This is a genomic window from Peribacillus sp. P4_B1, from assembly GCF_056402395.1.
Window position 1 is genome coordinate 1 of record NZ_JBFUHM010000037.1, and the last position, 47442, is coordinate 47442.

General features: G+C 37.9%; 43 protein-coding genes and 5 pseudogenes. 12 read left to right on the top strand and 36 right to left on the bottom strand.

Annotated features, from left to right (window positions below; all coding sequences use genetic code 11):
- A partial coding sequence (locus AC1DVK_RS18900; RefSeq protein ID WP_477627113.1) for a transposase occupies nucleotides 1-367 on the top strand: 367 nt, incomplete at its 5' end.
- Between the two features lie 881 nt (nucleotides 368-1248).
- Here the strand turns inward: AC1DVK_RS18900 and AC1DVK_RS18905 are convergent.
- The 9 genes from AC1DVK_RS18905 to AC1DVK_RS18945 form a co-directional block, all read right to left on the bottom strand.
- Complete coding sequence (locus AC1DVK_RS18905; RefSeq protein ID WP_260398842.1) at nucleotides 1249-1821, bottom strand: site-specific integrase; 573 nt, start codon at nucleotides 1819-1821, stop codon at nucleotides 1249-1251.
- A gap of 489 nt (nucleotides 1822-2310) precedes the next feature.
- Nucleotides 2311-3282 (bottom strand): UV DNA damage repair endonuclease UvsE, encoded by a 972-nt coding sequence (gene uvsE, locus AC1DVK_RS18910; RefSeq protein ID WP_089362277.1) that lies wholly within the window; start codon nucleotides 3280-3282, stop codon nucleotides 2311-2313.
- Nucleotides 3283-3481: 199 nt separating this feature from the next.
- Nucleotides 3482-4306 (bottom strand): trans-sulfuration enzyme family protein, encoded by an 825-nt coding sequence (locus tag AC1DVK_RS18915; protein WP_477627114.1) that lies wholly within the window; start codon nucleotides 4304-4306, stop codon nucleotides 3482-3484.
- A 1150-nt stretch (nucleotides 4307-5456) separates the two neighbouring features.
- Nucleotides 5457-6149: a hypothetical protein gene (locus tag AC1DVK_RS18920; protein ID WP_477627115.1), complete on the bottom strand. Its 693-nt coding sequence runs from the start codon at nucleotides 6147-6149 to the stop codon at nucleotides 5457-5459.
- On the bottom strand, nucleotides 6146-6886 hold the full coding sequence (locus AC1DVK_RS18925; RefSeq protein WP_477627116.1) for a hypothetical protein: 741 nt from the start codon (nucleotides 6884-6886) through the stop codon (nucleotides 6146-6148). The genes AC1DVK_RS18920 and AC1DVK_RS18925 overlap by 4 nt, the downstream gene beginning before the upstream one ends.
- The gene (locus AC1DVK_RS18930) at nucleotides 6867-7769 is read right to left on the bottom strand and encodes an ATP-binding cassette domain-containing protein (RefSeq protein WP_477627117.1); all 903 of its coding nucleotides are present in this window, start codon (nucleotides 7767-7769) and stop codon (nucleotides 6867-6869) included. Before AC1DVK_RS18930 ends, AC1DVK_RS18925 begins: the two co-directional genes overlap by 20 nt.
- On the bottom strand, nucleotides 7766-8110 hold the full coding sequence (locus tag AC1DVK_RS18935; RefSeq protein WP_477627118.1) for a GntR family transcriptional regulator: 345 nt from the start codon (nucleotides 8108-8110) through the stop codon (nucleotides 7766-7768). Before AC1DVK_RS18935 ends, AC1DVK_RS18930 begins: the two co-directional genes overlap by 4 nt.
- Before the next feature lie 574 nt (nucleotides 8111-8684).
- Nucleotides 8685-9188, bottom strand: coding sequence for a PCYCGC motif-containing (lipo)protein (locus AC1DVK_RS18940; protein WP_061463270.1), 504 nt, complete (start codon nucleotides 9186-9188; stop codon nucleotides 8685-8687).
- 155 nt (nucleotides 9189-9343) lie between these two features.
- Nucleotides 9344-9598 carry a hypothetical protein gene (locus AC1DVK_RS18945; protein WP_410862190.1) on the bottom strand — a complete coding sequence of 85 codons (255 nt, stop codon included), beginning with the start codon at nucleotides 9596-9598 and terminating at the stop codon, nucleotides 9344-9346.
- Here AC1DVK_RS18945 and AC1DVK_RS18950 point away from each other — a divergent pair.
- From AC1DVK_RS18950 to AC1DVK_RS18970, 5 genes and pseudogenes are all read left to right on the top strand, one after another.
- Nucleotides 9591-10221, top strand: a pseudogene (locus AC1DVK_RS18950) (MobA/MobL family protein). The gene AC1DVK_RS18945 and the pseudogene AC1DVK_RS18950 sit on opposite strands and share 8 nt — an antisense overlap.
- Before the next feature lie 12 nt (nucleotides 10222-10233).
- On the top strand, nucleotides 10234-10608 hold the full coding sequence (locus AC1DVK_RS18955) for a hypothetical protein (RefSeq protein WP_477627119.1): 375 nt from the start codon (nucleotides 10234-10236) through the stop codon (nucleotides 10606-10608).
- Nucleotides 10609-10726: 118 nt separating this feature from the next.
- Nucleotides 10727-10975 (top strand): hypothetical protein, encoded by a 249-nt coding sequence (locus AC1DVK_RS18960; RefSeq protein WP_477627120.1) that lies wholly within the window; start codon nucleotides 10727-10729, stop codon nucleotides 10973-10975.
- 79 nt (nucleotides 10976-11054) lie between these two features.
- Nucleotides 11055-11177: a hypothetical protein gene (locus AC1DVK_RS18965; protein WP_477627121.1), complete on the top strand. Its 123-nt coding sequence runs from the start codon at nucleotides 11055-11057 to the stop codon at nucleotides 11175-11177.
- 461 nt (nucleotides 11178-11638) lie between these two features.
- On the top strand, nucleotides 11639-12145 hold the full coding sequence (locus AC1DVK_RS18970; protein ID WP_477627122.1) for a hypothetical protein: 507 nt from the start codon (nucleotides 11639-11641) through the stop codon (nucleotides 12143-12145).
- A gap of 97 nt (nucleotides 12146-12242) precedes the next feature.
- Here AC1DVK_RS18970 and AC1DVK_RS18975 read toward each other — a convergent pair.
- The 7 genes and pseudogenes from AC1DVK_RS18975 to AC1DVK_RS19005 form a co-directional block, all read right to left on the bottom strand.
- Nucleotides 12243-12420 (bottom strand): annotated as a pseudogene (locus tag AC1DVK_RS18975) (hypothetical protein); the annotation flags it as partial.
- 299 nt (nucleotides 12421-12719) lie between these two features.
- A pseudogene (pulA, locus tag AC1DVK_RS18980) lies at nucleotides 12720-14711 on the bottom strand (type I pullulanase); the annotation flags it as partial.
- Nucleotides 14712-15022: 311 nt separating this feature from the next.
- Nucleotides 15023-17158, bottom strand: a complete 2136-nt coding sequence (locus tag AC1DVK_RS18985; RefSeq protein ID WP_410862159.1) for an ATP-dependent Clp protease ATP-binding subunit — start codon at nucleotides 17156-17158, stop codon at nucleotides 15023-15025.
- A gap of 776 nt (nucleotides 17159-17934) precedes the next feature.
- Complete coding sequence (locus AC1DVK_RS18990) at nucleotides 17935-18378, bottom strand: C40 family peptidase (RefSeq protein ID WP_286140782.1); 444 nt, start codon at nucleotides 18376-18378, stop codon at nucleotides 17935-17937.
- 225 nt (nucleotides 18379-18603) lie between these two features.
- Nucleotides 18604-19230, bottom strand: coding sequence for a metal-dependent hydrolase (locus AC1DVK_RS18995; protein WP_377406093.1), 627 nt, complete (start codon nucleotides 19228-19230; stop codon nucleotides 18604-18606).
- Between the two features lie 498 nt (nucleotides 19231-19728).
- Nucleotides 19729-20586: a hypothetical protein gene (locus tag AC1DVK_RS19000; RefSeq protein ID WP_477627123.1), complete on the bottom strand. Its 858-nt coding sequence runs from the start codon at nucleotides 20584-20586 to the stop codon at nucleotides 19729-19731.
- Nucleotides 20587-20887: 301 nt separating this feature from the next.
- Nucleotides 20888-21781 carry a selenium metabolism-associated LysR family transcriptional regulator gene (locus AC1DVK_RS19005; protein ID WP_089362286.1) on the bottom strand — a complete coding sequence of 298 codons (894 nt, stop codon included), beginning with the start codon at nucleotides 21779-21781 and terminating at the stop codon, nucleotides 20888-20890.
- A gap of 133 nt (nucleotides 21782-21914) precedes the next feature.
- On the opposite strand from AC1DVK_RS19005, the gene AC1DVK_RS19010 reads away from it, so the two are divergent.
- Nucleotides 21915-22940, top strand: a complete 1026-nt coding sequence (locus AC1DVK_RS19010) for a YeiH family protein (RefSeq protein ID WP_477627141.1) — start codon at nucleotides 21915-21917, stop codon at nucleotides 22938-22940.
- 23 nt (nucleotides 22941-22963) lie between these two features.
- On the opposite strand, the gene speD is transcribed toward AC1DVK_RS19010, so the two are convergent.
- The 6 genes and pseudogenes from speD to AC1DVK_RS19040 all read right to left on the bottom strand — a co-directional run bounded on the left by speD (nucleotide 22964) and on the right by AC1DVK_RS19040 (nucleotide 28763).
- The gene (gene speD, locus AC1DVK_RS19015) at nucleotides 22964-23800 is read right to left on the bottom strand and encodes an adenosylmethionine decarboxylase (RefSeq protein WP_477627124.1); all 837 of its coding nucleotides are present in this window, start codon (nucleotides 23798-23800) and stop codon (nucleotides 22964-22966) included.
- Nucleotides 23801-23986: 186 nt separating this feature from the next.
- Nucleotides 23987-24649: an ABC transporter permease gene (locus AC1DVK_RS19020; protein ID WP_477627125.1), complete on the bottom strand. Its 663-nt coding sequence runs from the start codon at nucleotides 24647-24649 to the stop codon at nucleotides 23987-23989.
- Nucleotides 24650-24666: 17 nt separating this feature from the next.
- Entirely contained in the window at nucleotides 24667-25584 is a 918-nt protein-coding gene (locus tag AC1DVK_RS19025) for an osmoprotectant ABC transporter substrate-binding protein (RefSeq protein WP_477627126.1), read from the bottom strand.
- Nucleotides 25585-25595: 11 nt separating this feature from the next.
- Complete coding sequence (locus AC1DVK_RS19030; RefSeq protein ID WP_061463282.1) at nucleotides 25596-26249, bottom strand: ABC transporter permease; 654 nt, start codon at nucleotides 26247-26249, stop codon at nucleotides 25596-25598.
- 12 nt (nucleotides 26250-26261) lie between these two features.
- The gene (locus tag AC1DVK_RS19035; RefSeq protein WP_477627127.1) at nucleotides 26262-27407 is read right to left on the bottom strand and encodes a betaine/proline/choline family ABC transporter ATP-binding protein; all 1146 of its coding nucleotides are present in this window, start codon (nucleotides 27405-27407) and stop codon (nucleotides 26262-26264) included.
- 203 nt (nucleotides 27408-27610) lie between these two features.
- Nucleotides 27611-28763: pseudogene (locus tag AC1DVK_RS19040) on the bottom strand (acyl-CoA dehydrogenase family protein).
- Here AC1DVK_RS19040 and AC1DVK_RS19045 point away from each other — a divergent pair.
- Entirely contained in the window at nucleotides 28690-28983 is a 294-nt protein-coding gene (locus tag AC1DVK_RS19045) for a hypothetical protein (RefSeq protein ID WP_477627142.1), read from the top strand. The pseudogene AC1DVK_RS19040 and the gene AC1DVK_RS19045 sit on opposite strands and share 74 nt — an antisense overlap.
- Nucleotides 28984-29197: 214 nt before the next feature.
- Here AC1DVK_RS19045 and AC1DVK_RS19050 read toward each other — a convergent pair whose 3' ends face one another.
- The 6 genes from AC1DVK_RS19050 to AC1DVK_RS19075 form a co-directional block, all read right to left on the bottom strand.
- Nucleotides 29198-29332: a hypothetical protein gene (locus AC1DVK_RS19050; protein ID WP_477627128.1), complete on the bottom strand. Its 135-nt coding sequence runs from the start codon at nucleotides 29330-29332 to the stop codon at nucleotides 29198-29200.
- Between the two features lie 2 nt (nucleotides 29333-29334).
- Nucleotides 29335-29535: a hypothetical protein gene (locus AC1DVK_RS19055; RefSeq protein ID WP_477627129.1), complete on the bottom strand. Its 201-nt coding sequence runs from the start codon at nucleotides 29533-29535 to the stop codon at nucleotides 29335-29337.
- 290 nt (nucleotides 29536-29825) lie between these two features.
- On the bottom strand, nucleotides 29826-31091 hold the full coding sequence (locus tag AC1DVK_RS19060; protein ID WP_477627130.1) for a glutamate-5-semialdehyde dehydrogenase: 1266 nt from the start codon (nucleotides 31089-31091) through the stop codon (nucleotides 29826-29828).
- Nucleotides 31092-31112: 21 nt separating this feature from the next.
- Nucleotides 31113-32228: a glutamate 5-kinase gene (gene proB, locus AC1DVK_RS19065; protein ID WP_477627131.1), complete on the bottom strand. Its 1116-nt coding sequence runs from the start codon at nucleotides 32226-32228 to the stop codon at nucleotides 31113-31115.
- A gap of 49 nt (nucleotides 32229-32277) precedes the next feature.
- Nucleotides 32278-33120 carry a pyrroline-5-carboxylate reductase gene (gene proC, locus AC1DVK_RS19070; RefSeq protein WP_477627132.1) on the bottom strand — a complete coding sequence of 281 codons (843 nt, stop codon included), beginning with the start codon at nucleotides 33118-33120 and terminating at the stop codon, nucleotides 32278-32280.
- Nucleotides 33121-34097: 977 nt separating this feature from the next.
- The gene (locus AC1DVK_RS19075; RefSeq protein WP_061463294.1) at nucleotides 34098-34643 is read right to left on the bottom strand and encodes a helix-turn-helix domain-containing protein; all 546 of its coding nucleotides are present in this window, start codon (nucleotides 34641-34643) and stop codon (nucleotides 34098-34100) included.
- Between the two features lie 150 nt (nucleotides 34644-34793).
- Here AC1DVK_RS19075 and AC1DVK_RS19080 point away from each other — a divergent pair, with 150 nt between their 5' ends.
- The gene (locus tag AC1DVK_RS19080; RefSeq protein WP_477627133.1) at nucleotides 34794-36155 is read left to right on the top strand and encodes a D-serine ammonia-lyase; all 1362 of its coding nucleotides are present in this window, start codon (nucleotides 34794-34796) and stop codon (nucleotides 36153-36155) included.
- A gap of 694 nt (nucleotides 36156-36849) precedes the next feature.
- Here AC1DVK_RS19080 and AC1DVK_RS19085 read toward each other — a convergent pair.
- The 3 genes from AC1DVK_RS19085 to AC1DVK_RS19095 all read right to left on the bottom strand — a co-directional run bounded on the left by AC1DVK_RS19085 (nucleotide 36850) and on the right by AC1DVK_RS19095 (nucleotide 40339).
- Entirely contained in the window at nucleotides 36850-37119 is a 270-nt protein-coding gene (locus AC1DVK_RS19085; protein ID WP_477627134.1) for a hypothetical protein, read from the bottom strand.
- Between the two features lie 353 nt (nucleotides 37120-37472).
- Nucleotides 37473-38264, bottom strand: a complete 792-nt coding sequence (locus AC1DVK_RS19090) for a phosphotransferase (RefSeq protein ID WP_477627135.1) — start codon at nucleotides 38262-38264, stop codon at nucleotides 37473-37475.
- Between the two features lie 872 nt (nucleotides 38265-39136).
- The gene (locus AC1DVK_RS19095) at nucleotides 39137-40339 is read right to left on the bottom strand and encodes a macrolide family glycosyltransferase (RefSeq protein WP_477627136.1); all 1203 of its coding nucleotides are present in this window, start codon (nucleotides 40337-40339) and stop codon (nucleotides 39137-39139) included.
- 984 nt (nucleotides 40340-41323) lie between these two features.
- On the opposite strand from AC1DVK_RS19095, the gene AC1DVK_RS19100 reads away from it, so the two are divergent.
- Nucleotides 41324-41692, top strand: coding sequence for a tyrosine-type recombinase/integrase (locus AC1DVK_RS19100; protein WP_477627137.1), 369 nt, complete (start codon nucleotides 41324-41326; stop codon nucleotides 41690-41692).
- Between the two features lie 287 nt (nucleotides 41693-41979).
- On the opposite strand, the gene AC1DVK_RS19105 is transcribed toward AC1DVK_RS19100, so the two are convergent.
- From AC1DVK_RS19105 to AC1DVK_RS19115, 3 genes are read right to left on the bottom strand one after another with little or no spacing between them, the layout of a single operon-like run.
- Nucleotides 41980-43056, bottom strand: coding sequence for a Ger(x)C family spore germination protein (locus AC1DVK_RS19105; RefSeq protein ID WP_477627138.1), 1077 nt, complete (start codon nucleotides 43054-43056; stop codon nucleotides 41980-41982).
- Entirely contained in the window at nucleotides 43053-44147 is a 1095-nt protein-coding gene (locus AC1DVK_RS19110; RefSeq protein ID WP_477627139.1) for a GerAB/ArcD/ProY family transporter, read from the bottom strand. The genes AC1DVK_RS19105 and AC1DVK_RS19110 overlap by 4 nt, the downstream gene beginning before the upstream one ends.
- 20 nt (nucleotides 44148-44167) lie before the next feature.
- Nucleotides 44168-45646: a spore germination protein gene (locus AC1DVK_RS19115; RefSeq protein WP_477627140.1), complete on the bottom strand. Its 1479-nt coding sequence runs from the start codon at nucleotides 45644-45646 to the stop codon at nucleotides 44168-44170.
- Between the two features lie 95 nt (nucleotides 45647-45741).
- Here AC1DVK_RS19115 and AC1DVK_RS19120 point away from each other — a divergent pair, with 95 nt between their 5' ends.
- The gene (locus AC1DVK_RS19120) at nucleotides 45742-45912 is read left to right on the top strand and encodes a universal stress protein (RefSeq protein WP_089362298.1); all 171 of its coding nucleotides are present in this window, start codon (nucleotides 45742-45744) and stop codon (nucleotides 45910-45912) included.
- A 509-nt stretch (nucleotides 45913-46421) separates the two neighbouring features.
- Nucleotides 46422-46901, top strand: a complete 480-nt coding sequence (locus AC1DVK_RS19125; RefSeq protein ID WP_089362299.1) for a hypothetical protein — start codon at nucleotides 46422-46424, stop codon at nucleotides 46899-46901.
- A gap of 72 nt (nucleotides 46902-46973) precedes the next feature.
- Here the strand turns inward: AC1DVK_RS19125 and AC1DVK_RS19130 are convergent.
- A pseudogene (locus AC1DVK_RS19130) lies at nucleotides 46974-47222 on the bottom strand (IS3 family transposase); the annotation flags it as partial.
- Between the two features lie 16 nt (nucleotides 47223-47238).
- Nucleotides 47239-47442: IS3 family transposase (locus tag AC1DVK_RS19135; RefSeq protein WP_318686989.1), on the bottom strand; the 204-nt coding region annotated here is incomplete at its 5' end.

Below are 47442 nucleotides of genomic sequence, written 5' to 3' on the forward strand. Positions count from 1 at the left end.
GTACTCAACAACCAATAAAGAGGGCTATCGCGAGTATAAATCACCCAAACACACTTGTGCGACATGCTCATTTTTATCTCAGTGTACAGAAAGCAAAGACCATCAAAAAGTGGTGACACGGCATATTTGGCAAACACATGTGGAAGAAGCAGATCATCTGCGTCATCATCAAGATGTAAAAACTATATATGCGAAACGTAAAGAAACGATTGAGCGTGTATTCGCAGATGCRAAAGAAAAGCATGGTATGCGTTGGACAACTTTAAGGGGACTTAAAAAATTGTCGATGCAGGCGATGCTTACTTTCGCTGCCATTAATTTAAAGAAGATGGCCAATTGGACATGGCGAGGTCCAAAAATGGCCTAACATAGTGGGCTCGTAGAGCCCCAATCTCCTAACTTCAGGCAAAAATTCAAAGGGAATCTCAAAAAGGGGTTCGGAATTTTTTAATTCCGAACCCCTTTTGTCTACAAACTGAGGCATTCCTCAACAGAATGCCTTTTTATAATATTGAATTTCCCCTGAGATTCTTCCTCTAAAATAAGGATTTTCACGAAATTTAGTTTTAAAAGACAGAGCATCCTCTCCTTCTTGTACTTTGATAAATATTATTCAACATTGGCGTTGATTGCCAGAGTCCATTAAAAAAAGAAAAACCTTTCTTTAGTTGAAGATTGTCTACAGTCTGGAACCCTATAATTATAGGTTTTTTTATGAATAGTAGAATAAATCAGGAATAGTAGTTACCATAATTATATTATGGTAACTACTTAATGAGGCCTGTTTATTCATTTCTGAGATCCGCTAATTCATTAGTTGTTCAACAAGACTTAATGACATGGTTCTTGCTCTGGACCGCAAAGTAAATATGGAGACTAATAAAATGCCCTTCATTCACCAACTTACCAGGTTGTTATCGATAGTCCGCTTGTATACAAAGCCCTTCACTTCCGTACGAAAAACAGCGTCCAATTTCAATACTTGATCCAAACTCTTGTAATTTCCAAAACTCTCAGTGAGTTTTTTTCCCTTGCTAAATGGAAAAGTGTTTGGATTATGCCCCCCACTCCGCTAGTTGTTGAACGGAGAAGCTCTTCCTCTTTCACCTCTCCGATTAAAGACCAGTCTTCTTTAACCATCCAGTTATATCGAAATAATGTTTTCGCTGGAATACCTCCCTATTATAGGAATGTGGTAACCAATAACAAACTGAGTAAAACTGGTCGGCTATAAATCGGCCCGGTCAGTTAATAATAGAAATCCATTAATGTTTCGTCCATTAAATCTTGTGTAAGACCTATGTAAATCATCGTATCTTTTGGATTGGAGTGATTTAGGATTTGCTGCAGTAATGCGATATCCTTGAATTTTTGGTAATGCAAATAACCGAAAGTTTTTCTTAAGGTATGTGTACCTACATCCGGAATGTCTGCCATTTCAGCTGCTTTGTTCAAGATCCGGTAGGCTTGTACCCTAGTGATCGGTCCATTCCCTTTTCGACTTGGAAATAAATATTGTTCATTATTCAGGTTCATTTTCCGGACATACTTCTTTACTTCCTTACGAAGTTGAGGATTGACGATGAACCGTTTAATTTTATCTGTCTTTTGCTCCACAATGACTATATGCGTGCCTTCTAGGATATCTTTCACTCGCAATTGTAAAAGATCCCCTATACGCAAACCGATATTTATCCCAATTGAAAACATCATATAATCCCTGTAGCTGCAATATTTTAATAGTGACTTTTTCATCTTTTCTATGTGATCGAGCCGGCGTATCGGCTGGACATTCTTGATTCTTTGAGAGGTCGCTTGCATGAATGACTCATTCCCCTTTCCCCTTCTTTCATTGTACGTGAACAGGAGAAAAAAAGGCAAGTTTTTTTAATTTCAATACCCTTGTAAACCTTGATTTAACGCGATTTCGAATGTATCAATAGAGGTCCTTTGTTACATTCGGAATATTCTTGCGAAATCACCCAATAAGCCCTTAAAATCTGCCAACGTCCTTTAAACGTCTGTATAGAGCCATATAGCGCTTTTAAGACAGTTTTGATTAATGACTCTATGGATTTAAAACAACGGCTTTAAAAACTAAATATGAAGCTCGTTTTTTTGTCTTTTTTAATATTTTTGTAAGTTAATGTATACTTTTGAATATTTCTATCATTTAATTATATTGTTCATTTTTATAAAATCAATTCGATTCACCATAACTATGTTATGTAAACAAGGTCTTCAATTATTTTTTATTACATTTGATAAAGAGAATCTTATGCACCCTCTTTATCAAATCACCTCAATTTATTAATGAATATAAAAACTGGCTCCATCAATGATCTCTATATCTTTGTAAACTTGCAGCTGATCCATCAACTGGAAAAGTGCTCCGTCCTTTTGTTTTGCTTCAATCATACAATCCAATTGTGGTAAACTCCCCTTAATTTGTTGCAAAAAATCCATGAAGATTCCTGTATCCACAAAGTCAGCATGTGCTCGAAATTCTTTATCGGACCTTGGACTTGAAATATGCATTTTAGGAGGCAGTTTGGAATTACTCCAGGTATTTAATATTCGGTCCCAATGATCTTTCCAATTTTCACTTGGTAACCGATGTGCGAGGTAATGGTGATAATCAAAAACTATAGGAATCCCCAATTTCTCACATAAGTAAAGTGTTTCCGTCAAAGTAAAAGTAGTATCATCATTCTCTAGAATGACCATTCTTTGAATCGATTCAGGAATCAACCCCCAATTATGAATAAACTGCTCCAAAGCCTGTACATGTTCGCCATAACCGCCGCCAACATGCAGAACACAGCGATGCTCAGGGTTAATCCCCATTTTCTCCAATAAAGTATAATGCATCCTTAATGTTCTTAATGATGTCTTCAGTATATCTATATTTGAACTATTCAAGATGACGTAATGATCTGGGTGGAAATCTATCCTTATTTTTGGATGATTTGTAATAAATGATTTTAATTTGGAAAGTTCCTCCAAAATAGGATCTATGTAATCCCACTCTGGGATTTCTGGATGATTGGCTAAAGGTATGAGTTTAGAAGAAAGTCTAAAGAATTGAATATTATTAGCTTCGTTATGTATCAGTAAACGCCAACAATTATGAAGATTGGAAATCGAAATGCGTTCAAGTTTCCTTATCGCCGCATCTTTGTCCTTAATTTTCGAAAACTGAGCAAAAGTCATCGTTTGCGATGGTGAACAGTTTGGCACRTGAGTACTCATGGCTACATAACCTAGTCGGATTAATGTCAAATGGATATCTCCTTTACATTTTTTTGTTTATTGGAAGTATCCCATTAAAACATTAATAAATCCATATGGGAAAAAATCCATCTCTAACAGCAATTATAAAAAATAGATCGCATACACAAATGCCAGTTATTACTTAAGTAATTCCCCATTCCAGTGTCAAAAGGATGATACATTTCAGGTTATCCTGCAAACAAAGATCTCATAAATCTAGTGCTTGTTCAAGATCTGCAATTAATTTTTCCGCTGGTTCCATTCCTACAGAGAGACGAATTAACCCATGGCTTACATGTTCCTTGATTAGATTGTCAGCATTATTACCTAAGTTTGGAGACATAATAAGACTCTCGAAAGAACCCCAGGACACGCCAATTTTAAAGATCCTTACTTTGTTTATCACTTCCTTTACTGCTTCATAATTTGCACTTTTAAGTTCGAAAGTCAATAAACCCGAGAAGCCAGTTAGCTGTTGATTATTTATTTCTGTATTACGCGGCGAGTGAAGTCCAGGGTAATTTACCCTTGATACAGCTGGATGGGAAGAAAGGAAACCTGCGATTTGCTTAGCGTTTTCTTGATGTACTTTCATACGTAATGGCAATGTTTGCAATCCTCGCAACAATAGAGAGGCTTCGCGCGGCCCCATCGTTCCACCAAACAATAAATACTCCTTATTAAAAAGATCCTTCATTACTTCACCACTAGTAATTAATGCACCGCCTAACAAGTCACTATGTCCTCCTAAGTATTTAGATGCGGAATGAACTACAATATCAATCCCATAAGTTAAAGGCTTTTGAAAGAGGGGGGTGGCCCATGTATTATCAATGATCGTACGAACACCACAAGACCTTGCCATATCACCAATAACCTTAAGATCGACAAGTTGGAGATTCAAATCTGTCGGATTTTCCAGGTATATTAATTTTGTATTTGGCATGATAGCTCTCTCGATATCTTTCTTTACAGTCGAGTAAACAACTGAATGGTTAATCCCAAACTTCTGCAAATAAGTTAACAGATCCATTGTGGACTGTTCGCCCTGCTCCAATGCAGCTAATTTTTTTTCGGCGATTTCAACAGTTGGGTTAGTCCCTCGTGTATATACATAATGATTTTGTTGCTCATTTTCTGCTTTGACAAACTCTTCATGTGTGGGGTAGACAAATCAAGAATTCCCGAATATTGGAGGAATGATCGCTCCACCAAACAGTTCGGACCCCGTATCAAAGTGCATACAAATTTCTTGTTCACTAAAGAAGTTCTCAGGATTCTGCATGGTTTCCTCCTTCTATTTACCTTATTATGAGTAGTTTTAAGAGTGATTTGATTTCTATAATATAAGCAGTTAATTGTATAGTGGCAATCCGGTTCACTTTAATGGATATTTGTATTTCGGGGTCCATATTAACGGGTATAGGAATGTAGGTAGGTGTGGGCTGCAAATGAACATCTTTTGGCGGTAATGGTTTTACACCTTCAATAAGAATAAAACAACTCTCTCCTGTCTACTCCATATCCGTATATCCATTAAATCTCATCTGGGCTATTAAAGTATGTCCCTATTCTATAAAATTTATCCGTACTTAATTTTATAAAACAGGTTCATGATTCAAACCACTCTATTTTTTTATACACCCATCCACTCGTTCTGAATGTGTTACTTGCACAATTAAAGAACATTTCCTTTCCCCTTTAAAAACTTGACCCTTAAGTCGTTTCTCTGCTCTTTCTTACTACTATCACAAATACTATCTTTAAAATAGAAAATGCTCTGGTGACACAAACCCAGAGCATTTTTTACTATTTTAGATATATATTAACACTTTCTGTTAATGGCTTTTTACACGAACGTTCGTAAAGTGTTTTCTACCTTTTATAATGCATTATAATAATCCATAGAATAATATAGATCTGTTCCTTCATCATTATGATGACTTGCATTTCAGTATGGATTAGATGATGGTTATACCTGTTAGAGAAATCCCCATAATCTTATTGATATTTCACAAAACAACTCCGTTTTTATCTATTAGGGTTAAGGGTCCTGCCTTAACCTTTATCACTTTTTTAATTTCTTCGTTTTTTCATAAGTCTTTGATTTTCTGTACTCTCAAACAAACTTTATAACATGGTTGTATTCCATGCAAAGAGATGAAAATCTCTCAACCATTCGTTTACTTCTCAATAAATTCAAGAAAGACATGATCATCAGCTATTAACTCAAGATTATTGGGTATTCGTAAATAAACGACTTGGTCGGTACTGAAAGATGGATTTAAGATCGATTCACCTGTAAATTGTCGTATTGGAAAATCAGCTTTAGTTATTATAAGATTAATATCTTGTTGTTGAGGAAGATTAATGGTAAGGGTATCATCCATTAACTCGAGATGATAAGGCTTCAGTTTTCTAGAAAAATCATAACCGTCTATTATTAATCCATTGCCAAAAACGAAGGCTTCAATCGTGTCATCGTTATTTGTCTTTCTTTCTACAAAAATCTGCGAACCGTCATCGTTACTAGATTTGACCTTTATTGTTTGATTTCGGTAATTACTAAAGTTCCTTTCTTTCATTAAATACTCAGCATCAACCTGGTCGATCTCTCCCTTATTAAGATTCGAATATATATCACTTAATTCCCGGTCTGTATCCACCACTTTTTCCATTCCTTTCTGACTCATCGAATCATCAATGATGAAAGGGACAAAAGCCGTGCCGAGAAGTAGTACGCCAATATAGATGAAGAGAAGCCAGTGAGTTACTTTGGGAGTTGCAAATTTTCCGGCAAACCTAACCATAAAAATGAAAACACCAAATATAAGAATTAGAATGACTAACGGCAATATTGCTTTCATAACGGTCATCGTCTTACCTCCATTCGATTCAAGATGCTTATAGCAGCTGTAAAAAATACAGCAACCGTTACAACCACCTTAATAATAAATAGAGAAAGCGTCGATTCCATCGTATAAAATGTAAATACGCTTACGAGAAAAGGCTCTTTTTGCATTGAGGCCTCAAGAAATAGTGTTCCAAATAACAAAACAGAAATAAGAATGATAAACAATTTACTTACTTGGACTAGTGTCCCAATAAAGTAGCCAATGGAGGTAACGAAGAAAACATAAAAAATTGTTACACCTATACCCATAACAAGTTCTTGTAGCCCAGCATGAACGCCATAAATCCGCTCATCAAGAAAAATATAAGCTAAGACTTCCAACAAATTCCCAGCCAGAATGGCAGTGATGCTCCCAACGATACTTGACGTTAATAAAAAGAGAATATTCGATAGACTACTACTAAGGCGATTGGTTACGAAAGTAAAATCATGATTTCTGTATGGTTTCGCAGTTATTGTAATCGCTGTAACGAAAGCCCATATCAGTGTGAAACCAATGACTAAATCTGCAGAATAGTATTTTATATTAACACTAATGTTGCTTCCTCCCATTCCAGCTGAGCCAACACCACCAATTGAAAAGAGAAGTGCTAATAACTGGATTCCAATGAGTGAACTAAAAGCATCTATATTTGCTTTTAGCTTAAAAAAGTATTGTTTTTTTATCGTTTTCCTCAAATTAACTTTTGTTAAAGACATCATCAATTCCTCCTTTCGTTTCACTGGTTAAGTAAACACATAAGTCACTTGATTTAACGGGTAAGATTTCCACTCCTACAATTCGAGCTTTATTAAGTAAGGACTCAGAAAAATCATTTTTTATAACCGCATACATCGTATTCACACCTAAGTATTCCTTAAAAAGGATTTCCTTTCCACTCGTTAAATTAAGTACTTCTTCCGTTGTTCCTTTTAATCCGATTGCCCATTCCTTTAACTCAGAGATTGACATTTGGAAATGTTTCTTCCCAGCTTTAATGAGTAGCACTTCTTCCAGTAAATCCTCAATTTCATCCAAGTGATGGCTAGATAGAATAATAGTACGTGGATAAGCAATATAATCCTTAAGCAATGCTCGATAGAAGTCCTTTCTTACTGCCGCATCCATTCCTGTAGTTGGTTCATCAAAAATTGTTAACGGACAACGGGATGCTAAGCCGATAACCATATTAAAGGTACTTGTTTTTCCTTTCGAAAGCCGATTATGATAAGATTTTGGATCAAAAGAAAAATAGTCAAGCAAGCGCTTAGCTAATTTCCCATCCCAATTTGGATAGAAGTTCCCCGCCACTGTTAATATTTCACCAAGTGGTATGGCTGGTGGAAAACTCATTTGGTCGTCCACAAAGATAGAGTTTATAGAGACGTTCAGGCTGTTATATGGTCTTTCAGAAAAAACCTTGACCTGTCCTGACGTTTCTTTGATGAACCCAGCAATAATTTTAAGTAAGGTCGTTTTTCCAACTCCATTTCGACCAATTAATCCCGTTATTTTATTTTCTTCAATTGAAAAAGAGAGCTTATCTAAAATATTTTTCCTTAAATAAGTTTTCGTTAAATCCGTACATTCAATCACCCTCATTGTTCAGCCTCCTGATTATTTGCCACTTTTATCATTTTGATTAATTCTATTTCACTTATTTGTAATTGATTAGCTTCTATAACCAACTCCCGTACTAATCGCTTCAATGTTTGGTTTTTTCGTTTATAGATGATGATTTCTTTTGCATCACCAGCGACAAACATACCAAGTCCTCGCTTTTTATACAGGATATTTTCGTCCACCAGAAGATTAAGGCCCTTTGCTGCAGTTGCAGGATTGATCGTATACATTTCAGCTAATTGGTATTGTGAGTACACCTTTTCGTCACTTTCAAAATGGCCATTTAAAATTTCCGATTCAATCCAATCTGCAATTTGCACATAAATAGGCTTAGTACTATCCGTATTTAGAATTGTTTCCGCCTCCTTCAGATGTGGTGCATTACTGTTGTAATGTAGTATATATTAACTTGGAATATATTACAATACCTGTTTTTATTTGCATGTTTAGGTTCCAGTTTGTACTTTATTCGGCTCCCTTATATAATTCTACTTGGCATTGGAATAGGGGAAGCATAAAGCAGTTTATTGAAACATCGTAAAAGAAATGTTCGTAGTTAAGATCTTCTGTAATCGGGCACTTTTCCGGAGTAACGATAAAAAGTCCAATTTCTCAATTTTAATGCTGAGAAATTGGACTTTTTTATATTTACTTATAGTACAAAATCACTCCTGAAGTGACACCTCGGGTATTACTATCACTGCCAACGTTATGATAACAGTAGACAACTTCCTTTTTTTGTTAGGTTATAACTGTAGATTTTTTCCACGTTGCCGTCTAGAACAACGTATTTGCCTGACTTTGAACTGAACTGCACCATTTTTTGTTAAGATGTCTGTCTGGTTCTTGAACTACTTCTATGCTAGAAAACACTTATTATTACCTTTCAAATCCTTAAACCTCAGGGGTTGGTGTCGGTTTGGCATATCCACTTTTGTATTTTTCATCCACTTTATTCCGGATATCTTTAATGCTCATACCTTCATTCCAATCTAAAATGGATTGTGCAGCTATTTCTAGGCAAACTCCACATCTTGTCCCGTGGTCATCCCAAACCACTTCCCCATTTTTCTTATTCTCATGGATAAAACAATCGTAATTGTTTTTATGGTTCGCTGATTCCCCGCAACCACAGTAACAAGGTATTTTTTCTAGTAAATCTTTATTTTGAGCAACAGCTAAATAGATCGTCTTCATTTCTTCTGGTTTTTCAGATAAGAAATCCGGTGCTATGTCCTTACTGCCTGTCTCTTCCTGAAGGTCACCGGATACTGTATGTGCTGGGTGTCCTTCATGACTGCTTTCTTTTTGAACAACACTTTCTCCTTCACTCGAACAGCCTGAAAGTAATAAAGAACAACAGATCCCAAAAGTCATGGTCATTAATTTAGTCTTCATTTATACACTCCTTGAATATTTTTGATACTTCCATTTTATGTTATGGGATGCACTTTCTACAAGATAATTCACAAAAGGTACATAAATCTCCTTTAATTGATATGATAAGGGTCTTCGTATCATGATAAGGACTCATAAAAATAATAAAAAGGTTTTCAATTTATTTGCTTCTGTTTATTTTCTGCTACTTGGATCTTTACAGGCTTGGATGTTTCCTTTTTTTCAGGTTTTTCAGGAAGAATCGACACTTGAAAACAGATCAATCCGTTTTCCCCTGGACAATCATCCACGGATATATCCAATGTTGGCTCGTCTTGGACCATGATTTTTTGTTGGTTGATATTTTTGGCCGTAAGGCCGGCTTTTTGGGAAACAAGAAAAAACTCACAAGTGGCTAGAGAAATGAACATCGCGTTACCTAGAGAATTATCCCATCAAGAACAAGCTGAGTTAATTCGTGGGTATGTGCAAAAAGAATTCGTCGATCAAGGCATGATTGCCGATGTAGCGATTCACCGAGACGAAAAATCCTCATGCGCATGTCATGTTGACCACTCGCGAAATTTCCAAAGAAGGATTCACCGTTAAAAATCGGGACTGGAACAAAAAAGAGTTGCTGCAGCAATGGCTTGAACAGTGGGCAGAACATGCGAATCAATCCTTAGAACGAGAAGGCATTCAAGACCGTATCTCCCATGAATCCCATGCAAAACGAAACCTGATTATTTTTCCAACGGTCCATCTTGGCCACGTTTCCCATGAAATGGAGATGCGCGGGGTCCAAACGGACCGAGGAACGATCAATCGTGATCGCCAAGAATACAATCGTCTTGTTGTGGATCTTCAAACATACCGGGAAGAAAAGAAAGCCCTGGAACAAGAAAAAGCACGAAAACAAGAACAACGGCAACAATCCGAACGCTTCAACACACCTGCAGAACGTGCTCATTTAAAAGAAGCTTCTAAGCTTTTGAACATAGATCGTGAACCTACCTTGAAAGAAATCTTTGTAAAGCGTAAAGAGCTCGATTAGTGGGAGAATCAAGTGAATAAGGATGACCAACAGATTCGATGGAAAGATGAAACCATCAGAAGCGCTTCAGAAACCTACCGTTGGATTCACCTATTTGAAAATCAACGCCAGCAAGCACAGCAACAATTGGAAACAATCAATTGGATGAATCCCTTTAAATTAAAGGAAAATCGAATGACAAAGGAACAATCCGAACTAGAAATTTTCAAGGCGGAAGACCAAATAACATTACGTGATAAAAAGCTACATAGCTACCGTAAAAAGCTTGGCTTCCATACCGAAAAAGAATTTCACCAGGTGCAAAGTCAACATCACACAGAGTATCCTGGACTCCTGGAAAAAATCGACAGACACGTGGACAAATCAATCGTGAAAGAGACGTCTTAAAAAAGGCTGAGACTGCCCATCAGAACGCTTTTGTGCGTCAAGTGACTTCATTAATATCCTGAACGTCCTGAAATGCTCCATAACCGTAAAGAAGAAATTCAAAGGCTCCCATGGTGAATTGGATCGTGTGAATCAGCACCGGTCACGGTTACACCGAGCTGAAGGCTATTTGAAAAAATATGAAAAACATCATGCCGTTGTTGAAAAAATCGAGAACAATCCTTTCTCCAAAGGGAAATTGCTTGTTTCAAAATTAGCTAAACAAGAATATGAACAGGCTATTTCAACACGGGAAAACTCCCAAGATTCGATGAAGAAAGAAGGCGTTTCTGGAAGAAAGGACCTTGAAAACAGTTCCATACTTTAGGGGGAATGAAAGCTAGAGTTCCTGCATTTAAAGATCAGATTCACTCACAAGTAAGGGCCTCGGCCTATTAGAGGGAATTATGAATGGCGTTGAACAGGCAGGAAGGGACATGCAATTAGAACAAAGTCTTCACCAGCAACAGGTTAAGGGCAAAGGTAAAGGTAAATCAAGACAGCCCTATCAAGGCATGGACAGGGAATAGAAAAGGTTCTTATCTAATTCTAGATAAGAACCCTTTTCTATTTCATCATTATCGAACTTACGAGTTGATTTTACTTGCTGATTAAAGCCTTTTCTAAATCTTACATAAAAATATTAAAAGGGAGTGATGATCTGGTGTCAAATAAAATAGCTGATTTTATTTTAGACTAACACATTATAAAATTATATCTTGTTTTTTTTCTTATTATTTAACAATATTATTAATCCAATTATTGCTATAAATAAAATTAATATATCTATATTGTAGACAGAAAATAAATTTTGATCTGCATTTAAAACAGAATATATCCTTATTACAAAACCTAAACAAATAGAAATAAATACAATCCATAAAGTATTAGAGGATTTCTCCTTTTTTACCATAATTCCCTTGACCTCCTATATTCTTTTATATAGTGTTAGAATATACCAAATATTCAGAGAAAGCAAAGGAGTGTTATTTTGAGTAAAATGAAAAAGTCTTTATTTTCAATAGTAACAGTAGGATTATTAGTAGTTTCTAGTGTTCCTAACACATTTGCAGAGGAGTCAAAAAAAGAAGTAACTCCTTCTACAACAGCAGTAAACCCAATTGTGGAAGTCAATTTATTTAGTGAAGAAATACAACCAAGAGCTAGAATTATTGAAATGAGCAAACCTATTGCATATCAAGCTAAACTATCAAATGCAGAATTAGGAAAAATGGTAAAGGCTTATCAAAAGGGATCCACATGGTTAAATATCGTAAGTACTATTGTATTTGCTGGTGGTCCAACTGCTCCAGCTGGAGTAGCAACTGCGGTAGCTTCTGCACTTGCAGGAAGTCCTGATAGTTTGATTGCAGCATATAATTCAGGAAAGCATGCTTACCATGTATCAGTTTACGCTAGTGGTGTGAAACCAAGTTTATCAAAAATAACTTATATGTATTACACTAATGAAAACCTCTCGTTTAGAGATCCGAGTTAAAAAGTCTACGAGCTATATAAAAACAGTGGTTCCAGTTTCCGAACCACTGTTTTTATATTTAAGGAGGAGCTTCTATTTGAGAAGCCCCCCTTGACCTAACTGTGGAACAGTGTCCACATGATACACATGAGGATTCATTGATTGGAACATTATTATCCAAAATGACACGTGGGCGTTTTGCTTCAATCAAGTCAATGTTTCAGTTGCCTGTCAGCTTGGCATGCTTCAACACTACGGCCGCAAAGGATGCATTGATACGGATTATATCGATAGAATAGTTCCTAAACTAGGATGATAACATGAAGCTTACTGTTACCATTTGTAATATCGTTCGGTTACCGTCCAGCCTGGCCTCGGCACCTTTGATTTTTATATGTATTTTATCTGAGAAAAATAATCGCTCCCTTATAAAAAATGATATAATCCAGTTTATAATTTTCTACCCTGACATTTTTTTCTCAAACGTGAGAGTACATAATGGAGGATTTAATACCGTCAATAGATTTCATATCAAATAATGATCTAAAACGAAGTGAGAAACAGCATTCTCTCACTTCGACTTTAGTTCAATTGATTACAAGTTTATTTTCAATACAAACGAACTTAAAGCGGCAACGGTTGCCTGACTCCCTTTAATCCTTTCTATACCTTCCAAGCCCGCCTGCTGTCCATTCACTAAAACGGACCATTCTCCTTCATGGGGAAGTGTAATGCTTATCGCGTCCCAATTTGCGTTATGAATCACTGCAATTTTGTAATCCTTATGTTTTAGAGTGAAGGCAACTGCATTTGGTGGAGCATCGATGAATTGTAAATGCTCCTCAATTTCTTCCGGTGTGCTTAACCTAAATACAGAATGGTTTTTCCTGAGCGAAATCAGCCCTTTCATATACTCCACTTCGCTATCTAACTCCGCTCTTCTTTTCCAATCCAACCTATTAATCCAATCAGAAGATTGATAGCTATTTTCATCCCCACCCTTTGTACGCATAAATTCTTGTCCAGCATGGATCATTGGAATTCCTTGTGCCAGTAAGACAATTGCTGAAGCCAGTTTATGCATCTGTTTACGTGTTTGTTCTGTCGCATCAGGATTAGTGATGAGAAGCTTATCCCATAAAGTATAATTATCATGTGCTTCAACATAATTGATCACTTGATCTGGTTTTTTGTATGTGGCGATATTTTCATCATATTTCAAACCGCCAGCGATGCCCTTTTTTATAATATCTTCCATACCTGGTTTGCCATTAATGAACCCTTTATCATGTTCATTCATCACAAAGCCTTTTAAACCATCGCGGATAGCATCATTAAAATGAGCGATGCCAGGCATTTTAAAAGCATTCTTTTGATTTGCTTTCTGCTCTTGGGCCAAGGGGGTGTTCATATCCCAGCCTTCGCCCAAAACAATAAGGGTCGGATCAATTTCTGCCAGCGCCTTTTTCACTTCATTCATCGTTTCCACATCATGGATTCCCATTAAATCGAAACGAAAACCATCAAGGTTAAATTCTTTCGCCCAATAGGTTACGGATTCAACGATGAATTTCCGCATCATTTTATGTTCAGACGCGGTATCATTTCCTACACCAGTACCATTTGATAAGGTACCGTCACCGTTATACCGAAAAAAGTAGGTAGGAACCAGTTTATTAAAATTTGAATCATCCACGGAATAAACGTGATTATATACAACATCCATGATTACTCGTAATCCGTGATCATGTAAGCCTTGGATCATTTCCTTTAACTCCCGGATCCTGACCTTTGGTTGATACGGGTCAGTCGAATAAGAGCCCTCGGGAGCGTTATAATTTTTCGGATCATATCCCCAGTTATATTGTGGTTCATTCAATTTCATTTCATTGACAGTAGCAAAATCGAATATGGGGATAAATTGCACATGGGTTACACCTAAATCTTTTATATGATCAAGACCCGTTTTCACATCCTTTGGACCTTTGGTTCCGGTTTCAATTACTCCTAAGAATTTACCTTTATGTTGGATTCCACTTTCAGGATGAATCGACAAATCCCGTGTATGCAATTCATAAATGATAACGTCCTCAGCTTTGTCGAGCGGTGGTTTATCCCGTGTCCACTTTTCAGGGTCCGTGTCCGTTAAATCTATTACGACTCCCTTATTACCATTTACCGTGACTGCACGAACATAGGGATCTACGGCTTCACTCCAGACTTCTCCCACTTTCACTTTATATGTATAAATCAATTCATCCTGATCACCCGTAAGTTCAATGGTCCAGGTTCCCTTTTCCGAACGATCCATCTGAATTTCCATTCCACCTGAATCATCCCAATGTTTATAAGTAACTAGTTTAGCTTCAGATGCAAGAGGTGCCCATAACCGGAATGCCGTTTTATCCTTTTGATAGGAGTTCCCCAAATCTTTTCCGTCATAGTAATAAAATTCATCTAGTTCTGCCGGGTTCACTGGATTAATATTTGCAACCGGAAGGGATTCCGACTGGTTTTCGGTTTTTATGTCCACGGGTTTTCGAATATTGGTATTTTCCTCTTCAAAAGAAGAAAGCGAATCTTTAATAGGTCATTCCTCCATTGAAATTCCCATATTAGAACAGGAATTTTTTATTTAAAATCAAGGGTGAATCTTATCGTAAGCTATTATTCCGCAGATATTACCCTTCAAAACATCCTCACTGCAGATTATATTGAAGATTCAGAACTCAATAAGCGGATTTTACAGTTCAAATTACCAAATGCTCCATGTGATTCCAGTTCCGGACTGGACCTTTGCTATCCTTTTGAATGGACATTATAAAAAGTAAAACCTGAAAAAGATAAAAAAATGCCTCCATAACAGTTTTACGGTCTTGGAGGCATTTCTAGTACTCTTTATGGTGTTTTAATAATTTTCACAGAAGTACCTTCCACAATTGCAGTGAAGTTCTTAACTTCAGGCTGCTCAAAGATAAAATCAGTGATGCCGTCTTCGAGCTGTTCTTGAAGAACACGGCGGAGCGGTCTCGCTCCGAAAGTTGGATGATATCCGAGTTCAATTAGCCTTTGTTTCGCTTCATGAGTTACATCTAAAGACAAACCATTTGCTGCAAGTGTTTCATCAAGTTCTTGAATCATGATATCAACGATTTGAAGAAGATCTTCTTTCTTTAAAGCTGAGAATTCAATGATACTATCAAAACGGTTCAGGAATTCCGGTTTGAAGAAACTGCCTAATGATTGGAGGATTGATGCTTCTTCTACAGCAGTACTTGTACCTGTACCGAATCCCATTACTTTTTGTTTTTCACCGACTCCAGCGTTACTTGTCATGATAATCACTGTATCTTTAAAAGCTACTGTCCTGCCTTGACTGTCCGTTAACCGGCCATCTTCCATGATTTGAAGGAACATATGCATTACATCTGGATGAGCCTTTTCGATTTCATCCAATAAAATAATACTGTAAGGTTTGCGGCGAACTTTTTCAGTCAATTGTCCCGCTTCCTCGTGTCCTACGTATCCAGGAGGAGAACCGATTAATTTAGAAACACTATGTTTCTCCATGAATTCACTCATGTCAAGACGGATCATCGCTTCCTTGTCCCCGAATAATTCCTCAGCTAGAGTTTTCGCCAATTCGGTTTTACCGACACCTGTTGGACCAACAAAAAGGAAAGATCCGGTTGGACGTTTTTTGGATTTTAGCCCGGCACGACTTCTTCGGACGGCCTTAGAAACCTTTTTGACAGCCTCTTCCTGCCCGATGACCTTTTTCATAAGTTCCTCTTGAAGATTGACCATTCTTTCTTGCTCATCTTCTTGCAGCTTACCTACAGGAATACCAGTCTTTTGTTCGATGATATTTTGAATGTCTTCAACGTTAACGGTTGGTTTAACTGCATTTTCTCCAGCCTGTAAAGATTTTTCCAATTTTTCTTCTTCATCACGAAGAACTGCAGCTTTTTCGTATGCTTCTTCTTTTAAGGCCTTTTCTTTTTCTTTATAGATTTGCGCCAGGCGCTCTTTCATGTGTTCTACCTGGCCGTCTTCAATGGTCAAGTTCAACTTGGAACCTGCTTCATCCATCAAGTCGATTGCCTTGTCCGGCAAGAATCGATCTTGAATGTAACGGTTCGAGAGTTCAACAGCCGCTTTTAGTGCTTTCTCACTATATGTGACTCCATGATAAGATTCATAACTTTCTTTTAAACCCTGTAAGATGACCAATGTCTCAGCTGTTGTCGGCTCATTAACCTGTACAGGCTGAAAGCGTCTCTCAAGGGCACCATCTTTTTCAATTTTCCTATATTCAGATAAAGTGGTGGCTCCGACAAGCTGAAGTTCCCCGCGTGCAAGTGCTGGTTTTAAAATATTTCCTGCATCCATTGACCCTTCGGCTGAGCCCGCACCCACAAGTTGGTGAATTTCATCGATGAATAAAATGACATTTTTTCTTTCCTGTAATTCACTGATCAATTGCTTCATTCGTTCTTCGAATTGACCTCTAATTCCAGTATTCGAAACAAGTGACGCGACATCAAGCATATATACCAGCTTATTACGTAATTTACCAGGCACTGAACCTTCAGCAATGGCTAAAGCCAGACCTTCAGCAATGGCTGTTTTACCAACTCCGGGTTCACCAATTAAAACTGGATTATTTTTATTACGTCTATTAAGGACTTCGATGACACGTTTTATTTCTTCATTTCTTCCGATAACCGGATCAATCAGTCCTGCTCTAGCAACATCGGTCAGATTGCGGCCATACTCTTCAAGCAATCCTCCGCCATCATTGTGTTCAACGGAATCCGGTTTAGGAACTTCATTATAATTAAATGGATTGAATGAATTTAGGGATCCGTTATATTGGAAATGCCCTGTATCCATTCCCCCCATCGCTGCTCCAAGTTTACTTCGCTCTTCTTTATAACAAGTGGAGCACAGTTTAACTTCATGCTCCTGACCATTCATATTAAGATGTACTTGAATATTAGCTTGGTTTACATGGCATTTTTCACAAAGCATGTAGTACTCCTCCTTTAGTATTAATATTGGTAATTTCACAAAAAACTTTGACCTTCTTTGACTTTATGTTTTTATTATACATTGACCTTCTTTGACTTTCAAGATTTTTGTCTGGGAATTTTTTTGAAATAAATTAAAAACTCCCTCGGTTTGGTTTGCTAAGCATATTAAACTATCCATTTCCAGTCAAATAAAAAGATTCTATGTATCCTCTTAGTATATTCAGTCATGATTGATTACTTCGTTCAGGATAACCATAGCCTAAACTATTAACAAAACACCAATTCACCCTTTTTCAGGACTAATAATAGTCTTGTCCTCATGCCTCAGCCACTCTCATTTTTTAATACAAAAAAAGAGACTTCATTAAGTCTCTTACCGACTGTAGACAAACTCGATGAAAATTATCTACAATTTTTTAGGGTCTTTTCAAATTTGATCGTTGCCACCAGGCACTCGATTTCCGTATGCGGTCCTCCCTCGGTGCGTTTTTCCTGCCGGAATCTCGATCACCTGTTCCAATCTACTTTGTTTTAACTTTTAGATAGAACACTTTTTCCTACAGTCTTTTTTGTTTTTAAAAATAGTAGTATTAAAACCTGAGGTCATAAAGATGCTTTCTTATAAGTCCCCTCGTTGTCCAACCCATGCCATGCTTTCCTTATAACTGCTTCAATTCCAATAAAAAATCAAAAAGGTTTCGGAATGATACCATTCCGAAACCTTTTTGACTACAAACTGAAAGAGTTTTTTATATTAAGGTTGATTTTCTTCTATTATATACGTTTCGCACCAATATACTTTGGCTTCCAATAACTATTATTGGTTTTAGCATATGACACTCCTTTAGATGATGCAGAGTGTATGAATTCATTGTTTCCTATGTAAATAGCCACATGTGTAGGTTTTTTCGCTTTATTTGGTGCAAAAAACATTAAGTCACCTTTTTGCAGGCTTTTGACTTTCTTTCCTTTTTTATATATGTCAGCGGCGGTTCTTGGTAAATTCTTACCAGCCTTTTGATATGAATACTTCACTAAACCTGAGCAATCAAAACCTGAAGAAGAAATGCCACCCATTTTATATTTTGTACCTAATTCACTTTTAGCCACTTTAATCGCTTTTGTATGATATGAAGCAGCTTCCACTTGGTCCCCAGCAAAGGATGCGGTTACAAGCATGATAGCCAATGACAATCCGACGACAATTTTCTTAAACAAATTTTTTACCCCCTGATGTGATTTGCTAAACCTAATATACTAGAATGGGTATATCACTCGCATCACAGGATCCTTACAAATATGTTACATTTAGTAGATATAGGAAGAATGACCATATAAAACATAAGAATAAGTCGAATCAAGCTTCCAACATCCGCCTATTTGAAAGCACCTATTTTAAAACTTACTATTCCTCATGGAAAAACAGCGGTAAGAAAACCACTGTCAAAATTCTTTTGTGAAAAATGGTAGAAATAACTTTACCCCACGTTTGTTAAAAGGTAAACATTTCAAATCTGCAATTAAATGACTTATGTATCCGAATAAACAAGTAGTCAAAATTCCGTCAATCCCCATAAAGGCTTCGAATTGAAAAGCAATGATGCCAAAGAAAGCGATACCGGCAATCGAATGGGTATAACTTCTATGTGGTGTAAAGGATGCCAGGATTATATAGGCGCCTAACAGCCACAACCAGCTTTCCTGCAAAGATATACCGCCGCCTAAAACCGCTAATCCAGTCAAGGTCAGCATATGCCTTTGTCTCATGAATGATGAAATGATGATGATTCCGATTCCTGCTCCTACACCGATCCACTTTTCCTTATCAGTGCCTTCCAAAAGACTATAAATGATCATTAATATACCAATCGTTTGTGCTATCGTTCGGATAAACTTATGTGAAAAAGTAATCCTATTACTTAACTTCCCATCAATATCCATATCGGGCATAAGGCCTGAAATCCCCCCAATGCCAACCAAGAATAAAGTGGTCGTTGGATCTGTTTGAAGTGTGTTTGCCGTTAAGAATCCAACTGTTGCCCCTAATGCCATGTGTGCTGTACCGTTCACTGTCTCTCTCCTGTCCTACTAAGAAGTAATCGCTGTTACCAAGAAACGAATGTTTGTTCGAATCCCAGCATTCTAACTATACAATATTTTTAATAAAATATCTTTATATTTTATAAAAAAGCCGTAGTAATCAATAATTAGTGCTTATAAATTCCTCGTTCTAATTAAAATCAATTCTTCTAGAATGTCTATAATTCCTTTGCTTAGGTAATTTTCAACAATTAAAACCGCAAAAAATTTTTCTGTGAATAGAGGTATTTCATGAAATTTTATCCGTCATATGAATATACTAATCTATAAGGGGAGTGATTCAGATAGCTTTTTTAAATGCCTTCAATAATTTWAAAAAAGGGAAAAAGTCCAAGAAAATAAAGAACATGGATTTTCGGGAACAACACGTAAATAAATCGTCAGAGCTCATTGGAAATAATGTAATTGTACAAAATATTATTAACAATCACCTTTCCAAAAAAAATAACCACTTGTAGGGTGGTTTTTTTATTTATTATCGGAAAGCTCTTCATTTTTTTCCATTTTCTCGCTCACACCATAAATATAGTTATACTGCAAATAGTAATCATATATGACATTTTGCAGGATCTTAAGCAGTGATTTATCAAATGTATCGAATTCAGTTTGATAGCTATTTAAGACAGTGACAAATTTCCCGTCCATGTTTTCAAAATAATGGAGAAGAAAATTCTTGTAAAATTCACTATCACTATTGCTTTTATTCGTTATGCACGGATCACCGGTTTGGATAGACTTATCAAGCATCGCTTTGATGGATTTAGGCAGCTTCGCTTTCTTGAACTGGTTCAAGGTATAGATATCATAGGTAAAGGAAAGCCCTAATTGATTGGAATAAAAGTCCATGGCACTGTCCAATGTATAAATTAAGGGGGTTTTAAAGTCCTTGCTGTTGGCAATTTCCTCTGATATTTCCAATTGATATTCCTCTGATGTTAAATACGCAGCAAATTTCATTTTCGAACTGCTCACGCTGAACACCTCATAAACGGCTGCATCTTGTTTTTCAATTTCAATTTCTATATTAAAAAACTTAAAGTGCTTTAAACGGTAAAAAGCAATCGGTGCTAATAGGAAAAGCAGTATCCATACAAGGTAAAGGAATAACGTGTTAAAGATAATTTGATAAAATTCTGAAGTTACGATCGGCTCGATGATTAATGTAATCAATGTATGTTCAAAGCCCTCAGAAATAGGGGGATTCTGTGTAATTACCGGACCAACAGCTTCCTCTGGCTTATTCCAAGTTTGGATACCTAAATGAGACATCGCAACAAGCGTATATACAAAAATTAAAATAGTTCCAATCACATATAATTTTGGCATGAACCCTATAATTCTGTCGAAAACAGAAATCCGCTTATCTTTCTGCTCTATAGCCAATGTGGTTGCTCCTTTTAAGATTAATAAATGCGGAAAAGTCCTACAGGGACTGAAAAGTTCCTGGAGACTACCTATTTAATTTATATGTTGGTAATTATGTTAAAATACGTAAAAATTGTTTATTGATTGACATATACCATAATACTTTCGACGTTTTCATTAAAATTAAAAAAAATTCGTCATTCAATAAAAACCCATCCCCTTCATTCATGAAATGTAAAGGATGGGCTTAAAGTGTAAGGTTTTATTTAGGATGACCCTTTATCGCAAAGTCTTCTACCTTCCTTAAAAATAGATCCATGGCTTTTGATGCTTCAAAGTCTAACTTTTTCACGATTGAAAAAGGTCTTATAATGGGTTCATTTTTCAAATGAAAGGTTTTCAATTCATTGGATTTCAATTCTTTTTGTACAGTCAAACGGGATAACAAGGCAATGCCAAGTCCGGCCATCACCGCTTCTTTCACTCCTTGGATACTGGTGAAAATAAAGGTTTTCTTTATGTTTAGTTCCAGACTGCTCAGAAGTTTATCCGAATATGTACGGGTCCCCGATCCTTGCTCCCTAAGCACCCATGTTTGGTTTTGGAGCAATGTGCCCTCGATGATATCCGTCTGTGAAAGTGGATGAACCGGGGGGACGACGACAATCATCTCGTCATTCATGAAGGGTCTGACATCAATATCTTTATAATCCGTTTCCCCTTCTATCAAGCCTATATCAAGCTTATTCGAACGTATTCCTTGTATGACTTCATTAGAATTCGAGATGATGATTTGTATGTCCACCATCGGATATTGAGCCGCAAATTCTGCTAAAACTTTTGGAAGGTAGTATTCCCCTATCGTGAAGCTTGCACCTATTTTCATCGTTCCGCTAACCACGTTATTAAATTCATTTATTTCTCTTATTGCTGTCTCATAATGATCAAGCATTTGCTTTGCATGTCTATATAAAATTTTTCCCGGCTCTGTTATTTGAACTTGTTTGGGAGAACGATAAATTAATTTCGTTCCTAACTCATTTTCCAGATTCTTAATATGGAGACTGACTCCTGGCTGCGACAGGTTCAGAATATCCCCAGCTTTAGAAAAGTTTTTCTGTTCTATCACGGTTACGAATACTTTTAAAGGATCCATGGTTACCTCCTTATTTACCTATGCATTCTATTTTATCATAAGTAGAAGTAATCATTGAAATAGCAAAAATATATTTCACTTATTCTTAATTAAGCTTTAAAGTAAAGGCATCAACATAGATGGAGTGATCACACTGGAACGAACAGAGGTTGAAACTAGAAAACTTGGATTTACAAAAGGAATAGCTTTAACTTTGCTAATTGCTATTGCAGCTAAATACTTAGCAGAGCTTCCATTCCTTCATATATTGGGACAGCTAGTCATTGCGATACTGATTGGTGTTGTTTGGAAATCGATTATCGGCGTACCCGCTTACGCCGTCGCTGGGACAAATTATTCTAGTAAAGTCCTTTTGAGAATGGGCATTATCTTATTGGGGATGCGCTTGAACCTGAAGGATATTTTTAACGCCGGCCCGAAAACGTTTGCTGTTGGAGCCATTAGTCTAATATTTGCTATATTGGTAGTTTATGGGTTGGCCCGTCTATTTAAAGTGGAAAAAAAGCTAGGCTTACTGACAGCTTGTGGTACAGCAATTTGTGGAGCTGCTGCAGTCCTCGCAATTTCCTCCCAAATTAAAGCAAAAGAAAAAGATACAGCAATAGCTGTAGCGACGGTTGCTGTTTTAGGTACAACCTTCACTTTCGGTTACACGATCCTTTATCCCTTTTTGGGGTTATCCGATCCAGGTTACGGTATATTTTCGGGTGCGACACTACATGAAATTGCTCACGTCATCGCTGCTGCAGCACCAGGGGGAAATGAAGCAGTCGACTTAGCAGTCATGGTCAAATTGACTAGGGTGGCCCTGCTCATTCCCGTAGCCCTTTTAATTGGATTCATCATGAGTTGGAAAGAGCGATCAACAGATAAGGGAAAGAGATTTTCCTGGAAGTCCATTCAGATACCTTGGTTTATTTTTGGATTTCTATTAATGAGTGCCCTCTACTCTACAGGGGTAGTTCCTGAACTTATAGCCGAAAAACTTGTTATGCTTTCCTATATCCTCATGGCTATGTCCATGGCAGGACTAGGATTGAATATTGACCTTGTCACTTTTAAAAAATATGGCGGCAAACCTTTTATTGCTGGATTGATTGGCTCAATTTTATTAACGTGTCTCGGTTATGTATTGGTTCATGTTTTCCAGTTAAATTAATATTTCACTTAAACAAGCATCCCTTAATCGGCATGCTTGTTCTTTTCTGTTAGATGCGGTACATTGGCACCATAAAAAATTTCGTCCATCTCCGTTTGAAGCCTTTCTATTATTACCTGCCTTTCTTCTGTTTTCAGCTTTTCCTCTGTATAACCGAATAAGTAATTATTAATATCGAATCTTTTCAGCTTACATTTTGTATGGAATATATTTTCCTGGTATACATTCACATCAATCATGTCATATAAACCCTTTACTTCATCAGGAATATAGTTTTGAATGGAATTAATATCGTGGTCAATGAACAATTTTCGCCCATCTTTATCTCTCGTAAACCCTCTTACACGGTAATCAATCGTGATAATATCGGTATCGAAGGAATGGATCAGATAATTAAGGGCTTTAAGCGGTGATATTTCTCCACAAGTAGAGACATCGATGTCGGCCCTGAATGTGCTAATGCCTTCATTTGGATGGAATTCAGGGTATGTATGAACAGTAATATGGCTCTTATCCAGTTGCATGACCACATTATCAGGTAAGGGCCCTGGTGATTCCTCATAAGTTCCAGTAGGTACTTCGACGACAGGACCTTCTGAAACAAGAATGGTTACACTGGCGCCTTGAGGGACATAATCCTGCTTGGCCGTATTTAAAACGTGTGCACCTATTAAATCAGAAACGTTGTGCAAGATCTTCGAAAGCCTTTCTGCATTATATTGTTCATCGATATAATCCAGGTAGGCCTCTCTCTCTTCCCTGGTTTTTGTGTAGCAAATATCATACATATTAAAACTTAGAGATTTCGTAAGATTATTAAAGCCGTGAAGTTCAATACGCTGCTCTGGTGTAAGTTTCATGATTGATTCCCCTTATAATTTTTTACAACTATCCTTATAGTTACCCTTTTTCTGAAATAAAAAACTAAGCCGGTCAGTCCCTGCTTGTAACCTTTTAATCGGCAATGGTTATTTTTCTGGCCAAAAACCTAAGAATAAGAGCCATTGCAATAACATGCAATGGCTCTTTCAATGTCCTGGTTTGTTTTAGGCAGAATGAATTTTTTTCTTTTTTATCGGAGAAAGCAACCGTTCCAACCATCCTAGTAAGAGGTCTGACAGAATGGCCATCAATGCCGTCGGGATTGCTCCTGCAAGTATAATGGCCGTTCCATTAGATGCGTTCGTTCCCCTGACAATGATATCCCCCAGCCCTCCTGCCCCTACGAATGTCCCTACAGCAGTGACTCCAATTGCAACCACAAGAGCTGTGCGTAATCCAGCCATGATGACAGAGAGGGATAATGGCAGTTCGACCAGTCTTAGTAACTGGAGCTTCGTCATCCCCATTGCCTTGCCAGATTCTAAATAAGCATGATCTATACTTGTAATTCCGACATAAGTGTTCCTAAGGATTGGCAGTAAGGAGTATAAAAACAATGATAAGATAACTGTATTTGTTCCTAGCCCCATCACTAGCATAAGAAGAGCAAGCATGGCCAAGGCTGGTGTGGTTTGAATAACATTAGTTATGGAAAATACCCAATTACTCAATTTCTTATGTTTCGCGATGAAAATCCCCATCGGGATGGCTGCGATTGCAGCAAATAAAACTCCATAAGCGGACATTAAAAAGTGGCGATAAAACTCAGTAAGTACATACATCCAATTTTGAGAATAATACGTTCCCAGCTGTTGTAAGGTTTCCATTAGTTTGCACCTCCCATTTATTCAAAATATTTATGTGCTTTAAGGAATTCCGAAGCTACGACCGATGGCTCTTTCAAGTTCCCATCAACTTCATAGTTCAGTTCCTGCATGGTTTCAGTATTGATTTCGCCAATTAACTTGTTAAGTTCATCTTCAATTTCAGGGTATCGTTCCAATAATTCTCCGGTAACGACCGGTGAACAATCATATGGAGGGAAATATTGTTTATCATCTTCTAGAAGCATCAAATCATTAACCTTAATCCGTCCATCGGAAGAGTATGCAAGTACAATATCCATCTGACCATTTTTGACTGCATCGTATACCAGGCCAATCTGCATCGGATAAGTTTCCCCGAATTCCAATCCATATGTATTTACGAACCCTTTATAGCCATCCCCTTTTCTTTTCAGCCAAGCACTATCGACACCTAACCTTAAATTATCTGCATCCTTTTCCAAATCCGATATTTTCTTATAACCTTTTTCCTCTGCCAATTCATTTGAAATCGTAAAGGCATAGGTGTTATCGAAACCGTATGAATCAAAAAATTTGAAACCATATTGTTCTTTGAATTCCCTTTGAACAACTTCCATTGCCTTTACTGGGTCCTTTTCAATTTCCTGTCCCAGGACACTCGTTAAATCCGTCCCTGTATATCGAGTTGCGGCTATATCTATATCACCGCTCTCCATCGCTTTTTGCTGAACGAAATTCGAACCTAAGTTTTTGATGATTTTCGTATCAAGATCCGTATTCCGCTCTAGGAGTTGAGCGATCATGTTCGCCAGAATTTCGGATTCGGTCATACTTTGGGCACCGATCTTTACTGTAGTTTMAGAAGATGACCCCAATCCAGGTAAAGAACAGCCACTGATGAATAATGAACAAACTAAAAGGGCTATGAAAATTGAATTTCTCATTTTTTTATACATGCTATTCCTCCTCATGCAACTTCCTTCATACCTTTTAATCCTTTTGGTACGACTTTTCGTTCAATGATCGAGAATACATAATCCACCAGGATAGCCATGATAATTACAGGAACTGCACCTGCGACGATATATTCTGTTTGGTATAAATTCAATCCGATAAAAATGTAATCTCCAAGACCTCCTCCTCCAATAAAGGAAGCCAAGGTTGCCCAACCAATTAAATAGACGGAAGCCGTACGGATACCAGCCATAATGACGGAAAGTGCAAGCGGGAATTCAACCAGACGAATCCTCTCCCAGCTTGTCATCCCGATACCGCGACCGGATTCCAGCAGATTTTCATTTACGCCTTTAATACCTGTGTAAGTATTCCTGAGTATAGGTAAAACAGAATAGAAAAATAACGCAATAATTGCGGGTGTTTTCCCTACTCCGAGGAAAGGAATGAAAAAGGCTAGGACTGCCAGGCTCGGCAATGTCTGCATAATGTTTGCAATTCCGATTATTATGGATGCGCTCCTTTTCATTCGGGTCAACATGATGCCTAATGGTACGGCGACTATTATTCCAAGTAAAACAGCGATCATGGATATATATAAGTGCTCCCATGCCTTATAAATAAATTCTTGCCAGTTCGTTTGTAAAAAATCGAGCAATGTTTCCATCTCATACACCTCCTAGAACATTTCTGCCACTTGATTTTCTACCTCTCCCCATATACTGTCGTATACGATGTCTACCAATGTTGCCCTAGTGACAATTCCGACCAAATGTTTATTCTGGTCAACAACAGGCACATATTTGAATCCCCGTTTTAATATCTTCTGAACGGAATCACGAATTAATGAATCCTGCTTTACTGAATAGACTTCAGTATTGATGACTTCGCTGATAAATTTTGCTTTTTTTCGGTATTCACTGATCGTTTCAACATCTACGAACCCTTTCAGAACATTTTGCTCATCGACCACAAGTAAAGAATCGACCCTTTTCTCGCGCATTATCGTAATAGCATCCGTAAGGGATTTTTCCTCAGTAATGGATATGGGATTACGGCTCATGATTTGTTCTACCAATTCAACATTTGGTCTTGTTTGAAGCAATCGATCTTTACCAATGAATTCTTCCACGAACTCATTGGCTGGGTATCGGAGGATTTCATCCGGTGTTCCCACTTGGACGACTTCACCAGCCTTTAAGATGACGATCCTGTCGGCTAGCTTAATGGCTTCATCCATATCATGGGTAACAAAAACGATTGTTTTATCAAGTGTGCGCTGCAGATTTTTAAATTCCTCCTGAAGGGCATCGCGGGTGATTGGATCTAGTGCTCCAAAAGGTTCATCCATTAAAATGAGTGGGGGATTTGAAGCAAGGGCTCTCAGAACGCCAATCCTTTGTTGCTGCCCGCCGCTCAATTCGTATGGATACCTTTCTAAATACTCGGGTCCCATATCGACAAGCTGAAGCAATTCCAGTGCACGTTCTTTTTTCTTCTGGTCATTCCACTTAAGAAGTTTTGGAACGAGGGTGATATTTTCAAGAATCGTCATGTGTGGGAAAAGTCCGATTTGCTGGATAACGTACCCGATCTGTCTTCTTAACTCAACTGGATCTTTATACATTATATTTTCCCCATTAATAAGTATCTTTCCTTCAGTTGGTTCGATTAGACGGTTAATCATTTTCATTGTCGTTGTTTTGCCACATCCACTCGGACCAATGAAGCAAATGAACTCTCCTTTTTTAATATCCAATGATATATTCTTTACAGCTTTCTTTCCTCCCTTATAGATTTTCGATACATTTTCAATTTTTAACACAACAAGCACCTCCATCATTCGCATACAATTACAATTTTTACAAATATGTTACTTTTTATATGCACAGTCTCTTATACCCAGAAAAAAACTACATAAACCATTTTAACAAAAAAAACTAGTTCATTTTAATTATATTGAATAAATGGAATAAAAAAACTACCTCATTTTAAGGTAGTTAATAGATTTAAGTTATTAAAAATGAATTATAACCCAATATTTTTAGCAATGAGGATTTTCAGGATTTCATCTGACCCTGTATAGAATGTTGTCACAGGAATGTCCCGATGACGCCGGGCAATTTTAAAGTCACCCATATTTCCGTATCCATCATGTAACTGCATGCACTTTTCAGATATTCGCTTAGACATCTCAGTGATCCAATATTTAGCCATCGATACTTCCGTTATGATCTTCTCCCCTTTCATATGTTTACAGATCAAACCATCAACAAACGTTCTTCCCAACTGAATATCGGTCGCTATTTCAACGATGGTAAACTGTGCATTTTTTAATTTACTAATTTTCTTACCAAATGCTTTTCGTTCTTTAATAAAATTCACGGTTAAGTCGAGCATGTCTTTAGCTGCCATTAAAGACCCAATCGCACACATAAGCCTTTCCTGCTGCAGTTTTTGCATTAAATATGAAAGGCCTTTACCTTCCTCCCCAAGAAGGTTCCCAATAGGGACAGAGGCATCATCGAAAAATAGTTCTGCAGTTTCTGAACTTTCCTGGCCTTCTTTGTCAAGTTTTCTTCCTCGTGAAAACCCTGGTGTATCTTTATCAATGAGCAACAAACTGATTCCGTCATGAGAAGGAACAGCATCTAGATCAGTTTTGCATGCTACTATCAAGAAGTCAGCGTTAAAGCCATTTGTAATAAACGATTTCGCTCCATTGACAATATAATATCCATCTTTCTTGATGGCTGTGGTTCGAATATTCGCTAATTCAGAACCCAGCCCTGGCTCTGTCACTGCAAAGGCAGAAATCATTTCTCCAGTAATGAACTTGGGTAAATATCTATGTTTTTGATCTATTGTGCCGAATGAAGCAATATATGGGGCCACAACATCAGAGTGAATTGATATTCCTCCTAAGGCTGATCCAACCATTTCCAGTTCCTCTGCCAGTACAACTGAATATCCAAAATCTGCTCCCGCCCCACCGAACTCTACATCAAGCCATGTACATAAAAATCCGTTATCCCCAATCTTTTTCCAAAACAAGCGGGGTATCCCCCCCCTCTTTTTCCCACTGATCATAATAGGGGGAAGCCTCCTTGTGGAGAAATTCACGAATTGATTGTTTAAATAATAAGTGTTTTTCAGTGAGGAAGGAACGTGAATCCTCCATATTGATCGCCATCGAGCTAACCATGGGTAAACCTCCATTCGCCAATGATTTTTTTGATACAATCCATTACCATGAACAAGATAAATATGTTATTTACCTCGATGTATTCGGTTACAATAAAAATCATCAAACGGTAAATTGGCCTACAATATTCATGTTCAACAAAAATAATGAATTCCCTTTTAAAAATCTATTTTTAACAAGTGGAATTATTTTTTGATTATAAATGCTTAACTGCTAAATTATTTATTTATTTTATATTCTAACGAGGTTATTTTTGAAATATTTTGTCTTAATTTTTTTATAAGGGTAGCGTCACATTGCCATCAAGTTAAAGTTTTGTAGGATCCCCAGTACGAAATTTTAGAAGTTTCTTGTGACTTATAAGCTCAGTTTATCGTTTTTTGGGGACGCGGTACCCTTTCTTAATCAACTTACTGCCGTTTATAGTCTGATACAAAATTTCTTATTTCTTGTATCGGTATTTCCAAATTAATAACCCTTTTAATGAGTTCAATCCATTCTTTATCAAGTTCTTCTACTGTATCGTTTGCCTCCATACTTAGCATTACTATTCCCCTATCAGAATCAGCGGGTAACCCCCAGGTATCTTTCTCACACCAGATTCACCTTCTTTTTCTTGATTCCCCTGTGATTCTTCGTGTAGTAGTTCCGACTGCTCATATAGGCTTTTAGCTATCTGATAGTCATCGAAATCCACTTTTAAATCTATCTGTAATTTTCCTTTTAATTCGCGATTTGACTTTTTCAATTCCTCTAAACTTTTTATGTAAAAGAGTTTTGAAAACCTCGGTTTTATATTTTCCCAGTGAAAATAAATAAGATATCACACCATTGCAACAAATCTTCACGGTATTGTTTTTGTTCTTCTATAAACAGCTTTAAAAGCATATCCCGCATCGGCTAACACGTGCTCAATGTTCAAGATAAGAAAGCTGTTATGCCTTTAAGCAAAGGATTTTTGCGTATTTTTTTCTGATTTCCGCAAAAAAAGACCACCCTTACTAAAAAGGATGATCGGTCCTGTTGAAAATAGACTTCTTACCTAATCTGCCCATTCCCACTCATCATATATTTAATCGTTGTCAGTGCAGGCAATCCCATCGGTCCGCGCGCGTGAAGCTTTTGGGTTGAGATGCCGATTTCTGCCCCAAAGCCGAGTGCTCCTCCATCTGTAAATCTAGTGGAAGCATTGTGGTATACTGCGGCTGCATCCACTAATTGCATGAATCGCTTAGCCGTATCATCATTTTCTGTAATGATAGCCTCTGAATGCTTTGTGCCGTACTGATCAATATGCTCAATGGCTTCATCTAGACTGTTGACCGTTTTAACTGCAAGATCTAAGCTTAAATATTCGTTGGCCCAATCTTCTTCGTTTGCAGGGATTACATTGAGCAAGACTGCAGCTGCTTCTTGATCACCGTGAATCGTAATGCCATATTCCTTTAACGTTTCTGCAAGGAGTTCTTTATTTTCACTCAGCCAATCTTTATGAACGATAAGTGTTTCCGCTGCATTGCATACAGCAGGACGATCTGTCTTGGCATTGATAATTATGTTTAAAGCTTTTTCTGTCTCAGCTTCTTTATCAAAATAGATGTGGCAATTTCCTACACCTGTTTCAAGGACCGGAACCGTCGCATTTTCTACAACCGCCTTGATTAAAGAAGCACCGCCTCTAGGAATCAAAACGTCGATATGCTCCTTCATGGTAAATAACTTCTGAGTTGTCGCACGGTCTGTTGAAGCAATGAATTGCACGGCTTCTTTAGGTATCTTTGTTTTTTCAAGGGCGCGGTGCATCACTTCAACAATCATTTTGTTGGATGAAAGCGCGGATGATCCTCCTTTCAGCACAATTGCATTACCTGATTTCAATGCAAGTCCTGCCGCATCTGCCGTTACATTTGGACGTGCTTCGTAAATCATTCCAATGACACCAAGGGGAACGCGTACCTCTTGCACTTTCAAACCATTTTCAAGCGTCCAGTCGGAAAGAACATCACCCGTTGGATCCGGAAGAGCAGCAACCTGGCGCAGTCCCTCTGCAAAGTCCTTGACTCTTTCTTGAGTTAGTGCAAGACGATCCATATACGCCTGGTCAAACCCTTTTTCTCTTCCTTTTTTCAAATCTTTTTTATTTGCGTCCAAAATGATTCCATATTCTTTTTCTAATTCATTCGCTACAATTCTAAGTGCATCATTTTTTTCCTCAGTTGTCAGCATGCTTAATATTTTCGCTGCTTTTTTCGCTGAGATTGCCTGTTCTTCCACCGTCATTGGTTTAAGCGATGCAACACTCATCAAAACCCCTCCTGTAAGTTTTTAGCTTGGCACCTTCATTGAGAAATCGAGAGAACATACAAACGTCTCTTGATCAATAGCTGCCGCCGTTTCGTTTTTAGTTTCTTGTGTCAGCTGTTCAGTTGAAAAGTTAATTCTGCCGAGACCGAATTCTTCTCCCTCTTCGTCAAGGATGGTCACAACGGCCCCATCGTTAAATCTTCCGTTCACTTCTTGAATATCGATTGGATATATATTTCTCTGCTGATCAATTATGGCTGTTTTCGCTTTTTGAGAAATGATGATTTTGCCCTCAGGACCTGAATGAAACGCAATCCATTGCTTTTTCTTATCAAGGTTAAAGGCATTCGGTTTCGGCTCAAAATACGTACCTCTGGCAGTGCCCTTCACTGCATCCATCAGGATATCCCTTGTGCTTGATTTCCCTAAAAAGGACTGAATGCCGGATGCCATCGCAATTTTAAAGGCTGCAATTTTTGATTTCATGCCGCCTGTACCGACTGGGCTTCCTGTTCCCCCAGCTGCTGCTTCAATTTCAGGTGTGATGGCATCTACTTTTTTAAGCAATTTCGCATCTGGATTATTGTTCGGATTGTCATTAAAAAGTCCATCAATATCAGATAAAATAATCAGGAAATCAGCACCAATCAGCGCGGCCACCTTAGCAGACAGCGTATCATTGTCTCCAAATTTCAATCGATCGACTGTGACTGTATCATTTTCATTTACAATCGGAATAATTCCGCGTTCCAATAAGACATTCATCGTATTTTTCATATTGCCATAGCGTGTTTCATCGGAAAAATCACTTCTTGTAATTAAAAGCTGTGAAGCGACGTATCCGTGAGATAAAAAGAGTTCTGAGTAAGATTCCATTAATAGACCCTGTCCGATGGAAGCTGCTGCCTGCTTTTCAGGTAAGGCAGATGGACGCTTGATGCACCCTAACTTACGATAGCCCGCTGCTACTGCTCCAGAGGAAACTAAAACCGTTTCATATCCGGCATCCTTTAGCACTACAATCTGATCCGCCAGCTTCTCAAGTTTTCTGCGGCTTAGCTCACCATGCATGCTGGTCAGTGAACTGCTTCCAATCTTAATAACAACTCTCTTTATCTGTTTCTTTTCTTTGAACATCCTATCCCTCCTGATTTTTCTCTTTTAAACCTACATTCTTAAACTCTGATTAAGACGTCACCAATGCTACTTCCATCTCTTCATTCAGTTCTTTCGAACGTTTCGCCGCTTGATGAATCGCCTGTGAAATGGCTCTGCCGCCATTATTTTTCCGTAAAGCAGCTAGTCCGGATGCTGTCGTTCCATTTGGTGAAGTGACCTTCTCTCTGAGACTTGCCGGTGCTTCGTCGTTCACCAAAATCATCTTGGCTGCGCCTAAAATCGTTTGGGCGACAATCTCACGAACCATCGCTTCATCCATCCCCTTTTCAACGCCAGCGTGTTCCATATGCTCCATTAAATAATAGAAGTATGCAGGTCCGCTTCCTGCAATTCCTGTAAAAATATCCATTTGCTCTTCCTCAATTAAGAACACTTTTCCCATACAGCCAAGCAATTCTTTCACTGCTATCACATTGTCCATCCCTGTATGTCTTCCCGGACATAACGCAGTTGCCGACTCCCGGATCATGCTCGACGTATTCGGCATCAACCGCACAACCTGCTGTCCAAGCTGTAGATGATTTTCCATAAATTCAGTGGAAATGCCCGCTAATACAGAAATCACAACTTGATCCACTCTTACTTTATCTTTGAGTGCATCGAGAGCATCTGCTGCTCCCTGGGGCTTCATTGCCAAAATAAAGAAATCAACTTCTTCATATGGCAATGCATCCTGATGGACCGCATGAACTCCATACACGTGATTCATTTCCTCTAGTCGCAGTTGATTGCTGCGATTTGTCACATAAATTCTCTCTGCTGGTATGCTCCCAACCTGCACAATTCCTGAAATCATCGACTCTGCCATCGAACCGGCTCCTAAAAATGCAACAATTTTATCTCTCAACATTATGCCCCCCTAAAAATTCATTGTTCGTAATTCCGTTCGTATTTTTCAACCTTTTTATCGTAACATGCTGAGATTTAGATTCAAGGGAAGAGAGGACATTCATAAGGAAAAGGCCGAGATAGTGAAAGGAAGCGTTTTCATCCGATGCTTACATGCCAGTAAGGTCATTTAATCAGGGATAATCCGCTGTAATCGGGGTATTTGCGGATATTTTAGGAAGAAAAACGAAATAAAACAATTCAGTAGCTGTTTTCTCGTTCGAAATAATATATTAAAAATTAGCGAACGTTCGAAAATGATTTTTGTGGGTTTACAAACGCTCAAAACAGTTGTTTGTAATCAAAAATTCCCCATTCATAAAAGTATCTTTTATGAACGGCAGCGACAATGCTATATTACCTATTTCAGAATTTTTATACGTTAAGAGAATTTTCAACTTAAAAAGTCGATCTCCACTACGTGAACTGCACCCCAATTGTTAGTTGTGTCTAACAATTGGGGTGCAGTTCAACGTTAAGAAATCGACTTTTTTTACTTTTTCTTAAAGAACAAACTCCCCCGTTAGCCATTTATGAAGCGCAAAAATCAGCGCTTCACCACAGAGAATGAAAATTGATCTCTATGTCGATACTGTTTTAATGGCTGGCGAAGTATCCGTTAGTCTACCTCCAACGATCCAACGTTACCATCGACTGTCGCTCCCTTTAAGGTAGCACTCATGGGGGATTAATCCATTTTTTGTCGTCGCCCTAGCCTCTACTTAATTTGCTATAAATGGAGGTTTTTGTTTAACGATTTACCAAACTCAATCATATCGCTCATAAATCTCAGCCTTTTTATTGGGTCTATTTTGTTGTTGCTGTGGTTTTTTCTAGATTTTGTGCTTTTTTAATTTTCATGGGAGTTCATTAAGAAAAGCGAGTCTTCTTCAATAATCGCGTCTGTTTGTTAAAATATTACACTCGACATTTTTCACATTAAAACGCAGGTGGGGTAACTGAAAATAATACAACAGCATTTTGACTAAAATTATTTTCCCATTTATGTTTCAAATTTGCTGGTATTTTCACACTATCACCAGCTTCTAAAAGATATTCTTCTTCGCCTAAATACAGCTTAATTTTCCCTTCCAAAATAAATGCTACTTCCTCTCCTTTATGTTCTAGAAGATTTTCTGACGAAGAAATATTGGAAGGAACTTTCATAATCGCTGTTGCTAAATTACCCGTAAAATCAGGTGACAATAACTCATAAGACAAATTATCAATGATCATTTTCTTACGTTTACCGGATCTAACGATCAAGTCTTCCGTATTTATTTCTTCAAGTAAAAAACTAAAAGTTGGAACATTCAGGGTTTTAGCTAAAACCTTTAGGGTTTGAATAGAAGGATTCGCCAAACCTCGTTCAATTTGGCTTAACATTGAAGGTGTAATTTCAGCTAATTTTGCCAACTCTCTACTACTCAATCCTTTAGCTTTTCTATATTTTTCAACTTTCTTACCAATATCTATATTTTCCATAATCAATACTCCTTAACAAGTTGTTAAATTTCATTTAAAAAAGGTAAATATAAATTAACACAAAGATGATTATATGTTAAACTGTATTAAATTTTATTTAATTATAATTTACAAAACAACTTGTTACAAGAAATGAGGAGGATCAAGCAAATGAAAGAGATTGAAAGCAAAGAAATACAAACATGGAAAGACCAATATCCATTACTAAACAAGCTCATTTCGATGGATGAAGTATTTTGGCTGAATCCAAATGTCGAAAAATTTCAAACGGGAATAAAAAAATCCTCCCTTACTCAAGAAGATGTAAAAGATGCAGAGGAACGGTTGAAGCGTTTTGCTCCATATATCGCCAAGGTTTTCCCTGAAACAAAAGGAACGAACGGTATCATAGAATCTCCCTTAGTGAGAATTCCTGCCATGAAACAATCCTTAGAACAGGATTATCAACAACCTATATCAGGAGAATTATTACTAAAATGTGATAGTCACCTTCCTATATCAGGATCTATTAAAGCAAGAGGCGGGATTTATGAAATTCTCAAACATGCTGAAGAATTAGCTTTTCAACATCAATTGTTAACAAAACAAGATGATTATTCGATTTTAGATAGTGATAGATTCCGGACCCTTTTCTCAAAATATTCAATCGCGGTAGGCTCGACTGGAAACTTAGGACTTAGTATTGGCATCATCAGTGCAAAGTTAGGTTTTAATGTTTCTGTTCATATGTCAGCTGATGCAAAACAGTGGAAAAAAGACTTGCTTAGAAGCAAAAATGTCAAAGTTATTGAATATGAAGCTGATTATAGTAAAGCTGTAGAGGAAGGCCGAATCCAAGCAGATAGTGATCCAACATGTTATTTTGTGGATGATGAAAATTCTCACGACCTATTTTTAGGATATGCAGTGGCTGCATCTCGATTGAAAAAACAATTAGAAGAGCTAGAGATAATAATAGATGAAAATCATCCTTTGTTCGTTTACCTTCCATGTGGAGTAGGTGGTGGCCCTGGAGGCGTAGCTTTTGGTTTGAAATTATTGTACCAAGACCATATTCACTGTTTCTTTGCAGAACCTACCCACTCACCATGTATGTTACTCGGTTTAATGACTGGACTTCATGATAAAGTTTCTGTACAAGATGTTGGTATCGATAATGTAACAGACGCGGATGGACTTGCTGTAGGAAGGCCATCAGGGTTTGTGGGTAAAACTATGGAACCTTTTTTAAGTGGCAATTATACGGTTAGCGATGAACAGTTGTATAAGTTGCTAAAAGAACTAGTCGATACAGAGGGGATCCATTTAGAACCTTCTGCACTAGCAGGCATGATAGGACCAAGTAAATTATGTAAAGAGGGCATCAATTATTTACAAAAGCATAGTTTAACGGAAAAGATGAGTGAAGCTACACATATTATTTGGGGGACTGGTGGAAGCATGGTTCCTGAAGAAATGATGACGCAATATTATCAAAAAGGGTTGAAATTAGCGTTAGAGAAACAGAAGTAATTTTACACGAGGTAGTTTAACCCTGTCAGTTTGTAGACCAAAAGGTTTCGGAATGTTCTCATTCCGAAACCTTTTTGATTTTTTATTGGATTTGAAGCTGTTATAGAAAATAGCTGACCTCTCCATTATTTAGACCTTTTCTGGCCCTCGCAAGTCCAGTTGGCCCTCTTCTAAGAGAGCTTTTATGTTCTCTCTTAGCGTTTTATGGTCTGTACAGGTATGATCTATTCCGCAAGATCTTTCCCAAACAGGGGCCAGAACAAAAAACGCGCATATGGTACGCTGAGCAAATTTGAATATAAGATTGATTGATAAAATCGAAATCACGTCACAATCCGTATACATCACGCTTTTGCTTATAATTTGAATTACATATGTTTTTATAAGGAGTTTGCCCAGTATGCCACTAGAATAATAATGATTACAGTAACAATAACAAGCAGTTTTTTACTGTAATTTCTATCTTCTTTCTATATCCTTATTTTCTCTCTATATTTCATTTGTACCTTTTTCTTTTTATCATCTAATTTCATATTGCAGGTAGACTCCTTAATGAAGATTATTAAGTTGATTTTTTACCATAAAAAATCACATTCATACTTCAACTACCCTGCCCCTTTCGTGCCATAAAAAAAAGGCTACGGCAGCAACCTTCCTTATTGACGTAAAGCACCTTTCCAGTTGAATAACTAATTTAAAATCCATTACCCTGGAATACTATTCTCATTAATTCGATGGCAATAAAGTAAACGAAACCAGCAAATATACTAAGACCTAAAGCTAACTTTCTCCAAAGTCCTTTCTCACTGAGAAAAGAAAAAGAGAACGATATAATGATTCCACATATCATTAATACACGAAAAGTTGTTACTCCAGGATCAATTACTTGTGTTATATTCGCAGTAAAAAAACAAATAACCGAGATAATTAAAGCAAGCGAAATAGCCCCTAAATATTTTGTCATCATTCGCCACCCTTCTCCTCTAAACTAATTTACTAAATTGTGGTTAATATGTATATTTTCATTTGATTATCTAGCCCAATAGTTTCATAAAGAAAAGCTTACTTAAAGACCCCTCAATCTTCAACGAATGCACCGTTAGCCATTAATGAAGCGCAAAAATCAGCGCTTCACCACAGAGAATGAAAATTGGTATCTATATCGATACTGTTTTAATGGCTGGCGAAGAAGGTCGTCGAACTATGTGCCTTTGAGCTCATCCGTTAGTCTGGCTCCGGCGACCACGGTGTACCACCGACTGTCGCGCCCTTTTTGTGCTTTTTTAATTTTCATGGGAGTTCAACAAAAGCCTACCCTTAAATCCACTCTTTTCCATGTTCACAAATGAATTTAATATCGTTTTGGTATTGTTCAAGATGCCCTTCATCTTTCATCTTTTGAAATGCAATGTCACCTTCACTGGCTTTTTTTGTAATTGTTTTACATAACCCCTCTAATCGTAGCAATACCATTTCCAAATAATCTTCGTCTATTCCTTCACCGTAAGATTTAAAAAACAATCTAACTCTTTGTTTTATACGGTTAGCATGCTGTAATGAATTATAATAAACTCTTTCACCTGTTTCAGAAAGGTAAAATCTACTTAAGGGGACGCAATTATAAAGAGAATAAGCCATGTCCCAAAGTCTTGGACCAGGTCCAGCAACATCGAAATCAATAATACCTATTGGTCTTTCATGTTTAAAAATAATGTTGTATATCGCAAAATCATTATGGCATAGTACCTCAAATTGTTGGGGGGTGTTATCTATCGATTCCCAGCTATCATCAAATGAAAAATCACTGACAGAATCATGATAAAGTCGGAGCATTTTCGCTATTTCTATTAAGACATCATTAGACCGCATGTATTCTTTTAAAGGATAATTACCAGCTTCTCCTTCAATAAATGATAATATCTCCCTTCCTTTTTCATCAATACCTAACAACTTTGGGGCATAACTGAAACCTTTGTTCTCCAAATGCTTTAATAGCTTATGAATTTTGGGACTATCTGGCTTTAATTCTCGTCGCACAGTATCTCCCGAACGATAAACCCTAGAGACATTCCCTCCTGTTAGCATTTCTTCGTTTTCATGGTTTGACATCTAAATATCCCTCCTTGATATGACTTTCTATAAACCATAAAATAAATCCTGTTTGTTAAACTAATCTCTTTCAATTTATACCGGGACAAGGTACTTTGGGAGATTCCGATTTCCTTAGAGCTGCCTCTAAAATGGATTAATCCCCGATCCATTCTTTCCTTTATAATCGTTACAGGATAAACCTGCTTTTCTGCAACCATTCCCTGGTTGTAACAGTCTCCCTGTCCGTCATACCATTCAACAAAGATCATCTCCCATTCCCRTGATTTCATTAGGTGGGATTATTTGGAAACGCACCTTCAACCAGGTGTTATGTTTTTACCTTATACCCACAGCCTTAATGATTCCATCCTTCTTCAAATTGTTCTCTAATCCTTGAACCATATCGCGGATTCACTTCCGAATTCATGACTTTTATAAGCCCTTTGCCTCTCCTGTTATGATAAGCCCTGAGATAGCCCGTACTCCTCTGGCGAATCCTCCATTGCCAGGACATGTACTGGATAACCGTTTAGGGTATCTTTACTTAATTGGATGGTATTCAAGAGTCTTTAATGCAGAGCAGCCCACTGCGGAACCATACAAGAAGTTGGCAAGCAATTCCCTGGACGAATGCTGCATTCATAAATACCAATTCGGATTTCCCCCCGCTACCCACAAAAAACAAAGGATTAAACTGCATTTGGCCAAACTTTCACAAAGTCTCCGTGATTTTCATTAATGAACCTCAAATTCTCTTTTTCTAATCCATATCGTTGTGAGCACAATCTAGCGTTTATAATAGTTCCTGTTTCATTACTTAATTAAAAACAGAAGTTGCCGAAACAACTAAAAAAAGCCGCCAATAATGGCAGCTGAGGAAATCTTTATATTTATATATCATATTGGCTTTTAAATTGGAAAATCTCATCGACAGCTTGATGATACCCACCCGATTTTTGAAAGGATTCACTAATATTTGAAACAGCTTTATGGAAGGATGGGTGGTTTAACAAATGATCTACCGCTTCATTAAGTTGATTTGCCGTCAAACTTTGCATTTGTAATTGAATACCTGCTCCTATATTGGCAACTTGCTTGGCAATTACCGGCTGATCCGCACTTTGCGGAATTACAATTAGCGGAACCCCGTAGTAGAGACCCTCATTGGTACTGTTCATTCCACCATGAGTGATAAATAATTTCGTGTATTTCAGCACCTCAGTTTGTGGAACATAATTTTTCACAATGAAGTTTCTAGGAATCTCCCCCAAGTCAGATATTTGAGCATTTTTCCCGATAGACATCAAGACAGTATGATCAGTGGCCTCGAATGCCTTAAAACATAGCTTATAGAAATCAATTTCTTGGTTAAAGACAGTACCCAGTGAAATGTAAATTGGGCTTTTTCCTTTGATTGAAGTAAGGTCGAGGTTTTCTTGCTTTAATCGTGTGGAGATGGATGGACCAACAAATTTGTAAGTTTGGTTGAATACTTCTCCGAAAGGTTGAAACTCCCTAGTTGTATAAATGATTGTAAGTGGTGCAGGATTACAAAAAACTTCGTAAGGAGAATCGATCACCACATCATATTTTTCCTTCACCATTGCCGTCAGGCTTTGAAATTCATCGTATATAGGTTTAACTCTTTCTGTAGGGATTTTTTTAGAAAGTTGTTCCAACATTTTATCGAATGATGCTTTTGTCTGCGCAAAAGATGTACAAGAATTAATTGCCGGAAGTTTAAGTATTTCTGCAAGTAAATATCCACAACCAAACATGGAATCGTGGATGATATAATCAAAATGTTCTCCTTCGATTTGCTTCAGAACACTAGGTATCACGACATCTGCTGTATGCAAAAGACCGTTGATTCTTTCGAGTAAATAATTTCTTCCACCAGAGATAAAGGCTTTTACGAATTTTTCACCGTCTAATGTTCGTACAGTAGCTCCGGTCTTCTCAATACGCTCTCGAAAAGCTTCTATCGTAAAGTACACCACCTCTTCTCCACGCGAAATAAGCTCATGCACAACTCCAATAGTTGGATTGATATGTCCTTCTGATCCACCATTAATAAATAAAACACGTGCCATTATAACCACTCCTTAAGTAAAACGTTCACTTGATTTTGTAAGAGTATGGGGCACTGACCCATACCTTTCTCAACTATGTTAAAACTCCGTGGGTTCTTTTAGCAAGTGCAATCAAGTATCATTTTTAACTAAATTGCCCTGTTTAGTGAAAATCCTCACACTCTCTTCACCATTACCGATTTTCTTTAAATTGTTTTTCAATTACCTGTCCCAATACTAAATAAGAAAAAACATATAAACGGCCTACTTAGGGTTATACGCTTCAAGCATTACTGATTTCCCCATTAACTAGGTCACCTCTTAATTAAGAACAGTTAAATCCCAAGTTACAAGAACGATTATATATGACAGAAAAGAATGGACAAAATCCTTTTTCAGGTTTTAGCGATGTAGACATGCTACAGTGGTTTCTTCAACGGCGAGAGCATTTATAACTGCAACATGAAAAGTCCACCCGCACCTTCTAAGCCTATGAGCGAGAACTTCTTCAATTTATTGAACAATTACCCACTTATTCAATGGAAATCCATGTAGACTTGGAAAAAGTTGTGGAGGGTACCCTTTTTAAATCTTTATCTAGCCGGCACATTCGAAGGTAAAAAAGCCCCTATGTCTTAACAAAAGGAGCATATTCCGTTGCCACATTTTCCAGAAAGACAACCATCATTAAGAGTTTTTTGAAATTCCTGTTCGGAAGCAGGCTATATCACGGAACCTATTCATGAAGGTTTCTTTAATGTTCATAAAGATGATCGGCCCAACGGGATTTGGGACCAAAGGAAATCATTCAGCTACTTGATCACTTCAGGGAAATTAACCACCCCATCGTTTTTTCGATTATTCATATCCTAACGATGACAGGCATGCGTAATGAAGAGTTTAAAAGACTCCGGGTCAAGGATCTTCAATATGATTCCATTTCCAGTACGTTTTTTTTAGAGGTCCTAGGTAAGGGAGTAAAAAAAGGCAAATACCATTGAAGGAATGAATAGTATTCGAATGTTCCGTTCCGCTAGAGGCATCGACGATATAGATGCAGCAGAAGGAGACGAACCTCTCTTTACGACCAATACCGGCCGTGCCTACTCTCCCTCTTATTTGTCTCAATTCTTAACAAAAGTCATAAAAGAGAGTGGATTGCTCTTTTTGAAGTTCCGTTCTTCTTCCGTTGGTCCTCATACCTTTAGGCATGCTTTCGCCATCATTTCTCACTTAAATGGAGTTAATGTCTATCAGATTATGAAGAGTCTGGGCCATGAGCAGCTATCCACTATAGAAGTTTATTTGCAAAAGGTTTTTGAAAAAGAACGCCATGCGATTCATTTGTGTAAATCAGATGTGTTTGGAGAGTAAATATAATAGAAGAAAGTTGTCCTATTTAGAGAAGTTTTTGAAGCATATCGCTGATAACTAAGAACTTCTTCGTAAATTTGAACAATCATTTCCTTGGAATCGTTCATGGTTATACCGCCTAGTATATTATGTTTAGGCTCTTTATTTAGAGCACATATTCTTCTTGCTTTTTCTGCAAAATATAGTCCAATTACTTGAATTAAATTGAAAGGGTGGGGAAAAAAGGGAGCGCTTCAAGGGGACTAATTTAGATCCTTTTGGGTCGCTCCCTTTTTTGACGTCACTTTCTATTCGGTGATGCCGGTGTTCACAATACGAACCTTCATATAAAATTGAACAGGAACGGTTGGGTAGCGGTCTTTCCATGCTTCTTTATCAAAGTTCCGAAAATGGCTCCGGACTTTTTCGCCGATTCCGAGCGGATCAATCTTTAGCTCCTGAAATTTCCTCATCATTTTTTCCGCTCTTTCCGTCGTCTCTTTGCTCCATTCCTGCTCCACTTCTTTCATAGTGTTCCCTTTCTTCAACACGCTGGAAGCATCTTTAACCTCTCCTATCACCGAGACATGAACCGACACCCGCGGATTGTCTTGGCTGCCGGACACTTTATATTTCACTTTGGATCGAATATTTTCAGTAGCAATGTACTTTTTATTTTTGAAGCTTATTTCATATGTGCCTGTTTTAGTCTTTTCGTAAAAGAGTTTAAATATATAACTGTCCTTATTGGAAAGCTCTCCTACGTAGAGATCATCCTTAAAAAGAGCGAGACCTTTATATTGAATATGATCGTCTTTTTTCCTAATAATAGGTAGAAAAGGATCTTGATTGAACCCTTCATATTGATCCAGGAAAGCATGAACAGTTGGCTGAGGAATAATATCCTTCAGATTTCTCTCCATGAAATCGGAAAGATATTCAGCAGATGTCGGCGCATTAGGATACTCAAAAGTTAACAGCTCCTCTACGCTGCCGTCGACGACCGCCATGTAAACATCTCTGCCAATATCGGTAGAGCGTCCAAGCGGATCAGCAAGCTCGGCAACTCCGTGTTTTGCCAGCTCTTTACTAATCAAAAAATTTTGCAAACGTCCCGTGGCGAGCTTTCTTTGGGCCTCCATCTGCTGCTTTTGTAAGATGTCTAGAATGGTATGTCCGACCGCCGTAAAGAAGGCATTGAGCGGCTTAACATCTAACCCCGCAGGATAAAAAGGAGCGGTGGCTGTTCCCTTCATCCGGTCCCCGTCCACATAGTCATAACCAATGGCCGAAACGTGCTGGATATCTTCAAGTATCTTTGTTTCAATGGAATAATTGAACAGCAAGATGAGCGTAAAGATGCTCCAAAAGAGGTACTTTTTCATGACGTTCGCCTCATTTTACTTTTAATCATTTGGTAAAAGAAGAGAAATGGAATATAGGCATAAATGACGTAAAGACTCACGAAGCCAATTATTGTATTTAGCTGCTCGATCTGCTCGCGGTTTTTCAAGAGAACAGCCACCACAGCTGTCATGATGAGTACTACAATAAGGCTTTGTTTTTGCTTCACGGTAAACAGCTGCTTCAGTCCTCTCGTGCCGGCCCAAATAAGCAAACAAACACTATTAAGTACGTTAAACAGCCAAATGGAGATCCCCATAAACTCAAATCTTTCAAGAAAAGGAAAATCAGCAATTTTCCAAAAAGTTAATGTCGGCCAAATCGACTCAATTAATTGAGCCTTAGTAAAGTACATAAGGGAAACGATCATTATTACTAAATAACAAAAAGTACTGAACGCCGCTCCATAATGCACCCACTTTTGCGAGCATGGAGCATTTTTTATAAAAGGATAAAAGAAAAAAAGTGTTTCAAATCCCGTTAAACTATACGTCATCTTTTTAGAGGCGGATAAGAACTCAACTGCCGTATGATCCAAAATAGGCAAAAGATGAGAAAACTGCACGTGCCGTAATGGGAACTCTAACATTATAAAAAATATAGGAGTCGTTAAGATGAAACTGAGGAAGCAAATCCCAACAACGACTCGAAAGCCTCCGATTACATACACATAAACGAGCGATGAAAGAATCAGGGCCATATACCATGTTTCCAATTGCGGAAAGATCCAGACTTGAATCAATTCGATATAATTACGGAACACAGAGACAGCCAAAGTCAGCAAATAAACAATCAAAGCCAAACTGAGGAGCCCTCCAAGCCCTTTTCCAAACAGTTCCTTGTGGATAACAGTAATATCATTCGTTCCTTTATTTAATATTTGATAAATCATCCACAAGACAATGTGAATCGAGAGACCGGCGATAATAACAGCAATCCAGGCATCATTGCCCACAGCTTTAACAATATACCGTTGAAAGCTGAAAACGCTCAAGCCAAATTGCGCCGAGACAATAAGATAAAAAACAAAGAAAGGAGAAACTTTCCGGCTCTCCGGCGGTAAGGGCAGCATACAGCGCCTCCATATGCAATTTAGTCGTCAATATCCCAATCTTTTTTTTGCGGAGCCTCCTGCTGAAATCTCACACGGTCTTTTGCTCTTATTTGGAGGGGCCGTGGTGCTTGCTTGGTGAATGGCAGTCGAATAATAGAGTCTTTAAAATCCTCCACGCGCAAAGGATAGATCGGCTCAAGAAAAGGACGACCGAGAGAAGTCAGCTTTAATAAATGAGACATAAGAAAAGCAAAGCAGACGGCGACTCCGATAAGGCCTAGCAGCTGGGCAAGCATGATAAATGGAAAGCGAATCAGGCGGATCGCGTTGCTGAGCTGGTAGATAGGAGTAGTGAAAGAAGCAAGTGCGCCTGTGGCCACGACAATAAGCAGTACATTACTTGTCAAACCTGCTTGAACAGCCGCTGTTCCGAGCACAATTCCGCCTACAATCCCAATCGTTTGGCCAATCTTTGTCGGCAGCCGAGCGCCTGCCTCCCGCAAAAGCTCAATCGCCAATTCAAGGAGAATAGCTTCCAAAAAGGGTGGAAACGGAATACTTCCCCTTGATGTAATCAGCAAGCTCAGTACATCCCTGGGGATCATTTCATAATGATAAGTTAAAACGGCTACATAAGTCGATGAGGCTAAAACAGAGAAAATAACCGCAAAGAGCCGGAGAAGCCGGAAAGCGGATGCGACATTCCAAATGGAAAGATAGTCTTCAAATGCGGCGAAATATGTAATTAATGATACGGGACCTGATATCGCAGTGGGCGATCCGTCCGAAAAGATGGCAACTTTCCCTTCAGCTAGTACTGCGGCAAGCCTATCAGGCCTCTCTGTGTCGATGAACTGTGGGAATGGAGAGTTTTTATTATCGGCGATCATTTGGCTGAGAAACGAACTGTCTACAATTTCATCGTATTCAATCCCTTGAATCCGCTGGATGACCGTATTCACGTTTTCCGGGTCAGCGATTCCTTTCACGTACACGACCGCGACCCGGGTTTTTGATAACTTACCGACCATCAGTTCTTTTACCTGCAGCTCGAGAATCGGCAGGCGTTTACGCACGAGATTTAAATTTGTATCGAGTGATTCAACAAAAGCTTCCTTCGGCCCAACCACTGAGTATTCCGTTTCCGGAGTGGATACTTGCCGCTTTTCGACGGCTAGTGCCGGAACAGCCAGGCAGGCAGGCTGCCCTTCTTTCTTGTAAAAAATCAAATTTCCAGTCATTAATTTATCTTGAATATCCGGTATATTGTCCGTAATAGAAAGATCCCCGATTGATAGCTTTTCTTTTATTTCTCCTAAAGTATAAAGCTTATCTTCTTTAACTGTAGGGAGAATATCGTGGTGAATAATCTCTGGTTTAACTAAAGTTTTAAAATAGGCAATGAAAAAGGGAGAGTTTTCATGGAGCCTGAAAGTAAGAAAGTCTGCTGACTCTCCGCACGCTGTTAAAAGCTTGGCAAGCTCGCTTTTTTGAAAAGCTGAATCTGGTTTCCGCATTGGAAATTTAACACCTCCCTTTGATATTGCTCTGGGGAAAAGTAAATTCGATAATTTTAATATGGATATAGCAAACAATATTTATACACTTATCAATGTTGAATAACATAGGGCTTGGTAAACTACACAAGAAAGGAAGATATGTATTTTTTAAAAAAATCTTAGTAGCATTTGATGGCTCGACGACTTCGTCTCATGCCCTGCATCATGCAGCTAAATTAGCCAAAAAGAAGGTTGGATCTGAAAAGTTGACGATACTGCAGTGAATAAAGATCTTCCCTTGCAAGAAAACATTTTGAATGTCAATCTAGACCAACTACTAGATGAGGAAAACAAGGAGATCATAACCCCTGCAATCCAGTTAAATTTGGAATTTCCAGACTGGTGCCCGGCCTCAGCATACGAATCCTTGCGAACTCCATTGAACGATTATTGAATCAGTTCCATAAGGTCTTCAGCGAGAAGTGGAATAATTGTACACCAAGCTCATTGCGGAAATACTAATACATCCATCGGATGGAGATCCTTAATAGTAAACGAGCAGATGACACTTATACCGTATACCCAAATTTACAGTTCTCCTTGTCCTATTGTGTTATTAAAGACTGATTTTTCATGAATTTTACCTTTTAAATGGACAGTCGTAAATAAAGAACTATATAATAGGCAATTAATGGACTATTACTCCGATATTAGAACGTTTTGTAACTCTAGAATATTTACGATAGTCCAGTAAAAAAATTCAAGTGCAAACTTTCATGAGAGGGGTTATATTATGTCTGAAGATATGAATGCAAAACCCGAACTTGAAGATTTTGAAGTCGAAAAAGTGTTTGAGAATCGTGTTCATGAGCGACACGCATTCGCTTTTAAGGTCGAAGGCGATGAATTCAAGGGGCATTTTCATGATGATGAGATCTATTGGCTCCACCCACACCCGAAACAAATGATTGGTGAAAGTAAGGTAGAAACAATTGAATCTACCATACAATCATTAATGCGGCACAATGGAATTCCAAAAGAGATTACAGACCTTGAATTAAAACCAGCATTTGAAGACCGGGTACATGAACGCCAACAATTTTCTTTGCAAGTGCAAGGAGAGGAATACAAAGGATTTGTTCACGAAGGAGAAATACAATGGTTCCATCCTCAGCCCAATCAAAAGATTGAGGATGATCTTATTGATGTAATTGAAACAGAAATTCACCAAAAAGTAGCAAAACAAGTAAATGACAGCAAAGAGAATGTTTAGCATTAGGGAGTATAAGAAAGGAGGTCTCTGTTATAAACTGTACCCTATGTAAAGGACAATTTTAAAAAAAGGTTAGGCTATCTCTAGAAGATGATCTCTGTATTGAACAGGGGTCATCTTTTTTAAATCCCACTGATATCTATACTGGTTATAATAAGTCATATATTCTTTGATTTCCCTTCTTAACTCCCCTAAAGTCTGGCATGGCTTTATATAAGCTTCGTCCTTAAAATGTCCAAAGAATGATTCTTGCGGGGCATTGTCCCAACAAGTCCCCCTTCTGGACATAGACTGGCCCAATTTATACTTTTTTACTAACTGGATTGTCAACACTAAATCAAACAACTTTTTTAAGGGATAATTTTTTATATTCTAGAGGACTTAAGTAGCCAAGAGTTCCATGAATTCTTAGCTTATTAAACCAGTTCACATAGTCTCCAAATTCGAGCGTTAGCTGGGATAAGTTCGTAAACTTTTTTTGATTGGCGAACTCAGTCTTAATGATTTTAAAGGTCGCTTCCGCGACGGCGTTATCATATGG

Bases quoted from the DNA above. Each gene is read 5' to 3' on its own strand.
- AC1DVK_RS19120 (WP_089362298.1), top strand. From the start codon at position 45,742: ATGTTGAATAACATAGGGCTTGGTAAACTACACAAGAAAGGAAGATAT.
- speD (WP_477627124.1), bottom strand. From the start codon at position 23,800: ATGAAACTTACACCAGAGCAGCGTATTGAACTTCACGGCTTTAATAAT.
- AC1DVK_RS18930 (WP_477627117.1), bottom strand. From the start codon at position 7,769: ATGAGGGTGATTGAATGTACGGATTTAACGAAAACTTATTTAAGGAAA.
- AC1DVK_RS19050 (WP_477627128.1), bottom strand. From the start codon at position 29,332: ATGCTAAGTATGGAGGCAAACGATACAGTAGAAGAACTTGATAAAGAA.
- AC1DVK_RS19060 (WP_477627130.1), bottom strand. From the start codon at position 31,091: ATGAGTGTTGCATCGCTTAAACCAATGACGGTGGAAGAACAGGCAATC.
- AC1DVK_RS18915 (WP_477627114.1), bottom strand. From the start codon at position 4,306: ATGGATCTGTTAACTTATTTGCAGAAGTTTGGGATTAACCATTCAGTT.
- AC1DVK_RS19005 (WP_089362286.1), bottom strand. From the start codon at position 21,781: ATGGATCCTTTAAAAGTATTCGTAACCGTGATAGAACAGAAAAACTTT.
- AC1DVK_RS19030 (WP_061463282.1), bottom strand. From the start codon at position 26,249: ATGGAAACATTGCTCGATTTTTTACAAACGAACTGGCAAGAATTTATT.
- AC1DVK_RS19110 (WP_477627139.1), bottom strand. From the start codon at position 44,147: ATGCTGCCCTTACCGCCGGAGAGCCGGAAAGTTTCTCCTTTCTTTGTT.
- AC1DVK_RS19000 (WP_477627123.1), bottom strand. From the start codon at position 20,586: ATGCCAAAATTATATGTGATTGGAACTATTTTAATTTTTGTATATACG.
- AC1DVK_RS19080 (WP_477627133.1), top strand. From the start codon at position 34,794: ATGAAAGAGATTGAAAGCAAAGAAATACAAACATGGAAAGACCAATAT.
- AC1DVK_RS19085 (WP_477627134.1), bottom strand. From the start codon at position 37,119: ATGACAAAATATTTAGGGGCTATTTCGCTTGCTTTAATTATCTCGGTT.
- AC1DVK_RS19095 (WP_477627136.1), bottom strand. From the start codon at position 40,339: ATGGCACGTGTTTTATTTATTAATGGTGGATCAGAAGGACATATCAAT.
- AC1DVK_RS18945 (WP_410862190.1), bottom strand. From the start codon at position 9,598: ATGTTCATTTCTCTAGCCACTTGTGAGTTTTTTCTTGTTTCCCAAAAA.
- AC1DVK_RS19125 (WP_089362299.1), top strand. From the start codon at position 46,422: ATGTCTGAAGATATGAATGCAAAACCCGAACTTGAAGATTTTGAAGTC.
- AC1DVK_RS18965 (WP_477627121.1), top strand. From the start codon at position 11,055: ATGAATGGCGTTGAACAGGCAGGAAGGGACATGCAATTAGAACAAAGT.
- proC (WP_477627132.1), bottom strand. From the start codon at position 33,120: ATGTTGAGAGATAAAATTGTTGCATTTTTAGGAGCCGGTTCGATGGCA.
- AC1DVK_RS19105 (WP_477627138.1), bottom strand. From the start codon at position 43,056: ATGAAAAAGTACCTCTTTTGGAGCATCTTTACGCTCATCTTGCTGTTC.
- proB (WP_477627131.1), bottom strand. From the start codon at position 32,228: ATGTTCAAAGAAAAGAAACAGATAAAGAGAGTTGTTATTAAGATTGGA.
- AC1DVK_RS19100 (WP_477627137.1), top strand. From the start codon at position 41,324: ATGAATAGTATTCGAATGTTCCGTTCCGCTAGAGGCATCGACGATATA.
- AC1DVK_RS18940 (WP_061463270.1), bottom strand. From the start codon at position 9,188: ATGAAGACTAAATTAATGACCATGACTTTTGGGATCTGTTGTTCTTTA.
- AC1DVK_RS18920 (WP_477627115.1), bottom strand. From the start codon at position 6,149: ATGACCGTTATGAAAGCAATATTGCCGTTAGTCATTCTAATTCTTATA.
- AC1DVK_RS19075 (WP_061463294.1), bottom strand. From the start codon at position 34,643: ATGGAAAATATAGATATTGGTAAGAAAGTTGAAAAATATAGAAAAGCT.
- AC1DVK_RS18985 (WP_410862159.1), bottom strand. From the start codon at position 17,158: ATGCTTTGTGAAAAATGCCATGTAAACCAAGCTAATATTCAAGTACAT.
- AC1DVK_RS19090 (WP_477627135.1), bottom strand. From the start codon at position 38,264: ATGTCAAACCATGAAAACGAAGAAATGCTAACAGGAGGGAATGTCTCT.
- AC1DVK_RS19020 (WP_477627125.1), bottom strand. From the start codon at position 24,649: ATGGAAACCTTACAACAGCTGGGAACGTATTATTCTCAAAATTGGATG.
- AC1DVK_RS18905 (WP_260398842.1), bottom strand. From the start codon at position 1,821: ATGCAAGCGACCTCTCAAAGAATCAAGAATGTCCAGCCGATACGCCGG.
- AC1DVK_RS19115 (WP_477627140.1), bottom strand. From the start codon at position 45,646: ATGCGGAAACCAGATTCAGCTTTTCAAAAAAGCGAGCTTGCCAAGCTT.
- AC1DVK_RS18925 (WP_477627116.1), bottom strand. From the start codon at position 6,886: ATGTCTTTAACAAAAGTTAATTTGAGGAAAACGATAAAAAAACAATAC.